This is a genomic window from Micromonospora sp. CPCC 205561 (assembly GCF_036906775.1).
In the GTDB taxonomy this organism is placed as follows: Bacteria; Actinomycetota; Actinomycetes; order Mycobacteriales; family Micromonosporaceae; genus Micromonospora.
In genome coordinates this window covers 1-46,715 of record NZ_JBAKHV010000051.1, presented here as the reverse complement: position 1 = coordinate 46,715, position 46,715 = coordinate 1, and the positions used below count along the sequence as shown (strand labels likewise).

General features: G+C 74.4%; 41 protein-coding genes. 22 read left to right on the top strand and 19 right to left on the bottom strand.

Features of this window, described 5'->3' with window-relative positions; all coding sequences use genetic code 11:
- Window positions 1-570 precede the first annotated feature (570 nt).
- Window positions 571-816: an SCO4848 family membrane protein gene (locus V6V16_RS22660; RefSeq protein WP_334565076.1), complete on the bottom strand. Its 246-nt coding sequence runs from the start codon at window positions 814-816 to the stop codon at window positions 571-573.
- A 198-nt stretch (window positions 817-1,014) separates the two neighbouring features.
- Here V6V16_RS22660 and V6V16_RS22655 point away from each other — a divergent pair, with 198 nt between their 5' ends.
- From V6V16_RS22655 to fxsT, 13 genes are all read left to right on the top strand, one after another.
- A complete protein-coding gene (locus V6V16_RS22655) occupies window positions 1,015-1,458 on the top strand; it encodes a PRC-barrel domain-containing protein (RefSeq protein WP_334565075.1) in 444 nt (147 codons plus the stop codon).
- A 48-nt stretch (window positions 1,459-1,506) separates the two neighbouring features.
- Window positions 1,507-1,674, top strand: a complete 168-nt coding sequence (locus V6V16_RS22650; protein WP_334565074.1) for a hypothetical protein — start codon at window positions 1,507-1,509, stop codon at window positions 1,672-1,674.
- Between the two features lie 85 nt (window positions 1,675-1,759).
- Complete coding sequence (trpS, locus tag V6V16_RS22645) at window positions 1,760-2,818, top strand: tryptophan--tRNA ligase (protein WP_334565073.1); 1,059 nt, start codon at window positions 1,760-1,762, stop codon at window positions 2,816-2,818.
- A 151-nt stretch (window positions 2,819-2,969) separates the two neighbouring features.
- A complete protein-coding gene (locus V6V16_RS22640) occupies window positions 2,970-6,074 on the top strand; it encodes a VCBS repeat-containing protein (protein WP_334565072.1) in 3,105 nt (1,034 codons plus the stop codon).
- A 144-nt stretch (window positions 6,075-6,218) separates the two neighbouring features.
- On the top strand, window positions 6,219-6,746 hold the full coding sequence (locus tag V6V16_RS22635) for a DUF6244 family protein (protein WP_334565070.1): 528 nt from the start codon (window positions 6,219-6,221) through the stop codon (window positions 6,744-6,746).
- Window positions 6,747-6,892: 146 nt separating this feature from the next.
- The gene (locus V6V16_RS22630) at window positions 6,893-7,315 is read left to right on the top strand and encodes a hypothetical protein (RefSeq protein ID WP_334565080.1); all 423 of its coding nucleotides are present in this window, start codon (window positions 6,893-6,895) and stop codon (window positions 7,313-7,315) included.
- A 14-nt stretch (window positions 7,316-7,329) separates the two neighbouring features.
- Window positions 7,330-7,779 (top strand): SitI3 family protein, encoded by a 450-nt coding sequence (locus tag V6V16_RS22625; RefSeq protein WP_334565068.1) that lies wholly within the window; start codon window positions 7,330-7,332, stop codon window positions 7,777-7,779.
- A 73-nt stretch (window positions 7,780-7,852) separates the two neighbouring features.
- Window positions 7,853-8,755: a DUF4231 domain-containing protein gene (locus V6V16_RS22620; protein WP_334565067.1), complete on the top strand. Its 903-nt coding sequence runs from the start codon at window positions 7,853-7,855 to the stop codon at window positions 8,753-8,755.
- A gap of 326 nt (window positions 8,756-9,081) precedes the next feature.
- Window positions 9,082-11,343 (top strand): FxsB family cyclophane-forming radical SAM/SPASM peptide maturase, encoded by a 2,262-nt coding sequence (locus V6V16_RS22615; protein ID WP_334565065.1) that lies wholly within the window; start codon window positions 9,082-9,084, stop codon window positions 11,341-11,343.
- Window positions 11,340-12,137: an aminoglycoside N(3)-acetyltransferase gene (locus V6V16_RS22610; RefSeq protein ID WP_334565078.1), complete on the top strand. Its 798-nt coding sequence runs from the start codon at window positions 11,340-11,342 to the stop codon at window positions 12,135-12,137. The genes V6V16_RS22615 and V6V16_RS22610 overlap by 4 nt, the downstream gene beginning before the upstream one ends.
- Window positions 12,138-12,214: 77 nt before the next feature.
- The gene (locus V6V16_RS22605) at window positions 12,215-12,895 is read left to right on the top strand and encodes a TIR-like protein FxsC (protein ID WP_334565064.1); all 681 of its coding nucleotides are present in this window, start codon (window positions 12,215-12,217) and stop codon (window positions 12,893-12,895) included.
- Window positions 12,882-14,081 (top strand): TIR-like protein FxsC, encoded by a 1,200-nt coding sequence (locus V6V16_RS22600; RefSeq protein ID WP_334565062.1) that lies wholly within the window; start codon window positions 12,882-12,884, stop codon window positions 14,079-14,081. Before V6V16_RS22605 ends, V6V16_RS22600 begins: the two co-directional genes overlap by 14 nt.
- Window positions 14,078-17,986, top strand: coding sequence for an FxSxx-COOH system tetratricopeptide repeat protein (gene fxsT / locus V6V16_RS22595; RefSeq protein WP_334565060.1), 3,909 nt, complete (start codon window positions 14,078-14,080; stop codon window positions 17,984-17,986). Before V6V16_RS22600 ends, fxsT begins: the two co-directional genes overlap by 4 nt.
- Here the strand turns inward: fxsT and V6V16_RS22590 are convergent.
- The 4 genes from V6V16_RS22590 to V6V16_RS22575 form a co-directional block, all read right to left on the bottom strand.
- The gene (locus tag V6V16_RS22590) at window positions 17,980-18,930 is read right to left on the bottom strand and encodes an alpha/beta fold hydrolase (RefSeq protein ID WP_334565058.1); all 951 of its coding nucleotides are present in this window, start codon (window positions 18,928-18,930) and stop codon (window positions 17,980-17,982) included. The genes fxsT and V6V16_RS22590 overlap by 7 nt on opposite strands.
- 271 nt (window positions 18,931-19,201) lie before the next feature.
- Window positions 19,202-19,972, bottom strand: coding sequence for an RluA family pseudouridine synthase (locus V6V16_RS22585; protein WP_334565056.1), 771 nt, complete (start codon window positions 19,970-19,972; stop codon window positions 19,202-19,204).
- A 147-nt stretch (window positions 19,973-20,119) separates the two neighbouring features.
- Window positions 20,120-20,617, bottom strand: a complete 498-nt coding sequence (locus V6V16_RS22580) for a pyridoxamine 5'-phosphate oxidase family protein (protein ID WP_334565055.1) — start codon at window positions 20,615-20,617, stop codon at window positions 20,120-20,122.
- A 145-nt stretch (window positions 20,618-20,762) separates the two neighbouring features.
- Window positions 20,763-21,677 (bottom strand): GNAT family N-acetyltransferase, encoded by a 915-nt coding sequence (locus tag V6V16_RS22575; RefSeq protein ID WP_334565053.1) that lies wholly within the window; start codon window positions 21,675-21,677, stop codon window positions 20,763-20,765.
- Window positions 21,678-21,792: 115 nt separating this feature from the next.
- Here V6V16_RS22575 and V6V16_RS22570 point away from each other — a divergent pair, with 115 nt between their 5' ends.
- A complete protein-coding gene (locus tag V6V16_RS22570) occupies window positions 21,793-22,512 on the top strand; it encodes a SanA/YdcF family protein (protein ID WP_334565051.1) in 720 nt (239 codons plus the stop codon).
- Window positions 22,513-22,568: 56 nt separating this feature from the next.
- On the opposite strand, the gene V6V16_RS22565 is transcribed toward V6V16_RS22570, so the two are convergent.
- The 7 genes from V6V16_RS22565 to V6V16_RS22535 all read right to left on the bottom strand — a co-directional run bounded on the left by V6V16_RS22565 (window position 22,569) and on the right by V6V16_RS22535 (window position 29,061).
- Window positions 22,569-23,150: a TetR/AcrR family transcriptional regulator gene (locus V6V16_RS22565; protein ID WP_334565050.1), complete on the bottom strand. Its 582-nt coding sequence runs from the start codon at window positions 23,148-23,150 to the stop codon at window positions 22,569-22,571.
- A 62-nt stretch (window positions 23,151-23,212) separates the two neighbouring features.
- The gene (locus tag V6V16_RS22560) at window positions 23,213-23,392 is read right to left on the bottom strand and encodes a PEP-utilizing enzyme (protein WP_334565077.1); all 180 of its coding nucleotides are present in this window, start codon (window positions 23,390-23,392) and stop codon (window positions 23,213-23,215) included.
- On the bottom strand, window positions 23,368-25,614 hold the full coding sequence (locus V6V16_RS22555; RefSeq protein ID WP_334565048.1) for a PEP/pyruvate-binding domain-containing protein: 2,247 nt from the start codon (window positions 25,612-25,614) through the stop codon (window positions 23,368-23,370). Before V6V16_RS22555 ends, V6V16_RS22560 begins: the two co-directional genes overlap by 25 nt.
- A 207-nt stretch (window positions 25,615-25,821) precedes the next feature.
- Window positions 25,822-27,228 carry a DUF6297 family protein gene (locus V6V16_RS22550; RefSeq protein WP_334565046.1) on the bottom strand — a complete coding sequence of 469 codons (1,407 nt, stop codon included), beginning with the start codon at window positions 27,226-27,228 and terminating at the stop codon, window positions 25,822-25,824.
- 7 nt (window positions 27,229-27,235) lie between these two features.
- Window positions 27,236-27,853, bottom strand: a complete 618-nt coding sequence (locus V6V16_RS22545; protein WP_334565044.1) for an ABC transporter ATP-binding protein — start codon at window positions 27,851-27,853, stop codon at window positions 27,236-27,238.
- 171 nt (window positions 27,854-28,024) lie between these two features.
- Entirely contained in the window at window positions 28,025-28,321 is a 297-nt protein-coding gene (locus V6V16_RS22540) for a hypothetical protein (protein ID WP_334565042.1), read from the bottom strand.
- Between the two features lie 110 nt (window positions 28,322-28,431).
- On the bottom strand, window positions 28,432-29,061 hold the full coding sequence (locus V6V16_RS22535; protein ID WP_334565040.1) for a TetR/AcrR family transcriptional regulator: 630 nt from the start codon (window positions 29,059-29,061) through the stop codon (window positions 28,432-28,434).
- Between the two features lie 61 nt (window positions 29,062-29,122).
- Here V6V16_RS22535 and V6V16_RS22530 point away from each other — a divergent pair, with 61 nt between their 5' ends.
- Entirely contained in the window at window positions 29,123-30,259 is a 1,137-nt protein-coding gene (locus V6V16_RS22530) for an FAD-dependent monooxygenase (RefSeq protein WP_334565038.1), read from the top strand.
- Between the two features lie 265 nt (window positions 30,260-30,524).
- On the top strand, window positions 30,525-31,574 hold the full coding sequence (locus V6V16_RS22525) for a hypothetical protein (RefSeq protein WP_334565037.1): 1,050 nt from the start codon (window positions 30,525-30,527) through the stop codon (window positions 31,572-31,574).
- Window positions 31,575-31,704: 130 nt separating this feature from the next.
- On the opposite strand, the gene V6V16_RS22520 is transcribed toward V6V16_RS22525, so the two are convergent.
- From V6V16_RS22520 to V6V16_RS22510, 3 genes are read right to left on the bottom strand one after another with little or no spacing between them, the layout of a single operon-like run.
- Window positions 31,705-32,169, bottom strand: a complete 465-nt coding sequence (locus V6V16_RS22520; protein ID WP_334565035.1) for a hypothetical protein — start codon at window positions 32,167-32,169, stop codon at window positions 31,705-31,707.
- A complete protein-coding gene (locus V6V16_RS22515; protein ID WP_334565033.1) occupies window positions 32,144-32,782 on the bottom strand; it encodes an RNA polymerase sigma factor in 639 nt (212 codons plus the stop codon). Before V6V16_RS22515 ends, V6V16_RS22520 begins: the two co-directional genes overlap by 26 nt.
- Window positions 32,783-32,813: 31 nt before the next feature.
- On the bottom strand, window positions 32,814-34,121 hold the full coding sequence (locus tag V6V16_RS22510) for a S8 family peptidase (RefSeq protein ID WP_334565031.1): 1,308 nt from the start codon (window positions 34,119-34,121) through the stop codon (window positions 32,814-32,816).
- Window positions 34,122-34,308: 187 nt separating this feature from the next.
- On the opposite strand from V6V16_RS22510, the gene V6V16_RS22505 reads away from it, so the two are divergent.
- The gene (locus V6V16_RS22505) at window positions 34,309-36,942 is read left to right on the top strand and encodes a CHAT domain-containing protein (RefSeq protein ID WP_334565030.1); all 2,634 of its coding nucleotides are present in this window, start codon (window positions 34,309-34,311) and stop codon (window positions 36,940-36,942) included.
- A 28-nt stretch (window positions 36,943-36,970) separates the two neighbouring features.
- Here the strand turns inward: V6V16_RS22505 and V6V16_RS22500 are convergent, their stop codons facing one another.
- From V6V16_RS22500 to V6V16_RS22490, 3 genes are all read right to left on the bottom strand, one after another.
- A complete protein-coding gene (locus tag V6V16_RS22500) occupies window positions 36,971-37,603 on the bottom strand; it encodes a hypothetical protein (protein ID WP_334565028.1) in 633 nt (210 codons plus the stop codon).
- 241 nt (window positions 37,604-37,844) lie between these two features.
- The gene (locus V6V16_RS22495; protein WP_334565026.1) at window positions 37,845-38,423 is read right to left on the bottom strand and encodes a hypothetical protein; all 579 of its coding nucleotides are present in this window, start codon (window positions 38,421-38,423) and stop codon (window positions 37,845-37,847) included.
- A 32-nt stretch (window positions 38,424-38,455) separates the two neighbouring features.
- Window positions 38,456-39,073 carry a hypothetical protein gene (locus tag V6V16_RS22490; protein WP_334565025.1) on the bottom strand — a complete coding sequence of 206 codons (618 nt, stop codon included), beginning with the start codon at window positions 39,071-39,073 and terminating at the stop codon, window positions 38,456-38,458.
- Window positions 39,074-39,338: 265 nt separating this feature from the next.
- Between V6V16_RS22490 and V6V16_RS22485 the strand changes: the two genes are divergently transcribed.
- The 3 genes from V6V16_RS22485 to V6V16_RS22475 all read left to right on the top strand — a co-directional run bounded on the left by V6V16_RS22485 (window position 39,339) and on the right by V6V16_RS22475 (window position 43,447).
- On the top strand, window positions 39,339-39,788 hold the full coding sequence (locus tag V6V16_RS22485) for a Fur family transcriptional regulator (RefSeq protein WP_334565024.1): 450 nt from the start codon (window positions 39,339-39,341) through the stop codon (window positions 39,786-39,788).
- Window positions 39,789-42,065, top strand: a complete 2,277-nt coding sequence (gene katG / locus V6V16_RS22480) for a catalase/peroxidase HPI (protein WP_334565022.1) — start codon at window positions 39,789-39,791, stop codon at window positions 42,063-42,065.
- 173 nt (window positions 42,066-42,238) lie between these two features.
- The gene (locus tag V6V16_RS22475) at window positions 42,239-43,447 is read left to right on the top strand and encodes a hypothetical protein (RefSeq protein WP_334565020.1); all 1,209 of its coding nucleotides are present in this window, start codon (window positions 42,239-42,241) and stop codon (window positions 43,445-43,447) included.
- Between the two features lie 22 nt (window positions 43,448-43,469).
- Here the strand turns inward: V6V16_RS22475 and V6V16_RS22470 are convergent, their stop codons facing one another.
- On the bottom strand, window positions 43,470-44,339 hold the full coding sequence (locus V6V16_RS22470; RefSeq protein ID WP_334565018.1) for an AraC family transcriptional regulator: 870 nt from the start codon (window positions 44,337-44,339) through the stop codon (window positions 43,470-43,472).
- Between the two features lie 343 nt (window positions 44,340-44,682).
- Here V6V16_RS22470 and V6V16_RS22465 point away from each other — a divergent pair, with 343 nt between their 5' ends.
- On the top strand, window positions 44,683-45,537 hold the full coding sequence (locus V6V16_RS22465; protein ID WP_334565016.1) for a M23 family metallopeptidase: 855 nt from the start codon (window positions 44,683-44,685) through the stop codon (window positions 45,535-45,537).
- A gap of 584 nt (window positions 45,538-46,121) precedes the next feature.
- Window positions 46,122-46,514: an SCO5389 family protein gene (locus tag V6V16_RS22460; RefSeq protein ID WP_334565014.1), complete on the top strand. Its 393-nt coding sequence runs from the start codon at window positions 46,122-46,124 to the stop codon at window positions 46,512-46,514.
- Window positions 46,515-46,715 lie beyond the last annotated feature (201 nt).

Sequence of the window (46,715 nt, the reverse complement as noted above, 5' to 3'; positions counted from 1 at the left end):
AAATCAATTTGGCACTGGCTTATCAAGCACCCTGTTGAGTTCTCAAAGAACAACCACACACCGCCCGGAAACCCCACACCGTGGAGCCCCCGACCCGGGGCATTTCAATCACCACACCCGCCGCTCTCGCGCCGGGCACTTCTACAACGTTACCTCACCGTCTCCGCCGTGTCAAACCGTTTGTCCCGGTCTGTCGCGCTTCGTACGGATCTCTCCGATGGGCGCGCGCAGCGGCACGCCGCTGTGGTTGATCATCGGATTTGGCAGACCGGCCGCTCTGCGGTCTCCCGCGAGCTCGCCCGGTTTCCTGCCGGTCGTGAACCTTACCCGGTCGGTTCCGCCGCGCCAAATCCGCCTCGCGGCTGATCCGGCCGGCCCCGCCCGGTCCGGGTACCGATGGGTACAACCCGGCGGACCCGAAGCTCATTCCCGCGCCCGGCCTTCCGGAGCATTGCCCCGTTTCGTCCGTTCCGCGCTGGCAGAGAGAAAGTTACGCGTCCGTGGGTTTGCTCGTCAAATCCGGGGGAGGCGTCCCCGGTCACACCATTGCCGTACCGCTGTCCTGCCTGTTCAGCGCCGCCCGGCGGCCCGCCAGGCCCGGACGCCGAGCACGCCGACGGTGGTGCCGATGAGCAGCGATGCCGCGATCAGCAGCGCGTGGATCCAGAGGAAGCCGGTGGCCGGGAACTCGCCCACCGTGCCGGTCGACCAGGCCCGCGGGTCCTGCCAGATGGCCACCGCGAACCTCGGCCAGATCACCCAGGTCCAGATCCCGACCCCGGTCAGGAAGAGCGCCCAGCCGCGCGACAGCACCATGGTTGCCGAGTATGCCAGCGCGGTACGGGCGGGCCGGCTGATCGCCGGGGTCGGTGCCCGCCCGTTGCGCCCGTCGTCTCTCGGGGCCGCGGCGGACGCGGCCTGTTCCCCGGGCGGGAGCGGGGCCTACCGGTTTCCCTAGGGCGGGAGCGGGGCACTGCCTTCGGGACCGGCGCAGACCGTCATCGGAGGTGACCCGTGCAGCCGTCGACCTTCAACCCCTGGGCCTGGCGCGACCCGTCCGCCCTCGCCGGCGGGTACACCGGAGCCACACCCGACGCGGCACCGCCCGACGGGCCGGAGCGCACCGACGACGGGCCCGACGCGCCCGGCCCCGGCACCCCGGTCGACCTCGTCGGCTACCGGGTGGAGGCCATGAACGGACGGATCGGCTCAGTCGACGCGGCCAGCGACGAGACCGGCGCCCGGTGGCTGGTGGTGGACACCGGACCGTGGATCTTCGGCCGCAAGGTGCTGCTCCCGGTGGGGACCGTGACGCGGGTGGACCACCTCGACCGCACCGTGCACGTGGACCGCACCCGGGAGCAGGTCAAGGAGTCGCCCGCCTTCGACCCGGACGCGTACGGCGAGCCCGACTACCGGGACCGGATCGGCGACTACTACCGGGAGAGCTACCGGTAAGCGCCGAGCGGGACCACCGCGACCGTACGCGGCGGCTACCCTGTGGACATGGTCAGCCACGCGCCGGGGGTCGTCGATCCGCTCGACGGCCTCGTGCCGCGTGCGGCGGCTGTCTCCCGCGGCGGCTGCGGCGACGGCCGCGAGCGGATGATCGACGTACTTCGTGCCGGTGGACTGCGGTTCCGCGACGGCGCGCGATGGCGGTCGGCTCTCTGAGCCGATCCCGACCGATCCGGGTGTCCCGCCCGGTCGGCGCGCTTCCGCGCACGCCCCGTCCACCGCGCACGAAAGGCCCATCACCATGTCCGTCCCACGGATGCTCACCGGGGACCGCCCCACCGGGCGGCTGCACCTCGGCCACTACGTCGGCAGCATTGCCAACCGCGTGCGGCTGCACCGACGCTACGAGAGCTTCTTCATCATCGCCGACCTGCACATGCTCACCACGCGGAACACCCGCGGGGACATCGAGCGGGTCACTGTCAACGCCCGGGAGATGGTCACCGACATCCTGGCCGCCGGCGTCGACCCGGCGAGGGCCACCTTCTACCTCCAGTCGGCCATTCCCGAGGTCGGCGACCTGAACACCCTGCTCCAGAACCTGGTCACGGTGCCCCGGCTGGAGCGGGTGCCGTCGCTCAAGGAGATGACCACCGCAGCCGGCAAGGAGGAGATGCCGTACGGGCTGCTCGGCTACCCGGTCCTCCAGGCCGCCGACATCCTTTGCGTGAAGGGGCAGGTCGTCCCGGTCGGCAGGGACAACGCGGCTCACGTCGAGGTGACGCGGGAGATCGCCCGGCGCTTCAACCATCTCTACGGGGAGGTGTTCCCCGTACCCGAGATGATCGCGTCCGAGACGCCCACCCTGGTGGGCACGGACGGCCGGGCGAAGATGAGCAAGAGCCTCGGCAACGCGATCCCGCTCTCGGCCGACCCGGCGACCGTGCGCCGCGCGGTGCTGGGGATGTACACCGACCCCAACCGGGTCCGGGCCGACGTGCCCGGCACCGTCGAGGGGAACCCGGTCTTCGCCTACCACGACATCTTCAACCCCGACCGCGCCGAGGTCGACGGGCTCAAGGAACGCTACCGGGCGGGGCGGGTGGGTGACGTCGAGGTGAAGGAGAAGCTGGCCGCCGCCCTCAACCGCTTCCTGGACCCGATCCGGGAGCGCCGGGCCCGGATCGAGGCCGACCCGGGGCTGGTCGACGAGCTGATCGTCGAGGGCACCGAGCGGACCCGCCTGGAGGTGCGGCAGACCCTCGTCGAGGTCCGTCGGGCGATGGGGCTGACGGGCGCGTACACGCGGGTGCGGCGCCGGGCCGAGCGGCGCCGCAGGGCCGCGGGCGCACCGCTCTGAGCGGTCGTACGCCCTGGTCCGGCCCGGACCGCGGCCACGCGCGGGCCGGGCCGCCCTTCCGTCCGCGGCATCAGCCGGTCGGCGGCGCGTCCCCGCTCCTTCCTGTCGGTAGGCTGCGCGCATCTCGCGCACCCCGTCCAGGAGGATCTCTTTGGGTCGCAATCTTCCGGCAGGCGCTCTGGCGACCACCCTCGCCCTCGGCCTGCTGATCGTTCCGGTGGCGCCTGCTGCCGCCGATCCCGGCACCGCACCTCGGGAGATCGCCGTCATCCCCCGCAAGGACGCGACGGTGCCCGCCTTCGAGGCGGTGCACTTCGCCGGCCGCACCGGTTTCCTGCACTCGCACAACAAGTCGGCCGACTACCTGTGGACCCGCTACGACACCGGGGCGACGGTGGTGGTCGAGGACCTGGCAGGTGTCGAACCGTCGGCGATCAAGCCGGCGGGCGACGACAGCGTCTCCACCACCGCCCCGGTGCCGGCCAGGCCGGCACCGGGCAAGGTCAGCCTGCTCGACCTCGCCGACCAGAGCTGGCAGCAGTGGGAGATTCCGGCCGACCACGTCCTCTGGGGCGTGTACGGCCAGCGGATGCTGCTGCGCAAGCCGCCGCTCACCGGCGTGCAGCTGGAGCTGCGCACCTTCAGCGGCGACGGTACGTGGACCACGACGCCGGTGGCCGGCATCCCGAGCGATGCCAGGCCCGGCGGGCTGCCGCCCGTCGGCGACGAGAACTCGGTGGTGGTCGGCTACCTGGTCGACGCCACGCAGCGGATGGGGTTGCTCGACCTCGCGACCGCCACCGTGAAGAGGATCCCCACCGGCGTACCGTCGGCCTTCTGGCGCCTCTCGGGCGACACCGTGGGCTGGATGTCCGGCGGCGGCCAGTACCACCTCTACTCGCGCAGCGGCCTCACCAGCGGCGCCGACACCTCGGCCCGGCTGGTGACGGTCCCGCAGGACAGTCTCCTCCGGACGGTCGTCGTCGACGGCGGCCTGGTGATCAGCCGGAGTCAGGTCGACGACACCGGTGAGCACTTCCCGGCGGTCAGCGTGCCGGTGCAGACCACCGCCCCCCGCCCCACGCTGTTACCGAAGATCTCCTGGGGTCTCCGGGCGCTCGTGCAGGGGCCGGACGGCACCGCCCTGGTCGTGGGCGGTTCGGGCAGCGGGGACTGGGCGGTGCACCGGATCACCGGTCGGCCAGGCCAGACGCCCTTGATCGCGCCGGTGCTGCCGGTGCGGGACCCGGTGGGGAACGCCGGGATCAGCTACCGGCAGGGGCTGATCCGGCACGTCCAGTCCCAGGTGTCGCCGAAGACCGGCGCGGCCGAGTACGTCTCCTTCGACCACCCGGTCTTCCCCGACCCGGGGATCACGCCGGGGACCAGGGCCACCCTGCGGGGAACTCCGGCTCCCTGTGCGACGGGGCTCAACTGCGTACGCCTCGTCGAGGGGACCGACCTCGGGGCCGCGTACCTGGTCCCCGGCACGGCGGACACCGCGCTGACGGTGCGCAACGGTACGGCCGGGTACGACCACACCCCCCTGCCCACCCGGAACGGACGGATCCTCGACGCCACGAGCTCGTTGCTCCTCGTCGCCGACGGTGTCTCGAACGACCAGCACGTCGTCGACATCACCACCGACCAGGTGATCCGGAGCATGCCGAAGACCGGGGCGGCGCTCTGGTTCGGCACGCTGTGGGCCGCGACGACGACCGCGGGCCAGCTCACGGCCGTCGAACTGTCGAGCGGGAAGACGACGCGCACCGTCGCCACCGGCGCGGGTTGCGTGCCGACCGAGGTGCGGACCAGCGCCAGGTGGCTGTGGTGGGCCTGCGGCGCGACCGGCCCGGCCGGCGTCCACGACGTCGAGACGGGCCGGAACCTCACCGTGCCGTCGGGGCCGGCGCTGCTCGGCGACGGCTTCCTCGTCCGGCACGACACCGCCGCCGGCGGCCTCGTGATGACCGCCTTCCACGACGGCACCCTCCAGCCCCAGGTGAAGCTCGCCGACCTGCCCGGCGGCGCGCCGGCCGACGGTCGGGACGTCACCTGGACGGTCGACCGGCACGGCTCCGGCGTCGCGTACGTGGATGCCGACCGGGCGGTGCACGTGCTCGACGCCGGCGTACCCGGCACCGCACCCGGGCCCGGCAGCGTCCGGTCGCAGGACTCGACGAACCCGCGTACCGACGCCCAGCCGTGGCAGGCGACCGTGGGGCTGACCCGGCCGCTCTGGAGCTGGCAGCTCGCGATCTCCCGCAAGTGGACGGGCGAGGTCGTCCACCGAGCCTCCGGCGCGATGGCCCGGACGTACGTCGGCCTGCGGTGGGACGGCCGGCTGCCCTCGGGACAGCCGGCGCTCAACGGGGCGTACACGTGGACGCTGAGCGGCACGCCCACCGAATCCGCCGCGCCCGTGACGGTCGGCTCCGGCGACATGGTCGTCTCCTGCGGCACCTTCCCCTTCCGCGGCTACAGCTGCCTCGGCGGGCCGGGACTGCTCGGCGTGAAGACCACCGGCGAGGGCCACTGGTACGGCACCGACCCGTCGGCAGCCGCGCCCGGCCGGCTCCACAGCAACGGTTTCACCGAGGAATGGTGTCTCAGCTGCTCCGGTGCCGCCCGCACCTCGGCCCTGGTGCCGTTCGGCGACTACGACGGTGACGTGTATCCGGATCTGCTCGTGCGGGACGGCAACGGCGGCATGAAGGCGTACCGGGGCACCGGCCACCTGGGCTTCGGTGGCGCGCAGACGGTCAGCCTGGGTGCGGGGTGGATGATGTACCGGTCGATCCTCGCTCCCGGCGACGTCGACAGCGACGGTCACGACGACATCCTCGGCATCGACAACGACGGCAAGCTGTGGCTGTACACGACCACCGGAGGTGGTGCCATCAACCCGCGCGTGCAGGTCGGATCGGGCTGGGGCATCTACCCACGGGTGTTCGGCGCGGGCGACCTCAACGGCGACGGCCACGGCGACCTGCTCGGCATCGACTCCGCCGGCGTCATGTACCGGTACTTCAGCAACGGCAACAAGGGCTGGAGCGGCCGGACACAGGTCTCCACCGGTTGGGCCAGCTACAACGCGGTCGTCCCGATCGGGGACCTGGACGAGGACGGCCGCCGCGACCTGGTGTCCCGCGACGCCACCGGCGTCCTCTGGCTGCACGCCGGCCGTGGTGACGGCTCCTTCGCCGCCCCGGTGAAGGCCGGCAGCGGCTGGAACATGTTCAAGATCCTGATCTGACCGCGTTCACCACGGACCGCCCCCGGACGCCTGCTGGCGCCGGGGGCGGTTCCGTCTGCACCGGGGCTGGTGGGCGCGGCCGGATGTCGCTACTTTCGGCTTCGGGCAGCATCCATACCGTTTCCGATCGGAGCAGTCGGCCGCGTGTCGCACATCGAGAAGATCACCGGAGAACTCCGCGCGCTGACGACCGGCGTCGACCGGGCGCAGACATTGGCGGCCGCCGCCGACAACCAGGCGCAGGAGGTGGCGCTGCGGGCCGCCGGCGCCGGCTTCGCCGCCGTGGCGGCGGGCCTGGCCCGGGTACGCGGCGCCATCTCGGAGATCCGGGGCGGCCTGGGTGGCCTCGCCACGACGATCGCCGAGGCCGCCAGGGCGACCGCCGCCGTCCCGCAGCAGGCCAGCCCGCAGGAGACGATCGCCGGCCTGGCGCCCGTGCGGAGCGCGATCGACGGCATCCGCGACGCCGCCACCGCCACCGCCGCGCAGGTCGGCGAGACGCGGCAGCTCGTCGTCGCCGTCCTGCAGGGGGGCCAGCCGGGGCCGCTGCTGCAGTCCCTGGAGAGCATCAGGCAGGTCCTGGCGCTGATGGTCCAGCGCACCGCCACCGCCCGGCAGCCCGTCGAGACGGCGATCGCCGAGGCACGGCAGCTGGGCTCCGCGGGAAACTGACCGGGGCTGGCGGCGCCGCGCCGGCCAGCCCCACCACCGCGGCTCCCGCGCCGGCGGACGCCGACGCCGCCGACCGCGCCGGCACGCCCTGGACCAGGCCGGCCACCGGCACCCCGGGCGGCGCGCCCACCGGACGACGCACCCGGATCCCGGCCAACGAGAGGCCGGCGGAACGCCGCAGCCTGGAACTGGAGAACGACGCCGCCGACAGGGTCGCCGACCAGGGCTACCGGGTGCACCAGAACCCCACGAAACAGGAGATCGCCACCACGCAGCTCGACACCGGCGATGTCGTCGATCCGGACAAGTCCCCGGATTACCTGGTCGAGGGGCACGTCTTCGATTGCTACGCTCCCACTTCCTCCGTACCGCCCCGGTCCGTCTGGAGTGCGGTCACCAGGAAGGTCGAGCGCGGGCAGACGCAGCGCGTGGTGCTGCACCTCCGGGACTGGCGCGGGGACCTCGCCGCCTTGCAGAAGCAGTTCGACGACTGGCCGGTACCGGCGTTGAAGGAGCTGGTGGCGATCACCCGGAACGGCACGATCGTCCAGGTCGTGCGGCGGGACTGAGGAAGGGCGAAAACATGTCCATCACCTATCGGTTGACGCTCGCCGGCGACGTCCCGCTGGAGCAGGTGGCGGCGCTGACCGCCCCCGGGGCGACCGAGACGACGACGGTCTCCGGCGCCCGGATGCTCAGCGCCGGCCGGGGCGACGAGTCCGGATACGCCGTCAGCATCGTCTCGGGCCGCCACGGCTACTACGCGGCGGAGGACGACGGCGGCGCACTCTGGGAGTGGGAGCCGGAGACGTACGTCGACGTCGACTTCCACATGCGCAAGGACGTCCTGACCGAGAAGGGCAGGCCGCACATGCTGCGGACGGTGGGCCGCATCCTGGCCGACCGGCCCGAGGACGCGGCGCTGGTGCTCAACGACAACTGGCTGATGCTCACCCGGGTCGGCGGCACGGTCCGCCGGCACAACGAGGCCGACTGGTACGACGGGGCGTACGACGCCTTCCTGCCCCGCTGAGCGCCGGCCGCCCGGGACCGCCGGGCCGGCTCGGGTCCCCGTTGCACGGGCGCGACCGTCCTACCATCCGATCGTGGCGAACTTCGATATCCCGGCGGCGGTCGCGACGGTCTGGCAGCGGCAGGCGTCCTGGTCCTGGGCGTCCGGCGGGGCCAAGCGGACGATCACCGGCGCGCGCCTGACCATCGCCGCGCTCACCGTGGGCGCCGCCGTCTGCGGCACCCTCGCCAACCAGCTCGGGCAGGCTCAGCCCGCGGCGGGCCGGGCGCTGGCGATCGTCGCGGCGACGGCGCTGCTCCTGGTGCCGCTGGCGGCCCGGTGGGCGTCCCGGGAGGCGGTGCACGCGTGGACCCGGCTCCGCTCGGTCTCCGAGGCGCTGAAGGCGGACACCTACCGCTACCTCGCCGGGGTCGCCCCGTTCGGTGGCGCGGACCGCGACGCCGTGCTGCTCGGCCGCTTCGACGCGCTCATGGACGACGCCGGCGACCTGGTCGGCCGCACCCTCGACGCGCCGCCGGCCGCCCGGCCGCTGCCGGCGGTCTCGGACGTGCCCTCGTACGTGGCGGAGCGGTTGCAGCGGCAGGTCGACGGCTACTACCTGCCGGCGGCCCGCCGGATGGCCCGGGCCGCGCGGCGGGTGCGGTACGCGGCCACCGGGCTCACGGTCGCCGCCGCCCTGGTCTCCGCGACCGTCGGGGTGCTCGGCGACAACCTCGGGCTCACCGCCTGGATCGGTGTCGCCGCTGCCGTGACCACCGCGCTGGCCGGCTACGGCTCGGCGCAGCAGTACGAGCACCACCAGATCGAGTACGCCCGCACGGCCGACCAGCTCACCCGGCTGCGGACGACCCGCGAGGCCGGGCGGGGCTGGACCGACGACGACGCGTTCGTCGCCGAGGCGGAGCGGATCATCTCGCTCTCCAACGAGGGGTGGATGGCGAGGATGATCGAGCAGGATGGCGCAGCGCAGCAGTGACATCACACCGCGTGCCATATAGCATCGTCGATAGCCGTCGTAGACCGTCGTCGTGGGCGGGCCGCCGTCCACTCCCGACCCAGCTGGGGGAACCGACGTGGAGCGCAACGCACGCCAGCCCGATCCGACCCCACCGCCGCTGGACGACCTCCGGCGCACCCCGCTCGGCCGGATCCCCCTCGACCGGGCCCGATCGGTCGCCCGCGTGACGAGCCGCAGGGAGGATCGCCCGTCCCGTGTCGACGTCGCGGCCTTCATCTCTGCGATCTGAGCCAGCCGGGCCGGGCAGGCAGCCGACCGGGCGCGTCGCGCCGCTGTCGCAGTACGTGCTCAAGCTGGTCAGCCGCTGCGACCTCGCCTGCGACCACTGCTACGTCTACGAGCACCCCGACCAGTCGTGGCGGCGTCAGCCCCGGGTGATGGCCCCCGCCACCGTGGCGGCCGTCGCGCGGCGGATCGCGGAGCACGCGGCGGCGCACCGGCTCGACGTCGTACGGGTGGTGCTGCACGGCGGCGAGCCCCTGCTCGCGGGCGCCGCCCGGCTCGACGCCACCGCCGCCACCCTGCGCCGCGTCGTCGGTGCGGTGGCCCGCCTCGACCTGCGGATGCAGTCGAACGGCGTGCTGCTCACCCCGGCCGTCTGCGAGGTGCTGGTCGCCCACGACGTCAAGGTGGGGATCTCGCTCGACGGCGACCGGGCCGCCAACGACCGGCACCGTCGCCACGCCAACGGGGCCAGCAGCCACCGCCGCGTGCTGCGGGCGCTGTCGCTGCTGCGCCGGCCCGCGTACCGCACGAGCTATGCGGGCATCCTCTGCACGGTCGACCTCGCCAACGACCCGATCCGGGTGTACGAGGCGCTGCTGGCCGAGGAGCCCCCGCACGTCGACTTCCTGCTGCCGCACGCCAACTGGGACAGCCCGCCCGTGCGTCCCGACGGCGTCGCCACGCCGTACGCCGACTGGTTGCTGGCCGTCCACCGACGCTGGCTGGCGGACGGGCGCCCGGTGCCGATCCGCCTGCTGGAGTCCCTGCTCTCCACCGCGTCCGGGCGCGGCAGCCGCAGCGAGGCGGTCGGGCTCGCCCCGGCGGACCTGGTCGTGGTCGAGACCGACGGCACGTTCGAGCAGGTCGACTCCCTCAAGTCCGCCTTCGACGGCGCCGCCGTCACCGGCCTGGACGTCTTCCGGCACCGGGTGGACGACGCGGCGGCCCACCCGGCGATCGCGGTGCGGCAGAGCGGGCTGGCCGGGCTCTGCGCGACCTGCCGCGGGTGCCCGGTGGTCCGGCACTGCGGGGGCGGGCTCTACGCCCACCGGTACCGTGCCGGCAACGGCTTCGACAACCCGTCCGTCTACTGTCGCGACCTGCTGAGACTCGCCCGGGTGGTGACGACGGCCCCGGTGGTCGGGGAGCCCCCGCGCCCGGCCGACTCGCTCAGCCCCGGGGTCCTCGACGACCTCGCCACCGGGCCGGGCACGGCGGGCTCGGCGGAGCAGCTCGGCGCCGTGCACCTGGCGCTGGTGCGCGCCCTGCTGGTCGCGCTCAGCGAGCGGGCCGCGGGCGACCCCGTGGCCGCCGAAGGGTGGCGGCTGCTGGTCCGGCTGGACGAGACGCACCCGGACGCCGTCCGCGCCGTGCTGTCGCACCCGTTCGTGAGCCGGTGGGCCAGGCGGTGCCGGGACGGGGTGGCCGAGCTGTCCCACCTGGCGTGCGTGGCGGCGGCCGCCGCCGTCCGCGCCCGGGTCCGCACCGACCTGCCCGTCCCGGTGCGCGACGGGCTGGTCAGCCTGCCGACGCTCGGCGCGCTCGCCGCCTGCGCGGGGCGCGGCGTCGTCCGACTCGCCATCGACGACGGGGACCTCCGGCTCGGTGGCCGGCGGGTCGCCACGGAACCGGGCCGGCAGGGCGCCCCGGACGGCGCGGACGGACCAGACGGTTGGCTGCCGGTGCGCACGGTCAGCCTCGACGGGCGGCGGCTGCTGCTGGAAGACACCGACCCGTATCGGGACTGCTACGACCTGCCGGTCGAACCCCGGCTCCCCGACGCCGCCGCGCTGCGCTGGGCGCGGCGGTTGGAGCGGGCGGTCCGGCGGGTCGACGCCGAGGCCGCCGACTACGCGGCGGGGGTCCGCACCCTGCTGCGGGCCGTGGTGCCGCTGCGTGCGGAGCCGACCGGCCGGTTCCGCAGCGCCGCCGCCGGCACCGCGTTCGGCGCGGTGGCCGTCACCGCCGTACCCGACGACGCCACCCTCGCCGTGCTGCTGGTGCACGAGGTGCAGCACCTCAAGCTCGGCGCGGTGCTGGACGTCTGCGACCTGTTCGACCGCGACGACCCCCGGACGCTGAGCGTGCCGTGGCGGGACGACCCCCGGCCGGTGGAGGGCGTGCTGCACGGCGCCTACGCCCACCTGGCGGTCGCCGACGTGTGGCGACGCCGCCCCGGCCCGGCCGCCGAGGGTCACTTCCGCCGCTACCGGGCCTGGACGGGCGGCGCCCTCGACGCCCTGCTCGACCTCGGCGTGCTGACCGCCGAGGGGGAGCGGTTCGCCCGGGGGATGCGGGCCACGCTGGACGGGTGGCCGTGACCGCGGGGCCGCTCGGGCGCGGGGCGCTGGCGGCCGACCTGCGCGCGCTGGGGCTGCCGTCGGGGGCCACCGTGCTGGTGCACTGCGCCCTGTCCCGCGTCGGGCGGGTGGCGGGCGGTCCCGCGACCCTGCTCGCCGCCCTGCGCGACGTGCTGGGCGACGCGGGCACGGTGGTCGTACCGGCGCAGACGGCCGGGAACTCCACCACGTCGCGGCCGTTCCGGGCGGCCACCGCCGGCCTGGGCCCCGCCGGGGTCGCGGCGGCGGAGGCGGCCATCGTGCCGTTCGACCCGGAGCGCAGCCCCGCGGAGGGCATGGGCGTCCTCGCCGAGCACGTACGCCGGCAGTCGGGAGCGTCGCGGAGCCGGCACCCGCAGACCTCCTTCGCCGCCCTCGGCCCCGCCGCGGCCCGCCTCACCGCCGTCCACGACCTCGACTGTCACCTCGGCGAGCGTTCGCCCCTGGGCGCGCTCTACGCCGCCGACGCCGTGCTGCTGCTGCTCGGCGTCGACTGGTCCGTCTGCACGGCGTTCCACCTGGCGGAGCACCGGTTGCGTCGCCCGCCCGCCCGGCGGGCGTACCGGTGCTACGTGCGCGACGCCGACGGGCGGCGGGTCCGGCGGGACTTCCGCGCCCCGGACCTGGACGACACCGACTTTCCGCTGATCGGCCGGGCCCTCACGGACGTGGGGCCGGTGCGGGCGGGCCGGGTCGGCGACGCCGACAGCCGGCTGGTGGGCCTGCGGGTGGCCGTCGACTTCGCCCGAGGGTGGATGGATGAACACCGACCGTGACGGGTGGGGCAGCGCCGGGTCGACCGTGGTCGATACTGTGGGCGGCTGGGAGTCGCTGCACCGCTCGGGAGCCGTAGGTGGCGGAGGAAACGTACTGGGAGGACGAGAGTGCCCCCGTGTTCTTCCTCAGCTACGCCCACACCAGGAACCACGTGGCGGCACCCCCACGCGACACCAACCAGAAGGTCTTCCAGCTCTTCGTCGACCTCTCCGACCACGTCGTCGAGCTGCTCGGCCTGGGGCCGGGGCGGACGGCCGGCTTCATGGACCGGATGCTCGACGGCGGGCAGGTGTGGACCGACGACCTCGCCTTCGCCGCCGGCCACTGCCAGGTCTTCATCCCGTTGATCTCGCCGCAGTACCTGAACAGCGCCTGGTGCGCCCGCGAGTGGGACGCCTTCTCCCGGCGGCCGGTGCTGACCCGGCCGGGCGCCGACCCGTCCACGGGCGAGACGCCGGTCATCCCGGTCAACTGGTCCGTGGTGGAGCGCCGGCGGGTGCCGGAGGTGGTGTCGCGGCGGCAGATGTTCACCCCCACCCGGCTGCCTCCGGACATCGCCCCGCAATACCGCGACGAGGGCATCTACGGCCTGCTGAGCCTCGGCAAGAACGGCAAGGACGCCTACGACGCGGTGGTCTGGCGGCTGGCGCAGCGGGTCGCCCGGGCCTACCAGACGCACTGGGTGCGGGCGCAGGTGCCGACCGACGTACGGCAGTTGCGCGACAGGTTCGAGGAGGTCGGGCATGACCTGGTCTGACCTCGCCGGGAGCCGCGTCGCGCCCCGCCGGGAGACCTACTTCTTCCTCAGCTACGCCCACTCGGTGCCGCTCTCCGCCGCGTCCCGGCCGGACACCGACTACTGGGTGAGCCGGTTCTTCCAGGACCTGACGGCCGCCGTCCGGCGGAGCGCCACGAGGGCCGGCGATCTCGACGCCGGCTTCTTCGACGGCCTGGTCAGCCCGGGGGCGGACCTGCGGCAGACGCTCACCGACGCGCTCAGCCTCGCGCACGTCTTCGTGCCGCTGCACTCGCCGAACTACTTCCGCAACGCCTGGGCGCTGGGCGAACGCGAGTCGTTCCGCAGCCGGCTCGCCCGGCTGGCCCCCGCGAGCGCCGAACGGCACCTCCTGCCGGTGCTGTGGCTGCCGCTGCCGTCCTGGGGCGAGCGCCCCGAGACGACGCACGCGCTGGAGCTGGTCCGGGACGCCGACGACCGGGCGGACTACGCCGAGAACGGTCTGCGCGCCCTCTGCAAGCTCAGCGCCTACCGCCGGCAGTACGAGAACGTCCTCGCCGCGCTGGCGGAGCGGATCGTCACGGTGGCCGAGACGCAGCCGCTGGCCCGCTCCCGGGCGGCGGCCCTGTCCAGCCACCCGGTCACCGACGGCGGCGGCCCGGCGCTGGTGGTCACCGCCCTCACCGACCACGCGGGCTGGCGGCCGTACGCCGGGCAGCACGAGCTGGCGGTGGCCGACTACGTCGCGGCGACGGCCGAGCGACTCGGCCTGCCCACCCGGGTCGTCGATCTGGCGACGGCCCGGGCCCTGGCGCCGGAGAGCCCCGCGGTCGTGCTGGTGGACGCCGCGACCGGGGCCGCCGCCGTCCGGTCCGCGCTGGACGGCCTGCCCCGCTGGGTCGTCCCGTTGGTCATCGCCGCCGGGTCCGAGCGTGGCGAGGCGGCACCCGAGGCGATCGCAGGTACGTTGCAGGACGCCGGTTTCCCCCGGGTCCTGCCGGTGCGGGCGATCGACGAGTTCGAGCGCTGCACGCCGCTGCTGGTGACCGAGGCGCGCAAGCAGTTCCTCCGGTACGGCCCGGTCGACCCGCCGGAGGGACCGGCCGCCCCGAAACCGAGCCTGCTACCGGCCGCCCCGCCGGGACCGGCCCCCGGTCCGCCGCCGGCGCGGCCTTTCGACACCACGCGAGGGAAGGACGAGCGATGACGCCATCGCGCGAGGGTCAGGTCGTCACCTTCTACTCCTACAAGGGCGGTACGGGCCGCACGATGGCGCTGGCCAACACCGCGTGGATCCTCGCCGCCAACGGTCAGCGGGTGCTCGTCGCCGACTGGGACCTGGAGTCCCCCGGCCTGCACCGGTTCTACGCCCCGTTCCTCGACCCGGAGCAGGTCGCCACCACGGGCGGCGTGATGGACCTGATCCTCGACTACGAGTGGGAGAACGCCCGCCGGCGCAAGGAGACCGACGCCGACGCCCGCCCCGGCGACTGGCACCGGGAGTACGCCCGGGTCCACCGGTACGCGTTCTCGGTGGGCTGGGAGTTCCCCGGCGGCGGCAGCCTCGACCTGCTGCTGGCCGGCCGGCACAACCCCGACTACGCCACCAGCGTGACCGGCCTCAACTGGGACAACTTCTACAACCGGCTCGGCGGCGCGCAGTTCTTCGACGCCCTGCGCGAGGACATGAAGCGGCACTACGACTACGCGCTCATCGACAGCCGCACCGGGATCAGCGACGTCGCCGAGATCTGCACCATCCACCTGCCCGACGTCCTGGTCGACTGCTTCACCCTCAGCGACCAGGGCATCGACGGCGCCGCGGCGGTGGCTGCCCGGGTGCGCGACTACGAGGGGCGGCGGGCGCGGCGGGTGCTGCCCGTGCCGATGCGGGTCGACGACGGGGAGAAGGGCAAGCGGGACGCCGGCCGGTCGCTGGCCATGCAGCGCTTCGCCGGCCTGCCGGGGGGCATGACCGAGAGCGAACGGCAGGCGTACTGGCTGACCGTCGAGGTGCCCTACCGCGCGTACTACGCCTACGAGGAGACGCTGGCGACCTTCGGCGACGAGCCGGGCGGCCGGACCACCCTGCTCTCCGCGTACGAGACGCTGACCGGCCACATCACCAACGGCAGGATCACCGGCCTGCCCCGGATGGACGACCAGCTGCGCCGCCGGACGGTGCAGCGCTTCGAGCGCAAGCCGGTGGTGGTGGACGAGCTGATCGTGCTCCGGCACGTGCCCGAGGACCAGGTCTGGGCGGAGTGGGCGCAGGCCGTGCTGAACTCCGCCGACCTGCGGGTGGTCACCGCGCCGGTGCACGGGCCGGCGCCCGAGGCGGCGGGCACCGCCTCCCGGGAGGTCCGGCTGGTCTCGCGGGCCTACCTGACGGCGCGGCGCGCCCGCCGGGAGCCCGACGGCGAGGAGGGCGCGCCGGCCTGGCTGGCGGTGCACGTCGACGACACCCCGCCCGTGCCGGACGTCCCGGTGGGCAGCTGGACGGCCGTGCACGACCTCACCGCCGAGGACGCGGCGACACACCTGCTCAAGCTGGTCGGGCGCACGGTGGGCGCGGCCGGCCCGCGCCCCGCCCGCTTCCCGGGCGTACGCGCGGCGGTCTTCAACGCGCCGGCGCGCAACGCCCGCTTCACCGGGCGCGAGGACCTGCTGCGCCGGCTCCGGGAGGAGCTGAGGGCGGCGGGCGGCGGGACCCCGGTCGCGCTGCGGGGCGGCCCCGGTCTCGGCAAGACGCAGCTCGCGATCGAGTACGCCCACCGGTTCCGGGGCGCGTACGACATCATCTGGTGGGTCGCGGCCGACCCGCCACAGTTCGTCGACGTGATCATGACGGAACTCAGCGAGGAGCTGGGCCTGCCGAGCCAGACGACGATCCCGGAGACCAACCGCGCCCTGCGCCAGCGGTTGAGCCAGACCGAGCGCCGCGCCGACGGCAGCGCGCCGCCGCACTGGCTGCTGGTCTTCGACAACGCCGACCAGTACGAGGACGTCCGGCCCTACCTGCCGCAGGGCAACGGGCACGTGCTGGTCACCACCCGCAACCCGGACTGGGGCGACCTGGCCCGGGCGGTGGACGTGGAGGCGTTCGAGCGGGCGGAGAGCGTGGCGCACCTGCGTGCCCGGCTGGGCGAGCACCTGATGAGCGTCGCCGAGGCCGAGCGGGTCGCGGACGCCGTGGAGAACGTGCCGATCTTCGTGGCGACGGTCGGGGCGTGGCTGGCCGACACCCGCACCCCGGTCGACGAGTACCTGGCCGGGCTGCGCCGTACCGGCCTGGAGACGGAGGTCTGGGACCTCCCGCTGCAACGGCTGAGGCAGGGCTCCCCGGGGGCCTACCGTCTCCTCCAGCTCGCGTCGGTGCTCGCCCCGGAGATCTCCCTCGACCTGCTCTACGGCGACCAGGTGGCCCAGGTCGTCGCCCCGTACGACCCGGTGGTGGCGGCCCGGGTGGCCGACCGGGTGTCCGAGCGCGACATCGCGGCGGCGCTGGTGCAGCGGATGAACAAGCTCGCGTTGATCAAGCTCGACCCGCACGCCCACCGGGTGCAGGTGCACCGGCTGCTGCAGACGGCCCTGCGCGCCCGGATGTCCGACGACGAGCTGGTCACGGCCAAGCACGAGGTGCACCAGGTCCTCGCCGGATCACGACCGCCCGGCGAGGTGGAGGACCCGGCGAACCGGCAGCGGTTCCGGATGCTCTGGCCGCACCTCGACGGGTCCGACGCGATCTCCTGCCGCGACGACGACGTCCGGCAGCTCGTCATCGACCGGGTCCGCTACATCTACGTCAACGGCGGCTACGAGCAGGGCGAGCGGTACGCGCGGGAGACCGAGGCCGTCTGGTCGGCGCTGCTGGCGGAGTTCCCGCCGGACGGGCCGGAGCACCGCAAGCTGCGCGTCCAACTGCTGCACCTGCGGTTCAACTGGGCGAACCTGCTGCGCAGCCTCGGGCGGTTCGGCGAGGCCCACCGGCTGGACGAGGACACGCTGCGCCAGCAGGAGGAGCTGATCGGCGACAGCCACCCGCACACGCTGATGACCGCCGGCGGCTACGGCGCCGACCTGCGTACCCTGGGCCGCTACCGGGAGGCCCTGGAGCGTGACCTGCGGACGTTCGCCGCCTCGGTCGAGGTCTTCGGCGAGGACCACCGCGGGACCCTGATCGCCGCCAACAACCTGGCCGCGTCCTACCGGTTGATGGGGATGTTCGACAAGGCCCTCGACGGCGACGAGGCGACCCACCGTCGGCTGCGGGTGGTCCTCGGCCCCGACCACCCGAACACGTTGGCGTCGGCCAACAACCTCGCCCGCGACCTGCGGGAGACGGGCGACTACGAGGGTTCCGTGGCGCTGTTGCGGGAGGTGGTGAGCGGCTACCGGCACCTGTACGGCGACCACTCCCGCGACGTGCTCACCGCGCAGGCCAACCTGGCCGCGTCGCTGCGCAGCACCGGCGAGATCGCCGAGGCGGCCCAGCTGCTCGACGAGACCTACCAGCGGCTGCTGGCGAGCCTCGGGCCGACCAGCCCGGACACGCTCTTCAGCTGGCTCAGCCGGACGGCCAACCTGATGTTGCAGGGGCAGAGCGCGCAGGCCCTCACGGAGCTGGTCGAGGTGGAGCAGCAGTTCGCCCGGGTGTTCGGCCCCGACCATCCGTACTCGCTGGTCTGCCGGATCAACCTGGGCGTGGCCCTGTGGGACGCCGGCGACACGGGCACCGGCCGGACGCTCACCGAGACGGCGGCGGAGGCGGTGCTCGCCGTGCTCGGCGACCGGCACCCGTTCAGCATGGCCGCGGCCAACAACGCCGCGGTCTTCACCATCCTCGCCGGCGACGCGGAGCGGGGCAGCGAGCGGCTGCGTGCCGTGGTGGAGCAGCTCACCGAGGTGCTCGGGGCCGAGCATCCCGACACGCTGCGCAGCCGGGGCAACCTGGAGACAGCCAACCAGGCGTTGTCCGGCGGGCGGGTGAGCATCGGCCGGATGCGCATCGCCGACCGGCTCGCCAACCGGATCGGGCAGCACCACCCCAGCGTCGTGGTGCTACGCGACGGGCGGTACGTGCGCCGGGTGCTCGACCCGCACCCCTACTGACCGGGCCGGGCGCCGATCAGCAGGTCCCGGGCCGGCGCGGGGTCGGGGTCGACGAGCCAGCGCAGGATGCGCGGCAGCTCCTCGACCGCGTCGAAGTGTGCCGCCCCGGGCCGGATCTCCATCTCGGCGCCGGGAATCTGGGCGGCCAGCCAGCGACCGTGGCTTGCCGGGGCGAAGTTGTCGTCGGCGCCGTGCCACAACCGGACCGGCGTCGCCGCCGTGTCGATCGCCCGGAGGTCGAACGCCCAGTGCCGGCGGAACGCCAGCACGTCGTCGATCCAGCCGTAGGGGCCGGCGCGGAGCGCCTCCGCGTAGGTGTCGGTGATCAGCCGGCGCAGGGCCGGGTCGTTGACCGCCCGGCGGTCCGCCGTGCTCATCTCCGTCTTCAGGTCGGCGAGGAGGAGCCGGGGGTCGGCGGCGGCCCGCTCGGCCCGTTGGCGGATCTCCTCGACCACCGCCGTGGTGTCGGGGGCCCCGACACCGAACCCGCGCACGTTGCCGGTGTTCATGCCCCCGACCCAGTCCAGCTCGATCGCGTTCCACGGGGCCAGGCTGACCAGCACCGCCACCCGGGTCACCCGGCCGCGCAGCCGGGCGTCGGCCGCGCAGGCGAGGGCGTGCGGCCCGCCCCCGGAGCGACCGACGACGGCGAACTTCTCGACCCCCAGGTGGTCGGCGACCGCCTCCACGTCGCGGGCGGCGTCGGCGACGTCACGGTCCTCGCGGCGGTCGGAGTCCCCGTAGCCCGGACGGTCGTAGGCGATCAGCCGGACCCCCATGCGGTAGAGCACGATGCCGCGCGGCTTGGGGCCACGGCGGCTGCCGGGCGTGCCGTGGAGCAGGAAGACGGGGGAGCCGTCGGGCGCGCCGGTGACCTCGTACGCCACGCGTCTGTCGTCCTCGCGTTCGGCGAAGTCGGCTCCTGGCTCGCCGTCTAGGGTCACTCCCGTCCTGCCCTTCGGTGCCGCAACCAGCCGATACTCACATCCAGGCATCGAGTGAAGGCGATGTCCGGCGGCTCCACCCAGCCAATCGAGCCTAATGGTCCGCCCCGCCGCGCCGCTATGCCGAGCATCCACAAGGGGCCGGATCTGTTGGAAACGACACCGAAGGCCCCGCTCGGCTGGAACTTCCGGCGGACATCTCGACCCCGACGCCGGTGGCGGGGGCGCAGGGGGGTGGGTGCCGCGCCACGGCGGCGCCGGCCGGCTCCGGTCAGCCGGCCAGCGACCCGAGTGCCTCGTCGAGCCGGGGCTTTTCGCCGTCGGCGAAGACGTCGAGGAAGTCGGCGCCGGGCGGCGCCCAGAACCGGCTGCGCGGCTCGTCCCGCCAGTCGCAGGTGATCTCGCAGCCCCACGAGTGCAGGTACGTCCGCCGGCCCTCCTGGCCGCGGTGGAACAGCGGGTCGCCGACGATCGGGAAGCCGAGCCAGGCGAGGTGGACGCGGATCTGGTGGCGTCGCCCGGTGACCGGCTTCAACACCAGCAGCGTACGGTCGTCGCCGACCAGCGCGGTCGCGAACTCCGTACGCGACTCGTAGGACGGCTTGGACCGGTCGATCGCCGACTCCGGCAGCTCGAAGCGACGGCGGTCGGCGTCGTAGCGGATCGCCTGCCGGTCGCCCGCGATCCGGATGGTGCCCTTGCGGCCCGGCCGCAGCGGCAGGTCGACGGTGCCGCGGTCGGGCAGCCCCGCCCCCTCCACCCAGGCCAGATACCGCTTGTCGGCGCCCCGGTCGGCGAACTGCCGGGTCAGCGACGCGTGCGCCGCCGGCGTCCTGGCCAGCAACAGCAGCCCCGAGGTGACCTTGTCGATGCGGTGCACCCAGTGCACCGGCTCGCCGGCGGCGGCGGCCAGGTCGGTCAGGGAGTCGGTGTGCCGCTCCCCCATCACCGAGATGCCGGGCGGCTTGTCGAGCACCAGGAGCTGGTCGTCCTCGTAGACGGGTTCGCGCCGGAGTTCCGACCAGCTGAAGGCGGTCATCATGGCCCCGGCTCCCGACTCTCCCGCGCTGCTCAGATCACCGACGGCCGCGCCCGAGGCATCGGCGACGCGGGGAGCGAGGGGTCGGACCGCCCCGGTGGGCCGGCAGGCGAACGATATCAACCACGGCCCCGAGCTGGCTGCGCGTACTCAGTCGAAGCGCCAGCGGGTGGCGGTGAAGCCGGCGTCCTTGCCCATCCCGATGACCTTCGCGGGGGTCACCTCGAAGACGACGTACGGTGCCGGGCCGATGCCGTCGCCGTCGATCCCGCCGTCGACCGCGGTCACCTGCCAGCCGTACTTCTCCCCGTAGCCCTCGGCGACCCGCTTCAGGGTGGCCGGGTCGGTGACCCGCGCCGCCGTGCCCTCGACCGAGAGGTCGAGATCGACTCCGCCGGCGGTGAGGACGCAGCGCGGATTGGCGGCCAGGTTGTCGACCTTGTGCGCGGACTCGCTGGAGCAGAAGTACATGGCACCGTCCAGCCACAGCGCGAGCAGCGGCACGGCGTGCGGCCTGCCGTCGGGCCGGACGGTGCAGAGGAAGAAGTCCCGCGCCTCCGCCAACCGCTCACGCGCCCGCGACCAGGGCATCGGCTCCGAGCCCTCGCTGGCGAAGGACGGTTGGGCGACCGGCTGCCGGTCAACCATCGGCTTCCCCCTCGATACGACGACAGCGTGATGAAGAGAGCACGCAGAGTACCGCAACGGGACGACTCCCGCGAGCGCCCGGACCGCCGGGTGGCCGGGGTGTCGCCGGGGCCGCCCCGGCCACGCCGCGTCCCCTGCCGGCTCGTCACCCGGTGACGAAGGAGACGACCTGGGCGACCTCGCGCATCCGCAGCCCTTCGTAGAGCCGGCGGGGCGCCGGGTACCCGCCGTCGCCGCGCGGCCCGACGACCGCCTGGGTGGCGCCGAGGTCACGGGCGGCCCGCAGGATCTCGGCGCAGACGGCGCGCCCCAGCCCACGCCCGCCGTGCCGCGGGTCGGTACCGACCGGCTCGAACAGGACCGACCCCGACCCCGCGTCGAGCCAGCCCAGGCCGTAGGCGACCAGCGACCCGTCGGCCGCCACGGCGACCATGTCCAGCTCCCCGCGATACACCGGCGTGTCCATGACCGCCCGGTGCCTCTCGGCCGAGTAGCCCGAGCCGGCCTCGTCGCCGGTCACCGGCAGGCCGAGCATCCGCTTGATGCGTGCCGGGTCCCAGCAGCGGCGGTGCACCTCGACCCGCCGCGCCAGCTCGTGGCGGAGGGCGGGCCGGACCGAGTAGCCCTCGGGGACGGGGTGTGCCGCCAGGTCGGAGAGGTCCGCGAGGCTCCGCCACAGCCGCGCGAACCACGGCCCGCCGGTTTCCCGGAAGCCCCGGGTCCTCAGCGCCTCGACGACCTCGGTCTGCTGCCGGGACGCCTCCACGGTGACGCGGGGCGCCACCCGCAGTAGCTCGTCGACGGCCTCCGCGAGCTGACGGGTGGTCATGGTCTGCGCGGCCAGATGCAGGGCCGCCGTCGCGGGCTGCCCGGTCGACCCGGGCAGCCACACGTCGGCGAAACCCAGCAGGGGATCGCCCCAGGCCAGGCTGACGTCGGGGGCCGCGCTGCCGTCCCCGTGGGCGTACGCCCACGCGACGTCGCCGACGTGCAGCCGCTGACTCGGGGTCCAGGTCCGCCCCACACAGTCCAGGAGCGCGGCGAGATCAGTGTTGTCCACCAGGAGAGTTCGCCAGGAATGCCTCGTCCGGTCAAGCCCGTTCCGGTCGAACCCCGTCGCGTCCTCCCGTCGTGGGCGGGACCGGTCGGGTGGGCGCCCCTGGGATACTCGCCCCATGCGGCCCCGACCTCCCAAGCTGACCCGAAGGCCGCGCCCGGCCGCTCGCCGGCGTACGCGCTGGCTGCGTCGCGCCGTCGTCGCGGCCGTCGTCGGGGCGGTGCTCCTGACCGGCGGCACCCTGGCCAGCGTGCACTGGATCCGCGCCGGGGCGGAGGGGCACATCTTCGCCGAGCAGGACGTCCCGGAGGCCCCGGTCGCCCTGGTGCTGGGCACCAAGGTCCACCCCGACGGGACCCCCTCGCCGTTCCTCACCGGCCGCCTGGAGATCGCCCGGCGGCTGCTCGCCACCGGCAAGGTGCGCGCCATCCTGCTCTCCGGCGACAACATGAACCCCGACTACGACGAGCCGGGCGCGATGCGCCGCTGGCTTGTCGACAACGGCGTGCCGGCGACCAGGGTGGTGCTGGACCATGCCGGCTTCGACACGTACGACTCGTGCGCCCGGGCGAAGCGGGTCTTCGGGGTGCAGCGGGCGACGGTGGTGACCCAGTCCTTCCACCTGCCGCGCGCCGTGACGGTGTGCCGCCGGCTCGGCGTCGACGCCAACGGGGTCGGCGACGAGACCGCCCGCCGGTACGACAGGACGTGGCGGATCAGCTCCACCCGCGAGTACGGCGCCTGCGTGAAGGCCGCCCTGGACCTCCTCTCCGGCCGCGACCCGGCGCACCTCGGCCGCCGCGAGACCGGGGTGCAGGACGCGCTGCGCGACGCGTGAGACCCGCCCGGCCGGGGGCGTACGCGCCGTCGCGGCACGGGTCCGGCGTCGGCCGCTCAGGCACCCGCGGTCGAGCCGAAGAGCAGTGCCAGGTGGGCGTCCAGCGCCCCCAGCGCCTGTTCGGCGGTGTACTGCCCGCCGAGCAGATAGACGCCCAGCCCCTCCATCAGCGCGAGCAGGCCGGCCGCTGCGGCGTCGGCGTTCGGAGGCGGGAGGGCGCCGGCGATGAACGCGGCCAGCCGCGCGGTGTCCTCGCGCAGGCCGGGCGCGGCCGCCGGCCGTACCGCGGTGTAGGCGAGGAATGCCAGCGCCACCCGCCCGTCGTCACGGGCCCGCTCGTCGAGCGGAAGGAGCGCGGCGATCATCGTGCGCAACAGCAGCCGCGGGGCGGGGTCCGCGCCCAGCCGCGCGGTGGCTTCCTCGACCCGGAGCTGGCTGCGCTCGCGGAGCACGGCCAGCGCGAAGGTCATCATCTCGTCCTTGGTGCGGAAGTAGTGCTGGACCATTCCGGCGGACACCCCGGCCTCGGCAGCAACGTGTCGGAGGCTGACGGCCGCCAGGCCCTGGTCCGCGGCGACCCGCATCAACGCGTCGGCGATCAGGGTGCGCCGCTCCTGGTGGTCGACCTTCTTGGGCATGGCCTCGATCGTTTCACAGCGGGTGGCCCGGACGCTCCCGCCGACGATCGGTGCCGGGGCGGTCAGTGGACGGTGACGCTTCCGGCGCCGCCGTCCACCGTGACGAGTTGGCCGGTGCGGATCGTCCGCGTGGCGTCGGGCACGCAGATGACGGCGGGGATGCCGTACTCCCGGGCCACCGTGGGGCCGTGCGCCATGATCGCGCCGGTCTCGGTGATCAGCGCCGCGGCGGTGAGGAACAGCGGGGTCCAGCCGGGATCGGTGGTCGCGGCGACCAGGATCTCGCCGGGCTCGACGTGGGCGGTGGCCGGGTCTGGAGGACCCGGGCGGGGCCGGTCGCCCGGCCCGCCGAAGCGCCCATGCCGACGAGGGTGCCGTCGACGGCGGGCGCCGCCGGCAGTACGGTCTCGACCTCGGTGCCGTCGGAGAGCAGCGCCACGGGCACCGCCCTGCGGCGGGACTCCCTGCGGTGCACCAGCCTGCGGGCGGCGACGGTCGCCCGGTGGTCGCTGCTCCGGTGCACCGCCGCGCGCACCTCGTCGAGGGTCAGGAACATGATGTCGTCGGGCCGTTCCAGCAGCCCGGTGTCGTGCAGCTCGGCGCCGACGAGCAGCAGTTGCCGACGCGTCTCCCGCAGCGGGTACAGCCCGGCGAACTTGCCGGCCTCACGCAGGCCGGCCAGCGACCGGGCGCGGCGCAGCAGGAACCCGGCCGCCGTGGCGCGCACGGGCCGCCGGCGGCGGGCCCGCCTGACCAGCTCCGCGAGGGCTGTCTCGGCCGCCGCGGCGGCCCGCTGGAAGCGCTGGTCGGGTCCCTGCCGCGGATCGGTGACCCGCAGGTAGTTGGCGACCGCCGCGAAGACCGGCGCCGGATCCTCCGCCCAGCGCGGTACGCCGAGGTCCACCTCGGCGACGCCACGATGACCGTACGCGTCCAGGAAGCCGTCCATGCCGACGTCGGGCAGCGTCCCGCGCAGGTACCGCGCGGCCAGCTCCTGCGGCGGGGTGTCGAGCAGGAGCTGGCGGTGCTCGCCCGCGCCCTGAGCGAGCCGCCAGAGCGCCAGGTCCATCTCGATGGTGACGTTGTGCGGCATCCCGCCCAGCACGGTGTGGATCTCGTCCGGACCCGCGACACCCTTGAGCAACGAAGCCGGCAGCGCGGCGGCGAGCATCCCGGCGACGATCGGCCACATGATCGCGTCGGCGCTCTCCTCGGAGTCCCGCGACTGCACGAAGCGGAGCCGGTCGGCGGCGGTCAGCAGGTTGGCGGGGGGCACCGACGCCGCTCTCAGCTCCTCGATCGCCTGGAACATCCGGATCCGCGCCGCGTCGGGACGGGCCAGCGCGCGCAGGATCCCCACCGCCGCGCGGCCGGCGGTCCGCAGGGACGCGGCCCCCGGCGCCGCGCCGCGCCCGGTGTCGCCCGTGGTCACGGCGAACCGCGGATCCGCCAGGACGTGCCGGATCACCGCCTGCGCCCGCGGGCCGAAGTCGACCGCCATGAGCCTGACCAGCCGTTTCCTGGACGACCTGCTCCGTACCAGCTCGGTCACGTCGCCGTACAGGCGCCCGCCGATGTCGACGATGTCCACCCGGACGCCGAGCGCGGCGAGCATGGCCGCGATGTGCGACCGCAGGGTCGACATGCCCATCGGGGTGACCGGTCGCAGCATGCCCTGGACGTGGCCGAACTCCAGGTAGATCCGGGGTGGCGGCTTTCCGGTCCGTGGCGGGACGGGGAACAGGCTGGTGATCGGCCGCGACTGCAGCAACCACAGCACGCCGTCGCCGTCGATCGCCCACTCCACGTCCTGCGGGCAGCCGAAGTGGCCCTGCAACCGCTCACCCGTGGCCCGCAGCTCCGCCAGGTGCGCGGACGTCAGGCACCCCTTCTCCTCCCGGTCGACGCCGTCCAGGACGTAGTGGTCCACCCTCGCCGCGCCGTCCACCACAGCCGTGCCGAGGCCGCGCGCGGCGTCGACCGCCATCTCGTCGCGGCAGCCGGTCAGCGGGTTCGCGGTGAACAGCACCCCCGCCACCACCGGGGCGACCATGCGCTGCACGACGACGGCCATCCGGACTGCCTGGTGGTCGATCTCGCGGGCGTCGCGGTAGGCGGTCGCGCGGACGGTGTGGAGGGAGTCCCAGCACCTCCTGACCGCGGCGATCAGCTCGGCGGCGCCCGTGACGTCCAGGACGGTGTCCTGCTGCCCGGCGAAGCTCGCGTCCGGCAGGTCCTCGTCGGTGGCACTGGAGCGCACCGCCACCGGGCCCGCGCCGAGCCGCTCGTACGCGGCGACGATCTCCGCCCGGGGAAGGACACCGAGCCGGTGTGCCTCGGCGGTGACGCAGAAGCCCTCGGGGACCCGCTCACCTCGGCGGATCAGCTCGCCCAGCCCGGCCGCCTTGCCGCCGACGAGGTCGACCATCTCCGCGGTGACCTCGGACAACGCGACGACGTGCATGAGGACCTCTCTCTACGGCAATGCAAGTGTATTGCATCGCACGGTAGCCCCTTTACGATGCAACTGCAATGCATCGCGCGCGGGCTCGCGCCTGACGGCCGTCGGTCGGCGCCGAGCCGGTCACGCGCTCAGGCGCGGGGATTTCCCGCTACGGCGAGCCGCCACCGTGCCGGCGGCCACCGCCCGCCCGCGCGGACGCCCGACGGGTCACCGGAGGAGCCACTGGACGAGGAGGAGCACGGCCACGAGGTCGGGCCCGCGCAGCACCTGACGCAGCAGATCGATCGGGATCATGGTGAACGGCGCCACGACGACGAGGCCGCCCGGACGCAGGGGTGCACGGGTGGCGTCCCAGCAGGCCGCCGCCACCACACCCGGCAGGAGCAGCAGGTCGATCGCACCGCCCCCGGGCCGCACCCCCGGCAGCGCGGCGAGGTACCAGACCACCGCCCCGAGCGTCGGGACGACGACGTGTGCCAGGCGCAGGACCGCCTCGTGCCCGCCGAGCGAACGGCGCAGGCCCGGCGAGCGGCTGACCGTGCGCAGCCCGCCGGTCAGTCGCTTGGTGGCCAGGTACGCCAGGACCACGAACGCGACGTCCACGACCGACGGCACGGCCACCGCGACGGCGTACGTCACCAACAGCAGCGCGGCCCACCCGGCGACCGCGCCGGGATGCCGGAACGTGCGGCGGACGTCGGCCCGTACCAGCACCGCGAACCGTCCGCCGGCGCGGAAAGGGCGGCTGCGCACCCGGCCGATGGAGCGCCAGCGCCGGCTCTCCACCAGGGCCGCCAGCATGCTCGGGTCGAGCAGCACGGCCAGGTGTGCGGCGGCGTCGGCGAACTGGGTCCCGGTCGTGAGCGCCGCCCGGTCGACCGCGCCGAGGCGCCGCCAGGCCCGCGCCGCCACCAGCACCGCGACCGGCGGCGCCAGCAGCCCCACCAGGACGGTCAACGACACCGGCGGTCGGGGCAGCGAGAAGCCGATGGCGTGCCCGAGGACGACGAGCAGCGACAGCAGTACGCCGGAGGCGACCAGGCCGGCGCCGAGCGGCCCGGCCCAGCGCGGCTCGCGCCGTGCCGCCTGGGCGGTGACGCTCAGCGAGACGACCGCCGCGCCGCAGGCCGCCCCCGCCAGGGCCGCCCAACCCAGCTCGGCGGTGCCGTCGGAACCGCCGGTGAAGGCCGCCGCCAGGCCGAGCAGACCGGCGCCGGCGGACGCGCCGAGCAGCAGCCAGCCGAAGCGGGGCAGCAGCCAGGCCCGGCGGTCCAGCGGCGAGCTGACCACCCACGCCTGGAACGCGGGCGTCACCAGGAGCGGGCCCACCACCCGCAGGGCCCGCCAGACGAAGCCGGCACCGGCCAGCACGAGGGCGACGGCGACCCAGTAGCGGTCCGTGGTGTCGCCCCGCGCGGGCGGCGCCGAGCCGAGGTGCCCGCGCAGCCCGTCGACCGCGAACCAGCCGTACATCCCGACGAAGAGGACGACCACGTAGACGTCGGTGAGGGTGTCGCCGAGCGAGCCCGAGTGGTGCCGGCGGCGGGACCGGCGCAGCCGGGCCCGCACCTGCCTCGCGGTCGGGGCGGTCGCCGGTCGCGTGGTCGTCGCCACCACCGGGTCAGCCCCCGATCTCGACGCGGTGGTCGGCGACCCGGTCGATGAGCTCGGCGTCGTGCGAGGCCATCAGGACCGCCGTCCCGGCGGCCTTCTCCCGCAGCAACCGTTCCGCGAGCCAGGCGCGGCCCCGGGCGTCGAGCCGCTGCTCGGGTTCGTCGAGGACGAGCAGGCCCCGGGGGCGGACGAAGCAGGACGCGAGAGCGAGCCGCCGGCGCTGGCCACTCGACAGGGTCACGGGGAGCTGGTCCCGCACGCTTTCGAGACCGAGCTCGGCGAGCACCTCCGCCACCGGTTCCACGGGGCCGCCGTGCGCGTGGGCCAGCAACTCCAGGTGCTCGACGACCGAAAGGTCCGGAAAGAAGTCGATGTCGTCGAGGGCCGCGGCCACCGTCGCCCGGAAGCCGGGGTTCGTCTCGTGGCACCGCTTCCCGTCCAGCAGGACCTCCCCCCCGTCGGGCCGGTCCGCGCCGACGACGCAGCGCAGCAGGGTGGTCTTGCCGCAACCGTTCGGTCCGACGACGGCGACGATCCGGCCCGCGTCGAGGGAGAACGTCACGTCGTCGAGGACGACCAGTTCCCCGAACCGGCGGGTCAGGCCACGGACCGCGAGTGTCTGCACGGTCACCAGTCTGACGAACGGGGGCCAGCGCACCAGCACACCGGTACGGCACGCCGACGGACCCCGGTCGTCAGTCGCGGGCCGGCCCGTACCGGCACGGGGCGGAACGCCGCCGCGGCGCCGGCCTCGTCCAGGTCGACGCCGCGCGGCCGTCCCGGCGGAGGTTCCGGTTCAGCAGGTGGTGTTGCGGGCGGGCACCCAGCCGTCCACGGACGGGTGTTCGGCGCCGTGGCCGTAGATCCAGACGTCGTCGTCGATGCCCCAGACCTGGCCGTGCCAGCGGAATCCGCGCCCGGCGGTGAGGGTGAGCAGCACGTGGCTGTGCGGTGCGGCGCGCAGCCAGGTGTTCTCCCGGACGTTGCAGACGATGCCCCAGGCGTCGCTCGCCGAGGCCGGCGCGGCCGCCACGGCCGAACCGGGGAGAACGACGGCCGCGACCGTCAGTGCGTGCAGAAGTCGGCGTTTCACTCGTGTCCTCTCGAACGTGGACGGTGACGGCCTCGATTCTGGTCGATGGGCACCGTCGGCACCAGGTGCGGCCCGCGGGGCTGCACCACGGGCGCGAGGGCGTCCGGGGGTCACCCGCCGAGGCGTTCCGTCTCGGGGTGTCCACCCGCGAACGCCCGCAGCAGCATCGTGATCGCGACGGCCAGGTCCGCCCGGTTCGCGGCCGTTCCGGGGGGTGGCGCGGTGCGGGCGCCGGCCCCGGCCAGCCGGTCGAACAGCAGGCCGTCGACGCAGGCGACGAGATGGTCGCCGGCCCGCTCCGGATCTCGGGCCCCGGCGGCCGCCAGCATCGCCCTGGCCTGCGCGCGCGACGCGTCGCCGTGCACGAGGATCGTCCGTAGTTCCGGGCGGTGGGTGGCCTCCAGCAGGCAGGCGTAGCGCGCCAGGGTGCGGTTTCGCGCGGTGCTCATCCAGCTGTCGAGGAGAGCGGCGATGCCGCTGGCCACCGCGGCGATGTCGTCCGCCGGGGCGCCGACCGGGGCCGGCAGCCGGCTCGCCTCCAGGTCCGCCCGGTCGAGGTCGGCGAGGCGGCGCACCACCGCTTCGATGAGCGCCCGGCGGGTCCGGAAGTACGCGGACGTGGTGCCCTGCGGCAGCCCGGCCCGCGCGTCGACGGCGCGGTGGGTGAGGCCCCGCATGCCGAGTTCGGCGAGCACGTCGATCGCGGCGTCCGTCAGGATCGCGAACCGGTCGGTCGGCATGGGTCGCCACTCCCTTCTACGGCTGTAGTATCGCCTTCTACAGTTGTAGAAGGGATTCGGGATGACGCGGACCGCGGTGGTGGTCGGGGCCGGCATCAGCGGGCTGAGCGCGGCTCTCGGCCTGCACCGCGCGGGCTGGCGGGTGACCGTGCTGGAACGGGTCGCCGCCTTCGGCCCGGTCGGGGCGGGCCTGGTCCTCCAGGCGAACGGGCTGCGCTGCCTGGACGCGCTGGGCCTCGGCGCGGCCGTGCGGGAGCGGGGCCGCGCCGACACGTCCGGCGGCACCCGCAGGGCCGACGGCCGGTGGCTGGCCCGCGTCGGGCCCGGCGAGCTGGCACGCGTACTCGGCACGCCCGCGATCGGCGTGCACCGCGCCGCCCTGCACGAGATCCTGCTCGGCGCGCTGCCGCACGACGTCGTCGTGACCGGCGCCGAGATCCACGCCGTCACCGCGGACGGCCACGTGACCTACCAGGGCCCCGGCGGGCCGGTCCGGGCGAGCGCCGATCTCGTGGTCGGCGCGGACGGCATCCGCAGCACCGTGCGCGGGCTGCTCTGGCCGGAAGCCGCCGCCCCGACGCACATCGGCGTGACCGCGTGGCGCGGGGTCACGCCGGCCTGGGACGGCGACCTCGTCGTCGCGATCAGCTGGGACCGGGGCGCCGAGTTCGGCATGGTGCCGCTCGTCGACGGCCGCGTCTACTGGTTCGCCGCCGTCAACGCCGCCCCCGGCGGGCCGGCCGGCGACGAGCGCGCCCGGGTCCGCGACCGGTTCGGCGACTGGCACGATCCGATCCCCGCACTCGTCGCCGCAACCGGCACGGTCCTGCGGGACGACCTGGCGTGTCTGGACGAACCGCTGACGACGTACGTCAAGGGCCGGGTCGCCCTCGTCGGTGACGCCGCGCACCCGATGACGCCCAACCTCGGCCAGGGCGCCAACCAGGCGCTCGAGGACGCCGTCGTCCTCGCCTCCGTCGCCGGCCGGCCGGACGGGCTCGCGGCGTACGACCGGCAGCGCCGCCCGCGCAGCCAGCGGGTGGCGAGGGCGTCCCGCGCGGTCGGCCGCTTCGGCCAGCAGCTGGAGAACCCGATCGCCGTGGCGGCCCGCGACACCGTCATGCGGCTCACCCCGCCGCGGCTGGCGCTGCGCTCGATGGCCCGCTACGCCGACTGGAGTCCACCGCCCCTCGGCTGAGGAGAGCCCCGGGCGAGCCGGTCGGCCGGGCGCGGGCGCCGCCGGGCCGGCCGGCCGCCGGAGCACGACGTACGGCGGAGGCCGCCGCGCGGCCCGCATCCCGCCGCTACGGAACTTTCGCCGGCTTGATGCCAATCCCCGCCATCTGACATCAGCCGTCCGCGGCAGGTGTATCTACTCCCGTCGATCGGGCTCCGTAAGGACGTCCACCCGCCCACGCCACCACCTCGGGGCAGACGGCGATTCCCCATCCTCGGGAGGAAATGTGTCCACCAGACTCGCGGGAAGAGCGCGTCGTTCGACGCTCGCCCTGCTCACCGGCGCGGCGCTGGCGACGCTGTTGTCCGTCACCGCGGCCGGTGCCGCGCCCCTGGGCGACCCGGCAGGCAGCCGCGGTGCCGGCACCGCCGCCGCGGCCGACGTGTACATGCAGGACACGACGGCCGACGTCGGGCTCGAGCCGCACGCGCTCAACCCGCTCTGGCAGAGCTCGGACATCAAGGTCTGCCACACCGCCATCGAGTGCCCGACCAGCCAGAACCCGATCGTCGGTCAGCGGAACTACATCTTCATCAAGCTGCGCAACCCCGGCCCGTACGGCGACAGCGTGATGGAGCAGGGCACGATCTTCGTCTACCGGACCACGCCCGGCGGCGGGGCGGCCTGGCCGGGGGCCTGGACGCAGATCGGGGCGATGGCGGTGCCGGTCTACCCGGGCGTCACCTCGGTGACCATCCCGTGGGACGGCGTGCCGGGCCCGGGACACTTCTGCCTGCTGGCCCGCTGGGTCTCCGCGAACGACCCGATGACGTTCGAGGGGCCGGACATCGGCGTCAACACCCGCAACAACAACAACATCGCCTGGCGCAACGTCGACTCGGTGGCGCTGACCGCCGGCGGTCAGACGCAGACCCGGCCCTTCGCCATCGGCAACACGCTGACCCGGCCGGCCCGCAGCAGCGTGGTGTTCAACCAGGCCGGGACCGCCTTCCAGGCCGCCGGTGGCCGGCTCGTCGCCGACCTCGGCCCGACCCTGTTCGAGCGCTGGGTACGCGGCGGCAAGGCCGGCAAGGGTGTCCGCGAGGTGGGCCGTAACCAGATCGAGATCGTCGACGTCGGCCAGGCCAGCCTGGACAACCTGGAGCTCAATCCGGGTGAGCGGATCGCCTTCTCGCTCAACTTCACGGCCGCCGTGCCGACCCGGGAGAAGATCGCCGTCAACGTGACCCAGATCGGCCCGGACACCACCGGCGCCGCCCGGGCCGACCTCGGCGGTGTGCGGTACGACGTCACGGTGGCCCAGCGGGCCGGGTAGCCGTCCCGGAGGGGGATGGGCGGAGGTCGCGGACGGAGCCCCGCGACCTCCGTCTCCGGCTGTCCGGCGGGCCGCCCGCCGATCCCGGTCCCCGGCCACGGCGGCACCGGCGGCCCGCCCCGTGCCCCGCTCAGCGCAGACTGACCCAGGCGGTCGCCACCGCGTACTCGAAGGTGCGGGCGCGCAGCTGGACCGGGCCGGCCGGCGGTGCCCCCATCGAGAAGAAGCCCCCGGCGTCCACCGGCGCCTCCTCGTACGGGCCGGCGGAGGTCCGGGCGGTGACCCGCCCGCCCCGGGCCGGCGAGAGCTGCCCGACGACGCCGGTCGGGGTCACCTCGATCTCGACCACCACCGGTCCGGTGCGGAACGTCAGCGTGCGGGCCGAGCCGGTGGACCGGGTGAGACCGGCCGGCTCCGGGTCGCAGGCCGAGTCGAAGGTCAGCTCGGCGACCGCCAGTTCGGCGTCGACGGTGCGCCAACCGAACGCGGCCCGGGCCGCGGTCAGGAACTCCTCCGGCACCGGGTCCGGCTCCCGCAGGGCGGCCCGCAACTCGGCCAGCAGGGCCTCGTCAGTGGCTGGCGGCCACGGCTCCATCCCGGTCACCTCCGCTCCCGTCGTTACCCGGGCGCGCCCCCACGAACGGGGCGAGTGTCGGGCAGTTCCGCAGCTTGCTCAGGCACCGGGCCTGGGTCGGGCCGACGCTGCCCACCGGCATGCCCAGCCGCGCACCGACCTCGCGGTAGCTGACCGGCGGGTCGGCCACCAGCAGGGCGAGCAGTTCCCGGCAGCGCGGAGGCAACTGCGCGAACGCCTCCCGCAGCGCCTGCCGCCGCTCGGCGCGCAGCAGGTCCTCGTCGGGGGTGGCCGGATCCGCCAGCAGGAAGGCACCGCCGTGCCCGCCGGCCGAGTCGTCGTACGGGTCGAACGGCTGGGTCCGCCGGCCGAGGCGGAGCAGCCGGTAGCACTCCCGCCGGGTGGTGGTGATCAGCCAGGCGGGGAGGGCGTCCGGCTCCCGCAGCCGTCCCAGCTGTTCCACCACCCGCAGCCAGACGGTCTGGTTCACGTCCGCCGCGTCCACTCGGTCGAGTCCGTACGACCGGATCACCGTGACCACCAGCGGGGTGTAGCGGCGGACCAGCTCGCTCCACGCCGATTCGTCACCGGAGGAGGCGGCGGCGACCAGCCCGACCGTTGCCCGCTCGCTCACCCGGACACGACCCGGCGCGCCGATGCCGGCCTCATGCGACGAGTACGCCGTAGTCGGGATGCCAGCGGGGGCCGGCGACCAGCGCGGCCCGGGCCGCCTCGGCGCTGAGCCCGGCGCTGGTCATCAGCGCGGCCAGCCGGCCGGCGACGTGGCCGGTGGCGAACGAGGTGCCGGCCCAGGCGGCGAAGCCGTCGAAGTACCGGGTCGGTTGGCCCGGCAGCTGGAGCCGGCCCCGGACGTAGGTGCTGCTCCGGTCCCCCAGGGCGCAGGCGTCCACCCACGGCCCGTGGTTGCTGTACGGCGCCGGGGCGAGGCCGGCGGACCCGGCGCTCAACGCGCCGACCGCCACGACCCGGTCCAGGGCGGCCGGCCAGGTCCGCCGGCTGCTGCCGGCGTTGCCCGCCGACGCCACCACGGCCCTGTCGGGGAGCCCGGCCAGCGCGTTGACCAGTGGCAGCGGGGGCTGGTCGTCCTGCGTGTAGTAGCCCAGCGAGAGGTTGACGACCGACACCTGCGGACCGAGCCGGCCGAGCGCGGCGACCAGCATCTCCTCGTCGCCGACGCCGGTGGCGTTCAGCGCGGCCTCGGGATCGAGACGTACGCCCGGCGCGGCCTGCCGGACCACTCCGGCGACGAAGGTGCCGTGGCCGCCCTGGAGCGCCAACACGTCCGCGCCGACGTAGACCGCGTCCTCGTCGTCGACCTCGGCGAGGTAGCTGCCACCCAGCCACTGCGGGTGGTGGGCGCCGGCGTGCCGCCAGATGCCGGTGTCGCAGATCCCCACCGTCACCCCCGCGCCCTCGCCGGCGCGCGCCGGATCCGGTGCCGGCAGGGCACCGGCGACCTGGGGCGGGCCGCCCGGGTTGCCCATGATGTTGCCGAAGCCGAGCAGGGCGTGGTGCGGTTGGACCAGGGGGGCCGCCTGCCCGGGCCACTGCCGCGGGTCGCGGAGCCTGGCCACCACCGACGGGACGTCGGTCTCGGCGGCGAAGTGGAGTCGGGCGACACCGCCGAAGCCGGGGCCCTCGGTGGCCGGATGGCCGTAGCCGCGCAGCCGGACCATGACCCGCTGCACGTCCGGGCGGGCCACCAGCAGCTGCCGGGGCCGGTAGAGGAACTCCCGGCCGGCGACGGCGTACCGGCGCAGGTCGGGGTCGGCGGAGAGGGCCTCCTGAAAGATTCGCTGGTAGGTGGCGTCGGGCGACTCGCCGGCGGCGGCCGGTGCGCCCCGCCCGGCGAGACCGAGCGGCGCCGCGGCGGCCAGGGCGGACCAGGCCATCAGCCGCCGGCGGGACATCCCGGCGGGCGGGCGCGACGCGAAGGGTTCGTCAGACGGCACCGGTCCTCCAGGCGGTCGAAGATGCGTGGTCGGCGACGGGCCGGGGGCAGCTACGGAAGCGCTCTCCGAGGCACCTGGCAATTATTTCAAAGGATAGTCGCGTGTCAATTGATCGTCGCTCAGGCGACATGTCCGACGAACCTCGACGCGATTGACCGGGGAGCCCGACTGCGGGATTCTTCTCGGCATGGCCGACAGCGCCGTTTCCGGTGCCGTCACGGCCCAGGCCGCACTCGACGCCGTCCAGCGCTACCCGCGCGAGGCGATCGCGATCGGTCGGCGGGTCCTCGCCGCCGGCCACCCCGACGCCGACGAGCGGTCCACCGCCGAACGCGCCATCGGGCTGGCCCTGCGGGAACTCAACGACCTGCCCGGGGCGCTGCGCCACCTGCGCCGGGCGGTACGCGTCACCGGCTCGCCCCGGGTCAGGGCGCTGGCCCGGATGAGCCTCGGGTACGTCCTGGCCAACGCCGGACGCACCGGCGCGGCGCTGAGCGCGGTCACCCTGGCCCTGCCCCGGCTGACCGGCGCCGACGCCGGCCGGGCGAGGATGCAGCGGGGCGTCGTGCTGCACTACCGGGGGCGCTTCGACGAGGCGGTCCGCGACTACGGCATCGCGGTGGAGATCGCCCAGCGCGAGGGCGACCTGCTGCTGGAGGCGCGCGCACGCAACAACCGCGGGCTGCTCAACGCCCACCGGGGCACCAGTCGGGACGCCGACGACGACCTGTTCCGCTCCGCGGCCATCTTCAGTCGGCTCGGGCTCGACCTGGCCGCCGCCGACGCCCGCTGGAACATCGGCATCGCCGCCGGCCAGCGCGGCGACGTCGCGGGCGCGCTGCGCGGCTTCGCCACGGTCGACGACGAGTACCGCCGGCTGTCGGTGCCCCGCCCGGCGCTGCTGCTGGACCGGTTCGAGCTGCTGCTCTCGGTGCCGCTGGTCGACGAGGCGGTCGAGGTGGCCACCCGCGCCGTGACGGAGCTGCGGCGGCGGGGCATGGCCTCGGATCTGGCCGAGGCGCTGCTGGCCCGGGCGCGGGCGGCGCTGCTCGCCGGCGACCTGGACACCGCCACGGAGGCCGCCGCCTCGTCCCGGGCCCGCTTCCGCCGCCAGGGACGCCGCACCTGGGCCGCCTTCGCCCGGCACGTCGAGCTACGCGCCGAATTCTCCCGGGGCACCCGGTCGACGGCCCTGCTCACCGCGATGGTGCGTACCGCCGAGCAGCTCGACGCCACCGGCTGGCCCTCGCCGGCGCTGACCACCCGGATCGAGGCCGCCCGGCTGGCCGAGGCGATGGGCCGGCCCGTCCGGGCGGCCGAGCTGCTGGCGGTGGCGGCCCGCGCGCACCGCCGGGGCACCGCGCCCCACCGGGCCCAGGGGTGGTACGCGCTCGCCCTGCGCCGCCGGCTCGACGGTGACCTGCGGGGCGCGGCCCGGGCCCTGCGCCGGGGACTGGCGGTGCTCGACGGCCACCGGGCCTCCCTGGGCGCCACGGAGCTACGCGCACACAGCGGGGCGTACGGGCAGGAACTGGCCGCCGAGGGGCTGGACATCGCCGTCCGCACCGGCACGCCCGCCCAGGTGCTCGGCTGGGCGGAGCGCTGGCGGGCCAACGCCCTGCGGATGCGCGCGGTGCAGCCGCCGCGGGACCCCGAGCTCTCCACCGCCCTGGCCGAGCTGCGGATGGTCAGCACCGCGCTGGAGGACGCGCTGCTCGCCGGGCACCCGGTGCAGGCGCTGCGGCGCAGCCAGGGGCGGCTCGAACAGCGCATCCGGGAACTGGCCCGGGGAGCGGACGGCGGGGTCCGGGCGGTGGACGGCAACGGCCTGGTGGCACCGCCCGCGGTGCGCGCCCTCGCCGCCGCGCTCGGTGACGCCGTGCTGCTGGAGCTGGTGGCGCACGGGCCACGGCTGCGGGCGGTACTGGTCCGTGACGGCCGGACCAGCCTGCACGACCTCGGGCCGCTCGACGAGGCGGTGGGGCGGGCCCGCCGGCACCGGTTCGGGCTGCGCCGGCTGGTCACCACCGGCGACTCGGCCGGTACCCGGGCCGGCGTCGAGTTCGCCGCCACGGCGCTGGACCGGCAGCTCTTCGGACCGGTACGCCCGCTGTTGGGCGACCGGCCACTGGTGATCGTCCCGATCGGCGCGCTGCACGCCGTACCCTGGTCGGGCCTGCCGACCTGCGCCGGCCGGCCGGTGACGGTGGCCCCGTCGGCGACGGTCTGGCTGCGCGCCGTCGGTCGGACCGCCCCGGCCGGCCCGCCGGTGCTGGTGGCCGGGCCCCGGCTGCCCGCCGCCGAGACCGAGGTACGCCAGCTCGGCGCGGTCCTGCCCGGCTCGCGCCCGCTCACCGGCTGCGCCGCCACCGCCGACGCGGTCACCGACGCGCTGAACGGGACCGGGCTGGCGCACATCGCCGCCCACGGCACCTTCCGCGCCGACAACCCGCTCTTCTCCACCCTGGAGCTGGCCGACGGGCCGTTGACCGCGTACGAGCTGGAGCGGCTGACCCGCCCGCCGGGCTGCGTGGTGCTCTCCGCCTGCGACTCCGGCCTCTCCGGCGTCCGCCCCGGCGACGAGGTGATGGGCTTCACCGCCGTGCTGCTGGCCCTCGGGGCCCGCAGCCTGATCGCCACCGTGTTACCGGTCCCCGCCGACCTGACCACCGCGCTGATGCTGGACCTGCACCGGCGGATGCGCGACGGCGCCTCCCCGGCGGTGGCGCTGGCCGACGCCCAGCGCGCGTTCGACGCCGCCGGTGCCGGCGGCGCCGCCCACGCCACGGCCGCCGCCTTCGTCTGCTTCGGCGCCGGTTGAGATGCGGACGACCCCGCTCGTCCGGACGCTAATACTTCATGACGCAATAGACGACGGTGGGATTGGTGAATCGGTACCAGCGGTTCCATCTCTGGTCCCGCGTACAGCTGTTTCCGTTGGTGGCGCCGGGCACGATGTCGATGATGTGGACGGTGCCCTTCGCCTTGCATTTCGGCGCCCCGACGATCCAGCCGTCGCCCGTCGGAAACCGGTAGCAGCGCAGGCGCACCAGATGACGCTCCAGGCAGAGCCGATAGCCACGTTCGGTGAGGTACGCCGAGCCGGGGTCGGCACACGACCCCCGGGAGTAGTCCACCGAGACGACCCGGTAGGTGCCGCTGCTGCCGTTGCAGTTGCCGATGCCCTGGAAGCTGCCCGCCACGCTGACGACGATGCACTGCCCGATCCTCGCCGGCGGCGGGGGCGGAGCCGCCTCCGTCGTGGGAAGGACGGGCGGCGGCGAGTACGCCGGCTCGCGCGGCAGTTCCCTCGTCGTCCCGATCGGCCCGGGCAGGGGTCGCGCCGCGGGCTGACCCTGCTGGCCGTCCCTGGCCCTGAAGAGGGCCACCCCGCCCAGTGCCACCCCGCAGACGCCGAGCAGGCAGAGCGCCAGCACCGCGGCGACCACACCGATGATCAGGGGCGTGTTGCGCTTCGGCATCGCTGGCGGTGGCATCGGCGGTGGCGGTGGCGGTGACGGCATCGCTGGCGGTGGCATCGGCGGTGGCGACAACGGTGGTGGGGCCCCGAGCGCTGGTGGCGTGGAGGTCGGCTGGCCGGGCTCGCTCGGCGGCGGAGGCGACGTCACCCGCAGAGTGTCACACAGCCTCGCCCGGCCGCCCGTCCCTCCGTCCTGTGTGGTGCGACGCCGCGATCGGTGCCCGTTTCGTCCGCCGACGGGATCAGACGCGGGAGACGAGCACCTTCGCGACCTGCCGGGCATCGGCCAGGTTCTCGGCGTCCGAGCCACCGCGGGAGTAGACGTCGATCTGGACCGTGCCGTGCAGGACGTATAGGTGGCCGGAGTGCCAGAAGGCTTCCTCGCCCACCCCGTCCACCGGCTTGGCGGCGGCGACGGTGACGCCGAAGTCCGCGGCGGTGGTGCGGCTCAGGAAGATCGCGAGCTGGCCGCTCTCCTGCTGCCACTGGCAGAAGCGGGTGACGTCGCCGGCGTCGCCGTCCTCGTCCTTGCGGGTGACGTCGCGGCCGGTCAGGTCGACCACCTCCGCCTCGGTGAGCAGGGTGCATGGGTCGGGGATGGTGCCGGACTCCCGCACCGACCCCGAGCCACCGTCCCCGGCCCCGCCCGGGGAGGCGGCCGGGGCGTCCGGATCGGCGGTGCCTCCCGGGGCGACGGTGGCGGTCGGCTGGACCGGGGCGTCCGCCGTCGGGGCGGCACCTGTGGGGACTCCCGGCAGGCCGCAGCCTCCGGTGAGGGAGACGGCGACGAGGGCGGCCAGGGCGACGAGGCGGTGCTTCACGAGGTCTCCTCGGAGCGGTGGGGGTTTGCGGGTCAGCTGGTGCCGAGGCCCTTGTCGAGCACCTTGGCCGAGGCCTTCACGGTTGCGGACGCCACGGGCCCGCCGCCGACCGTGTAGAGCGCGTAGGTGTGCGTCTCGGTGCTGCCGACCTCGCCGGTGCAGGAGAAGAGGAACTCCTGCGAGCCTTCGAGATCCACCGGGCCGTACGTGCCAGGGGTGTTCGTCGGGTCGTCCACCGACAGGGCTCCGCCGGTCGCGCCGGTGATCTTCCACTCGATGACCAGGGGCACCGGGTCGGCGCGGAAGACGGCGGTGCCCTCGGCGCACTTCGGCTGCCGGGCGATGCGCAGGTGGACGATTCGCGGTCCGCCGGACTTGATGCCGGCCGGGTGCGACGGCTCGGCGGTGGCCGGGCCGCCGGTCGGTGGGGTGGCGGCCGGGCCGCCGGCCGGCGGCTTGGCGGCCGGGTACGTGGCGGCCGGTTCCGTCGGCGTCGAGGAGGGCGCCGTGGCGGGCGCCTCGGCGGCGGAGGAGCCGGCCGGAGCTGGCGCGTGGGCGTCGCCGGTCGGAGCGACCGGTCCGGGGGCGCACCCCGCCACCGTCGCGGCGCTCAGCAGGAGGATGGCGGCTGACCTGGTGAATCGGATCACGTGCCGAAGGATGGACGGCGACGCCAAAGAAACCCCAAAGGGCGCGTCGGCTCAGCCGTCGATCAGCGCCGCCACCGTCTCCCCCAGGGTCGTCGCTGTCGCCTCCGGGTAGGCGCGCGCCACCTCCGCCGGCCCCAGCCCGTTCGGTGGAGGCGACGGGCCTGCCGGTGTGGTCCCGCTTCGCCGCCCGGTCCGCGCCCGGGGTGCACGGTCGAGCCGAAACAAAACTTGATTCATTCCAAAAGAGTGGACTAGATTTCATCGCGTGACGTCCGACTTCGAGACCCAGCTGCGGGCGGTCTCGTTGCGCGTGACCCGGCCCCGGTTGGCGGTGCTCGCAGCGCTGCGCGACCATCCGCACGTCGACACCGACACCGTGATCGCGCTGGTACGGGCGGATCAGCCCACGGTCTCCCACCAGGCGGTCTACGACGTGCTGCGGGCGCTCACCGACGCCGGTCTGGTGCGGCGCATCCAGCCCGCCGGCGCGACCGCCCGGTACGAGTCCCGGGTGGGCGACAACCACCACCATGTCGTGTGCCGCTCCTGCGGCGCGATCGCCGACGTCGACTGCGCCGTCGGCAGTGCCCCCTGTCTCACCGCCTCCGACGACCACGGCTTCTCGGTCGACGAGGCGGAGGTCGTCTACTGGGGCACCTGCCCCGACTGCGCGACCGACGCACCTCCCAGTGACCCGCCAGTTGGAAGGAAGTAGATGAGCGACACCCAGGACAACGCACCCTCCAGCGCGCAGGGCGTGGACAAGAAGGCGGCGGCCGGCTGCCCGGTCGCGCACGACTCCGTCACCGCGCACGGCAGCGAGAGCGAGAACCCGGCGATCGACTCTCCGACGCCGAAGACCGGAGGTCGTCCGCGCACCAACCGGGACTGGTGGCCCAACCAGCTCGACCTCTCGGTGTTGCACGCCCACTCCGCCAAGGGCAACCCGCTGGGAGCGGACTTCAGCTACGCCAGGGAGTTCGCCAAGCTCGACGTCGAGGCCCTCAAGCGGGACATCGTCGAGGTCCTCACCACCTCGCAGGACTGGTGGCCGGCGGACTTCGGCCACTACGGCGGCCTGATGATCCGGATGAGCTGGCACGCCGCGGGCACCTACCGCATCGAGGACGGCCGCGGCGGCGCCGGCGACGGCGGGCAGCGGTTCGCCCCGCTCAACAGCTGGCCGGACAACGCCAACCTCGACAAGGCCCGCCGGCTGCTCTGGCCGGTCAAGCAGAAGTACGGCCAGAAGATCTCGTGGGCCGACCTGCTCGTGCTCGCCGGCAACGTCGCCCTGGAGTCGATGGGCTTCAAGACCTTCGGCTTCGCCTTCGGCCGGGAGGACGTCTGGGAGCCCGAGGAGATCTTCTGGGGTCCGGAGGACACCTGGCTCGGCGACGAGCGCTACGCCTCCGAGAAGGAGGTGGCGCCCGGCGTCGGGGCGACCGAGATGGGGCTCATCTACGTCAACCCGGAGGGCCCCCGCGGCAACGCGGACCCGGCCGCGGCGGCGCACTTCATCCGCGAGACCTTCGCCCGGATGGCGATGAACGACGAGGAGACCGTCGCCCTCATCGCCGGTGGCCACACCTTCGGCAAGACCCACGGCGCCGGCGTCGCCGACGGTCACGTGGGTCCCGAGCCCGAGGGCGCCCCGCTGGAGGCGCAGGGCCTGGGCTGGCTGAGCACCTACGGCAGCGGCAAGGGCGGGGACACGATCACCAGCGGTCTCGAGGTGACGTGGACCGACGTGCCGACCCAGTGGAGCAACCGCTTCTTCGAGATCCTCTTCGGCTACGAGTGGGAGCTCACCACGAGCCCCGGCGGCGCGAAGCAGTGGGTCGCCAAGGACGCCGAGGCGATCATCCCGGACGCCCACGACCCGGCGAAGAAGCACAAGCCGACGATGCTCACGACCGACCTGTCGCTGCGCGTCGACCCGGCGTACGAGAAGATCTCGCGCCGCTTCCTGGAGCACCCCGACGAGTTCGCGCTGGCGTTCGCCAAGGCCTGGTACAAGCTGCTGCACCGCGACATGGGCCCCGTCAGCCGCTTCCTCGGGCCGTGGGTCCCCGAGGCCCAGCTGTGGCAGGACCCGGTGCCGGCCGTCGACCACGAGCTCGTGGGTGACGCCGACGTCGCCGCCCTCAAGGCGAAGGTCCTGGAGTCCGGCCTCACGACCGCCCAGCTGGTCTCCACCGCCTGGGCCTCGGCCGCCAGCTACCGCTCCACCGACAAGCGCGGCGGGGCCAACGGCGCACGGATCCGCCTCGAGCCGCAGCGCAGCTGGGAGGTCAACGAGCCCGCCCAGCTCGCGACGGTCCTGGACGCCCTGGAGGGCATCCGGCGGGAGTTCAACGAGGCCGGGGGCGCGAAGATCTCGCTCGCGGACCTGATCGTGCTGGCCGGCTCGGCCGCCGTCGAGAAGGCGGCGCGCGACGCCGGCGTCGAGGTGACGGTGCCGTTCCACCCCGGCCGCACCGACGCCACCGAGGAGCAGACCGACGTCGAGTCCTTCCGGGTCCTGGAGCCGCGCGCCGACGGGTTCCGCAACTACCTGCGTCCCGGCGAGAAGACCCAGCCGGAGGTGCTCCTCCTCGACCGTGCCTACATGCTCAACCTGACCGCGCCCGAGATGACCGTCCTCGTCGGCGGTCTGCGCTCCCTCGGGGCCAACGCCGGCGGCGTCCGGCACGGCGTCCTCACCGACCGGCCCGGCCTGCTCACCAACGACTTCTTCGCCAACCTGCTCTCCCCGGGCACCCGGTGGAAGGCGTCGGAGTCCGACGAGCACGTGTACGAGATCCGGGACCTGGCCACCGACGAGGTGAGGTGGACCGCCACGGCGGTGGACCTCATCTTCGGTTCCAACTCGCAGCTGCGGGCCCTGGCCGAGGTCTACGCCAGCCAGGACGCGCGCGACAAGTTCGTCACCGACTTCGTCACCGCCTGGACCAAGGTCATGGAGCTCGACCGGTTCGACCTCGCCTGATCCGGCTACGCCGGACGAGCCCCGGTCGGTCCACCAGCGATCGACCGGGGCTCGTCCGCGGCCGGCCCCGGCTGTGCAGCCGTACGGTCGGGTGCCGGGCGGCTGCTCCCCGACGCCCGCGTGCCGGCACGTCGGATTCGCTCCGACGCCCTCGGTGCTCCTAGCATCGGGCGATGCGCTCGTCCTCGCTGGTCGCCCTCCTCGTCCTCGGTGTCGCCGCGGCGACCCTGCCCGCCTGCGGCCCCGCCGATCCCGCCCCGGTGGCCTGGCAGCCGGGCCCGTCGACCGCGCCGGGGGCGCCGTCGGCCGGTGGGCAGGGGGTCACCCCCGGCCGCTCCGGCCTCGGCGGCCCGGGCGCGAGCCCGAAGCCGACCGCCCCGCCGGCCAGGACGCTCGCGGCGGGCAACCCGAACGGCGGTGCCGCCGTACCGGCCGAGGGGCGGCCGGTGGACACCTCGAAGCCGACCCGGACGATCGGTACCGGCACCCCGGCGAGCTGCACCTCGGCGGCGGTGGTGAAGGCCGTCGCGGCCGGCGGTCTGATCACCTTCGACTGCGGGCCGGCCCCCGTGACGATCAAGATGACGGCCACCGCGAAGGTGCGCAACGACAAGGGACCCCGGGTGGTGCTGGACGGCGGCGGCAAGGTCACGCTGAGCGGTCAGGGGCGCCGCCGCATCCTCTACATGAACACCTGCGACGGTGCCCAGGGCTGGACCACCTCGCACTGCCAGAACCAGGACCACCCTCAGCTCACCGTGCAGAACCTGACGTTCGCCGACGGCAACTCCACCGGTGACAGGGCCGAGGGGGGCGGCGGCGGGGCGATCTTCGTCCGTGGCGGGCGGTTCAAGGTGGTCAACTCACGCTTCGTGCGCAACCGCTGCGACCGCACCGGCCCCGACCTGGGCGGCGCGGCCATCAGGGTGCTCAGCCAGCACGAGAACGAGCCGGTGTACGTGGTACGCAGCACCTTCGGCGGCGCGACCGGCCAGGGCGGCTCCTGCGCCAACGGGGGCGCGCTGAGCAGCATCGGCGTCTCCTGGGTGGTGCTGAACAGCGTGTTCAGCCACAACGAGGCGGTCGGCCGCGGCGCCAACCCGGCCAAGCCCGGCACGCCGGGCGGCGGCAGCGGCGGCGCGATCTACTGCGACGGCAACGAGTTCAGCGTGCGGATCGCCGGCACCGTCATCAGCGGCAACAGGGCGAACGAGGGCGGCGGGGCGATCTTCTTCGTCAGCAACGACCGCAGCGGCACCATGTCGATCGAGAAGTCGACCCTGCGCCGCAACCCGAGCGGCGCGTTCGAGACCCGGGGCTACCCCGGCATCTTCTTCCTCGGCGCCCGCAACCCCGCCACCCCCGGCTCCAAGCTCAGCTGACGCGACACCCCCGCGGGGGACGTCACGCCGGTTCGACGGGCAGCCACAGCTCGCAGGTGGCGGTGCTGAAGTCGTCCGCGCGTTCCAGGACCGCGACGATCGAGGGGCCCGGCCGCAGACGCCACGGGTTGGAGGGGAACCACTCGGTCGCGGTCGCGGCCCAGGTCGTCTGGAGGGCCTGCGGGTGCGGGCCGGAGGTGCGGAAGACCGCCCACCTGCCCGCCGGCACCTCGATGGCGTCGAGGCCGTCGGGCGCCGGCGCGTCCGGGGAGACGGCGACCCCGTGCAGGTAGGTCAGCTCGCTGCCCTCGGTGCCGTCGGGGTCCAGGTCGTCGCAGACCTGCAGCAGGCCACCCGGTTCGGTGTCGCCGAGGGCCTTCAGCCGGGCGTGCTCCTCCCGCGGCAGCGTGGCGATGTGCTGCTGGATGTGCGGGTTGATGCCGTGGTGGATGAGCGGCACCCGAGCTGCGTGTCCGACGAGCCGGAACGCGGGGCGGTCGACGATGCGGGTGTCCATGGGGGTGCTCCCTTCGACGGTCAGGCGGAACCTGAGCTGCGGTTGTGTGCGAAGAGGGCCTCCGTCGCGGCGTACGTCACCGGGTCCGGCGCCGTGCACGGCCCGGAACGCGCGTCCGAACGCCTCGGTCGAGCCGTACCCGTGCCGGACGGCGATGCCCAGCAGATCGTCCCCGCCACGGACGACGTCGGCGGCGGCGACGGTCATGCGGCGACGGCGCACGTACTCCGACAGCGGCATGCCGGCCAACGACGAGAACATCCGGCGGAGGTGGTACTCGGTCGTGCCGAGCGTCCTCGCCAGTCCGTTGACGTCGAGTTCCTCGGCGAGGTGCTCCTCGACGAGGTCGACGAGCCGGTTGAGTGCCGAGATCATGGGGGCCTCCTTCGACGTCGAGCCTGCCCGAGGGGCCCTCTCCCCCGCCCGACCGCTGCGGTCCGATCCGATCACGTGTCCGGTCGCGGTGCCGGCGCGCGCGCACGCCCCGGACGGGTGACGGCGGCCGACCGCGTCGCGTCACCGTACGTCAGCGGCTGGTCAGGCGGCACGGACATCCATGTCCGCCTCTGGATCAGCCAGGATTCCGTCGATATGATCAAGCCGCCGTCCCGTGGTCGGGGCGGCGCCCGGCCGTCGCGGCCGCACCCGGAGGAGGAACCGTGCACGGATCAGGCGTTCGGGTGCCGCGACGGTTGCCCCGGTGCAAGCAGCTCGCCCGGTGAAGCCCGCAGCCACCCGGCACCCCGACGCGGCGGGTGCCGCCAGCGCGCCACCCGAGGGGCCGGTCGAGACGCGGGAGACGACCGTGCCCGGCGGCATCGGCCGCCGGCACCTGCTCGGCGTGATCACCGCCGCGCTCGCCGTCGGCGTCGTCCCGGAGGCGTGGCTCGCCGAAGCCGCCTACGGCGCCACGCCGCGATGGAACCGGCCCTTCGACAAGTGGGTGCCGATCACGTCGTCGTTCGGGCCGCGCTCCGATCCGATGACCAGCCAGGTCCGGCAGCACAACGGCACCGACTACAGCTACCCCGGGATCCTCGGCTACCCGGTCCGGTCGATCGCGGCCGGCACGGTGAGCAGCGTCGGCTACAACGCGAGCGGTTTCGGCCACAACGCCACGGTGACCCACGCCGACGGTTGGCGCAGCACCTACGCCCACCTGCGGGAAACGCCCGTGGTGCGGACGGGTACACAGGTCGCCGCCGGGCAGCACATCGGAAACGTGGGTTCGACCGGCCGCTCGACCGGTCCGCACCTGCATCTGGAGATCGTCCGGCCGAGCGGTCAACTGGTCGACCCCGAGTCGATCCTCGCCGGCGCCCCCCATGCCGGGTCCACCACGCACCCACCCGCGATTCTCACGAAGGACGGCCTGATGTACCTGATCTGGAGCACCGGCGGCACGGGTTACCTGGTCACCCCCAACCGCGTCATCGGGTTGCGGTCGATGGCCCACTACAACCTCTTCAAGCGGATCATCAACTCGAACCAGGCCGCGGACCAGCCGGAGGTCTTCAACGCGCTGGAGATCGACCAGATCAACGCGTACCTCAACGGGACCGTACCCGCCTGACGAGACGGCTCGCCCGGGCCGGCCCGCCGGCCCCGCCGGGCGGGGCGAGCCCTCGGGGCCACGCCTCGACCGGTCCACCGCCGTCGTCGGCGCGCTCCCGTGGTTCTTCGGCACGGCCAGCGCCGCGTCGCGCAACCGCGCGCCTCGCCGGCCTGTCGCCTTCGGTGAGCCCGTGCCTCAGCCTGCCCCCCGGCCGGCCGGTCGCACCGGGCCAGCAGCTCCTCCTCGCGCGTCCGCAGGGCGTCGAGGCCCTCCGCGGGTGGCCGCCGGCCGCGCGGGGACGCGGTCGGGGCGACTCCGGCGGTACGACTCTCCGGCACCTGCGGGGCCGTCGCCCCCACGTCGCGAGGGCGTCACGACCGGCAGCGAACCCCTCGGCGTAGCCGCCGGACGCCGCCGGGCAGGGGCGTCCAGCCCGGGAGGGCGTCAACCGGCACGGCCCGACGGAGTCTTCTTCCAGGCGGGCAGGGTTTCCCCAGGGAGAGGGATTCCGTTCCCGCACCGTTGACGAGACACCGGGCGGCATGATGTGCTCACTCTCTGCTACGAAATGAAAATCGTGATCGTTGTCTGTAAGGAGGACCATGTCTCTCACCGTCCCGTCCGCCCTGCTCGAAGCCGCCGAACGCGGGCCCGTCGACGACGCGGACTTCATCGCGTGCGTCCGCGAATCCCTGCCGTACGCCTGGCAGACCGTCAGCCGCGTCGCCGCCGAGGTGAACGCCTCGACCGACGACTTCGCCGACAACGCGATCCCTCCGGCCACCGAGGCCGAGCGGGGACAGCTGCTCCGGGCGCTGGCCAGCGACGCGATCCGAGGCGGCCTCGAACGGCACTTCGGCGTGAAGCTGGCGTTCCAGAACTGCCACCGGGTGGCCGCCTTCCGCCTCGCCGCGGTCGGCTCCGATTCCTACCGGCGCTTCGTGTCCGTACGGGGTCAGCTGCTCAACCAGTCGCCCGAGCTGCGCGACTGCTGATCCGTCCACCACCGGACGCCCGCCTTTCCGGCTCTCGGGCCGGCACCCGGCGTGACCGACGCCCGGGTGCCGGCCGGAGCGTGACGCGGTGACGTCACCACCACGCCTCGCGCACCGTCCGCCCACCGGCGGCGAGCCGGCCGGCGGCGAGCCGGCCGGCGGCGAGCCGGCCGGCGGCGAGCCGGCCGGCGGCGAGCCGGC

Coding starts and splice junctions, on each gene's coding strand:
- V6V16_RS22660 (WP_334565076.1), bottom strand. CDS start 816: ATGGTGCTGTCGCGCGGCTGGGCGCTCTTCCTGACCGGGGTCGGGATC.
- V6V16_RS22650 (WP_334565074.1), top strand. CDS start 1,507: ATGGTCAGCCACGCGCCGGGGGTCGTCGATCCGCTCGACGGCCTCGTG.
- trpS (WP_334565073.1), top strand. CDS start 1,760: ATGTCCGTCCCACGGATGCTCACCGGGGACCGCCCCACCGGGCGGCTG.
- V6V16_RS22625 (WP_334565068.1), top strand. CDS start 7,330: ATGTCCATCACCTATCGGTTGACGCTCGCCGGCGACGTCCCGCTGGAG.
- V6V16_RS22600 (WP_334565062.1), top strand. CDS start 12,882: ATGACCTGGTCTGACCTCGCCGGGAGCCGCGTCGCGCCCCGCCGGGAG.
- fxsT (WP_334565060.1), top strand. CDS start 14,078: ATGACGCCATCGCGCGAGGGTCAGGTCGTCACCTTCTACTCCTACAAG.
- V6V16_RS22585 (WP_334565056.1), bottom strand. CDS start 19,972: ATGATGACCGCCTTCAGCTGGTCGGAACTCCGGCGCGAACCCGTCTAC.
- V6V16_RS22580 (WP_334565055.1), bottom strand. CDS start 20,617: ATGGTTGACCGGCAGCCGGTCGCCCAACCGTCCTTCGCCAGCGAGGGC.
- V6V16_RS22570 (WP_334565051.1), top strand. CDS start 21,793: ATGCGGCCCCGACCTCCCAAGCTGACCCGAAGGCCGCGCCCGGCCGCT.
- V6V16_RS22565 (WP_334565050.1), bottom strand. CDS start 23,150: ATGCCCAAGAAGGTCGACCACCAGGAGCGGCGCACCCTGATCGCCGAC.
- V6V16_RS22555 (WP_334565048.1), bottom strand. CDS start 25,614: ATGCACGTCGTCGCGTTGTCCGAGGTCACCGCGGAGATGGTCGACCTC.
- V6V16_RS22535 (WP_334565040.1), bottom strand. CDS start 29,061: ATGCCGACCGACCGGTTCGCGATCCTGACGGACGCCGCGATCGACGTG.
- V6V16_RS22530 (WP_334565038.1), top strand. CDS start 29,123: ATGACGCGGACCGCGGTGGTGGTCGGGGCCGGCATCAGCGGGCTGAGC.
- V6V16_RS22520 (WP_334565035.1), bottom strand. CDS start 32,169: ATGGAGCCGTGGCCGCCAGCCACTGACGAGGCCCTGCTGGCCGAGTTG.
- V6V16_RS22505 (WP_334565030.1), top strand. CDS start 34,309: ATGGCCGACAGCGCCGTTTCCGGTGCCGTCACGGCCCAGGCCGCACTC.
- V6V16_RS22500 (WP_334565028.1), bottom strand. CDS start 37,603: ATGCCGAAGCGCAACACGCCCCTGATCATCGGTGTGGTCGCCGCGGTG.
- katG (WP_334565022.1), top strand. CDS start 39,789: ATGAGCGACACCCAGGACAACGCACCCTCCAGCGCGCAGGGCGTGGAC.
- V6V16_RS22475 (WP_334565020.1), top strand. CDS start 42,239: ATGCGCTCGTCCTCGCTGGTCGCCCTCCTCGTCCTCGGTGTCGCCGCG.
- V6V16_RS22470 (WP_334565018.1), bottom strand. CDS start 44,339: ATGATCTCGGCACTCAACCGGCTCGTCGACCTCGTCGAGGAGCACCTC.
- V6V16_RS22460 (WP_334565014.1), top strand. CDS start 46,122: ATGTCTCTCACCGTCCCGTCCGCCCTGCTCGAAGCCGCCGAACGCGGG.